The following is a 57,671-nucleotide window of genomic DNA, read 5'->3' as shown; positions in this document are numbered from 1 at the left end:
CGGACGCCTACGAACGCATGGTCGATAGCTATCTGAACCGCCCGGCGTATGCGGAGCACATGGCCGCCCGTTGGATGGATGTCGCCCGCTACGCGGACACCTACGGCTACCAGAACGACAAGGAAACCTCGGTCTGGCCCTGGCGCGACTGGGTAATCCGGGCCTACGCCGACAACATGCCCTTCGATGCCTTCGCGCGGTGGCAGATTGCGGGCGACCTGCTCCCGAATCCGACCCAGGACCAGCGCCTGGCGACGGCCTTCAACCGCCTGCACCGGCAGACGAACGAGGGCGGCAGCGTGCTGGAGGAGTTCCGGGTGGCCTACGTGTCGGATCGCATGGAGACCTTCGCGACAGCCTTTCTCGGCATGACAATGAATTGCGCGAAGTGCCACGATCACAAGTACGACCCGATCTCGCAGCGGAACTACTACGAACTCTCCGCCTTCTTCAGCAATATTGACGAATCGGGTATGTATTCCCACTTCACGAACGTCATCCCCTCCCCGAGCATGCATGTGTACGCGGACGGCGAAAAAGAGCGCCACGACGCCCTGCTCGCCGCTATCGAGGAGCGGGAGGCGGCGCTGGAACCCGCCGCCGTCGCGGCGGAGGATCGCCTGGCGGCCTGGCGGGCCGACCCAAATCGCGACGCGCCCGCGCCCGCGCCGGTGATTGATCTCCCGCTGGATGCCATCGCCGAGGGCAAGACGCCGAACGCCGCGAACGCGGAGACCCAGGCGACCCTCTCCCTGGGGCCGGAGCCCGTCGCCGGACCGGAAGGCCAGGCGCTCCGCTTCAACGGCGACAACGGCGTGGACCTGGAGGATATCGCGGCGGCCTTCGATCGCCACCAGCCCCTCTCATTCTCGCTGTGGCTGAAGACACCCCGGCACGCCCCCCGCTACGTGGTGTTCCACCGGAGCATGGCGGCGGAGGACGCGGCGAACCGCGGCTACGAGTTCATGCTGCTGGACGGAAAGCCCACCTTCAGCCTCTGCCACTTCTGGCCCGGTAACGCCATCCAGGTCCAGGCGCTTGAGCCGCTGCCGGAACAGGTTTGGACCCATTGCGCCATCACCTACGACGGCAGCTCGCGCGCGGCGGGCGTTGCCATCTACATCAACGGTGAACCGATCGCGCTGGACGTGGTGCGCGACAACCTCAAGGAAACGCTGCTCTACGAGGGCGAGACGGTCAAGCCGCCGCTCCAGCTCGCGAAACGATTCCGCGACAATGGCTTCAAGGGCGGGCAGATCGACGCGTTCCAGGCCTTCAACCGCCGCCTGACGCCCCTGGAAGTCGCCCACGTGGCCGGGCGCTCAAACATCGTGGCGGAGGCCGATCACCGCGCTGGGGCGGACGCCCCGGACGCCGCGCTTCGGGAATACTACCTGCACGCCATCGACACGCCCTACCGGGAAGCCCTCGCCACGCTCCAGCAGGCGCGCCAGGCCGAGCAGGAATTCATCGCGGGCGTCCAGGAAATCATGATCATGGAGGAGATGGCGGAGGTCCGCCCGGCCTATTTCCTGGAGCGCGGCGAATACCACCTCCGCGGGGAGGAGGTGCGCCCCGCGACCCCGGAAGCCATCCTGCCGATGGACGGCGATCTCCCGCGCAACCGATTGGGCCTGGCCGGTTGGCTCTTCGATCCGGACAACCCCCTGGCCGCGCGCGTCGCCGTGAACCGCCTGTGGACGCAATGCTTCGGGCAGGGCCTCGTAAAGACCCAGGAGGACTTTGGCGTCCAGGGAGCCCTCCCGAGCCACCCGGAGCTGCTGGACTACCTGGCCGTCGAATACCGCGAATCCGGCTGGGACACGCGCGCGATGCTCAAGCGGATCGTCATGTCCGCCGCCTACCGGCAGGATTCCCGCGCCGATGAAACACTGCGGGACCGGGATCCGGAAAACACGCTCCTCGCGCGGGGCCCCCGGCACCGGCTTTCCGCCGAGCAGATCCGCGATCACGCCCTGGCGAGTTCCGGGCTGCTGGTGGCGAAGGCCGGCGGGCCGAGCGCGAAGCCCTACCAGCCCGATGGGCTCTGGCGCGAGGTGAGCAGCGCCTCCTACACCCCGGACACCGGCGACGGCCTGTACCGCCGCAGCATGTACACCTTCATCAAACGCACCATGCCGCCGCCCTCGCTCCTGGCCTTCAACGCGACGAACCGGGAGGTCTGCGTCATGCGGCGCGAGACCACGGTGACGCCCATGCAGGCATTGGTGCTCTTGAATGACCCGCAGTATATCGAGGCTGCGCGCGTGCTGGCGGCGGACGTCCTCGCCGGCGCGAATACGGAAGAGGCGATCCGCGCGATGTTCCGGCGCCTCACCAGCCGCGTCCCCGATTCCGTGGAGCTGGAGATCCTCACGCGCGCCTTCGCGGAGCAGGAAGCCCTTTTCGCGGCGGAACCGGACGGCGCAAGAGCCTACATCAGCACCGGCGAGAAGCCCGCCCCCGAAGGCGCGGATCCGGCCCGCCTGGCGGCCGCCACCGCCGTGGCCCAGGCGATCATGAACCACGAGGAGTTTCAGGTAAAACAATGAAGACGCCCTGCCCACAATGCACCGGCCCCCACCCGCTCGTGGGAATGACGCGCCGCGAAGCCCTCGGCAAATTCGGCATGGGCCTCGGCGCCATGGCCCTCGGCCACCTGCTCCACCAGGACGGCGCGGCCGCCGCCGTGAAGCGGCCCTCCGCGCTCGCTGCGCCGCATTTCGCGCCCAAGGCCAAACGCGTCATCTACCTCTTCCAGAGCGGCGGGCCCTCGCAACTCGAAACCTTCGACTACAAGCCCGCCCTCGTCGCGCGAAACGGCGAGGAACTGCCCGATTCCGTCCGCGGCGGCCAGCGCCTCACCGGGATGTCCGCCAACCAGGCTTCCCTGCCCATGGCGGGTTCCATCTTCAAGTTTGCGCAGCACGGCCAGAGCGGCGCATGGGTCAGCGAACTCCTGCCGCACACCGCGAAAGTCGTCGATGATCTGTGCTTCATCAAATCCCTCCACACCGAAGCCATCAACCACGACCCGGCCATCACCTTCCTCCAGACCGGCTCCCAGCTCTCCGGCCGCCCCAGCATCGGCGCCTGGCTCAGCTACGGCCTCGGCTCGGAAAACGAGAACCTCCCCGCCTTTGTCGTGCTGATTACGAAGGACCAGGGCGGCCAGCCCCTCTATGCGCGCCTCTGGGGCAGCGGCTTCCTCCCGGCGGCACACCAGGGCGTACGATTCCGTTCCGGCAAGGACGCCGTGCTCTACCTCGACAACCCCGAGGGCGTCAGCCGTGAAAGCCGCCGCAAGCTCCTCGACGCCGTCAACGAATTGCACCACCACAAGCTACAGCAACACAGCGACCCGGCGCTGGAGGCGCGGATCGCGCAGTATGAGATGGCCTTCCGCATGCAGCAGTCCATTCCGGAAGTAACCGACCTCGGCGACGAGCCCAAACACGTGCTCGACCTCTACGGCGAGGACGTGCATAAACCCGGCAGCTACGCCGCCAACTGCCTGCTCGCGCGGCGGCTGGCGGAGCGGGGCGTGCGGTTTATCCAGCTCTACCACCAGGGCTGGGACCACCACGGCAACATCCCCGGCGGCATGAAAGACATGACGCAAAAGACCGACCAGGGCTCCGCCGCGCTCATCACCGATCTCAAGCAGCGCGGCATGCTCGAAGACACCCTCGTCATCTGGGGCGGCGAATTCGGCCGCACCAACTACTCCCAGGGCCAGCTCACCGCCACCGACTACGGCCGCGATCACCACCCCCGCTGCTTCACCATGTGGATGGCCGGCGGCGGCGTCAAACCCGGCATGACCTGGGGAGCCACCGACGAACTCGGCTACAACATCGCCGAAAACGGCGTCCACGTCCACGACTTCCACGCCACCCTCCTCCACCTACTCGGCATCGACCACGAACGCCTCACCTACGACTTCCAGGGCCGCGCCTTCCGCCTCACCGACGTGTTCGGCAATGTAGTGAACGAGGTGCTGGCATAAACGACCGACGCCGCAAGATGCTGGCGTAGGGGATCGTCGCCGCGAGATGCTGGCGTAAGGGATCGTCGCCCCGAATTGATCCTCGCGGGCCCCTTCCTCGGGCGCCATACACGAAGGGCCGGGAGGGTACACGGCGAAAGCGCGGCGCCCCCATCCACATCACCCAACGACACAATAAAAACGCTGACCAATGGGAGCGAGGGTCGAAGACGCGCCGTGGTGGGCGGCCCGTCCGCACCGCGCCGAAGGCGCCAAAGTAGGCTGAAAGTCCGCCGCAGGCGGAATAGCCGTCCCGGCTGTCCAAACGCCGAAGGCGCAAGGATCGCGGACATTCCTGTCCGCGACAAAGTAAGCCCACCTCCAGAAAATTCCTCCGACCCAACCAAAGCCACCTCAAAAAGAAAGTGGCACAGCCGTCCCGGCTGTGTTCAGCGCCGAAAGGCGCAAAGGATCGCGGACACGTCCGCGACAAAGTAAGCCTACCTCCAAAAGTTCCTCCGACCCAACCAAAGCCACCTCAGAAAGAAAGTGGCACAGCCGTCCCGGCTGTGTTCAGCGCCGAAGGCGCAAAGGATCACGGACATTCCGCGACAACGCGCGCCAGTCCACCTATACTCCGCCCCAAACCACCCCGCGCCAACCGCGACAAAACCAATGGGCGCCACCCCGAATCCGGGCGGAGTCCCGGATCAATCAGGACGCGCGCGATGGAGCGCCGGCATCCCTGCCGGCCCGCGCCGCGCAGATAACCCATACCCCGCCCGCCGCCAGGGAGAATCCTCGCCACGAATGGCGCGGCAAAGACCACCCATCACCTCGCGGCGCCGCCAAGAAGAGGTGATGGCGCATAGGCACGAAGTGGCGACATAACGTAGCCCTGGGTTTCCTGGTCCCAACGGTAGAGCCCCAGCGGGGCGGCATAAGAGACAGTTCGCAGACGCACCTGCGAAAGCGGGTTGCCCCATGGTCGCCCCGGCCGCCCAGTCGAATCCCGTACACCCATAACGGGGTGGCGAAGGAATCCGGGCAATTCAGTTAAATCGTCGCCGGAAACGCTGGTGTCTTCTCGGGAAGTTGCTCTTCGGTCTCCCGAGCCTCCTTATTCGCTTTTCGAATGGCAAGTGACTCGCGGTACTCACGCGCCTCAGCGAGCTTTGTGAATTCGATATCGCCGCCAAGGGCACGAACGACTTTTTCGATCTCGTCAATTCGGGCGCGAAAGAACTCGCGTCGTGTGTTCACCAGGTTTATCCGGCGGCCCTCAAAATGCTTGTGAAGCCCTTTCTCGAGTTTAGGCGCGTCTTGCGAATAGATGATGGCATGCACATCAAATTTGAATGGGACGGAGGCATCGCCAAGTTCATTGACGCGCTCCAGAGGATCCAATCGCCGCGTCATGCCAATCTTAAAGACAGTGTCGCCGAAAGAGCCAATGTTGGAAATGACGTAGACGTGCCCCGAGCGGGTGAGTTGCGCCTGTGAAATAGCCCGTTCTTTGATCTCGTGCGCGGAATCCAATTGCCTCTCGAGTTTGGCGATTTCAGCGCGCATTCGCTCCAGATCCTCCCCGACCATAGATTCCATTTCCTTCCGCGCGCGGTCTAGCGCTTTCTGGTACTCCGCTTCTTCCTTTTCGGCCTTTTCGCGCGCCCGTTCCAGCTCCTGTTGAACTTTCTTCTCTTCCCGCATCTGCTCTTTGATTTGCCGTTGCTCTTCTTTCTCCGCTTGCCGCTTTTCTTCATGCTCGTGAGTGAGGCGAATCTCTTGGAGCTTCAAGTTCACATAGTGGGGCGAGATCGTAATCGCCGTCGATTCCCCCAACGTGTTGATGGCTTCCGCCGCCTTTTCGACCCGAGTGAGCATCTGGTCCACATTATTCCAACGTACCTTTGCGACTGCAGAGTCACACTCTCCATTGAACGCGCGGAGCATCAATTTGGTCATCCGGTTTACCATCTTCCGGCCATCCGCCAGGCTGTCTCCGACACGCCATTCCTTCGAACACGTCGCCGCAACTTTTTCCCGGATAGCCCTTTTTTGTTCCGCGCGAACTTGGTCCAGTTGTACTTTGTACTTCTCGGAGGTGTCGAAATCGTAGTGTGGCTTGTACAGGCCAAAAGAGATGTCTTCGAGGTTCTCTTCAAGCAGCGAGACCTCCTGAGACAGCAAATCGTAGGTGCGCCGCATTTTCCCATACTTCTCTCGGAGCGCTGCGATCTTGTCCTGCGTGCTTGCAAGGTGCGCATCCACGTCGATTAGATTCTTGTACCTGTTTCGGATTCTGACGTGCTCCGCCCGGTGATGGATCGCGAAGGCGAGTAATCCCACCGTAGTTACAGATAGCAGAATTATGAGAACTGCGGGTGAGCCGTCCATACGATTTTCCCTTAAGGTCATTGATTGCGTTGCGAGCCCTGTTGCCGCTGATGCAGTAATACAGAGTCTAAGAGAATTGAGATTAATGTATCAACCCAGCATCCATGTTTCAGGAAAGCGAGGGTTTACAAACCAGAAAACTGATGTTATATTCAGTGCTGCCAGCCGCGCAAAACTCATCAATCACAATCTTCGGAGGCCACACACATGGACTCAAACGCCATACAACGCATGCAGCAGCAGTTCGACACCATCGCGCACGATGTTCCGGGTGAGGAGGTCGAATTCTGGTTCGCTCGGGAGTTGCAGGAACCGCTCGGGTACACCAAATGGGAGAACTTCTCGTTGGCGATCCGCCGGGCCATAGCGTCCTGTGAGACAGCGGGTTACGCGGTTTCAGACCATTTTCTTGGCGTCAGGAAAATGATCCAAATTGGAAAGGGTGGCCAGCGCGAAGTTGAGGACTTTATGCTGACCCGCTACGCCTGTTATCTCATCGCGCAGAACGGCGACCCGCGGAAGGAGCCCATCGCCTTCGCCCAGAGTTACTTTGCGGTGCAGACGCGAAAGCAGGAGGTGATCGAGGGCCGGATGCGCCTCCAGGCCCGGCTGGAGGCGCGCGACCGGCTTCGTGAATCGGAGAAGGAACTCTCCCGGAACATTTACGAGCGGGGTGTTGATGATGCCGGATTCGGCCGGATTCGATCCAAAGGCGACGAGGCCTTGTTCGGCGGTAACACGACGCTGGCGATGAAGAAACGCTATGGCGTCATAGAATCGCGCCCCCTGGCGGACTTTCTGCCGGCGCTCACGATCGCTGCGAAAAACCTCGCAACGGAGATGACCAACCACAACGTGCGCCAGGCCGATCTCCGCGGTGAACCCGACATCACGCGCGAGCACGTTCAGAATAATCAGAGCGTGCGGGGCATGCTGGGGGAGCGTGGCATCAAGCCCGAAGAACTTCCGCCCGAGGAAGACATCAAAAAGCTCGAGCGCCGTGTAAAGTCGGAGGAAAAGAAACTGGCGAAGCGGGCGGGTAAGCTGCCGGAACCCGAGTAGCGTCTGGCCGCTACCGCTCCAGTTCCCCGCCCTGTTTGCCGCCTTCCGTCCACTGGCGCTATACTGCCCTACCGCCACACGAAACACTCCGGCGCGTTCGCGCGTGCCCAACCCCCACCGGGAACCCCCACATGAAACGAGGCGATTATGTGGCGCTATCCCTGTTCTTCGCGCAGGCGGCGTATGTCTTCCGTCAGGCCCTCCACATTCCGCCCGTTCTGCCGGGGTTGGGGGACGCCTACTTCAATGTCCCGCTCGACTCCCTCAATGCGGCCCTGAGCTCCACCCGCACCCTGGGCTACCCGCTCTTTCACGCCTGGATGGCGCACTACGGCTGGGGGCTGGAATCGTACCCCACCTTCCACATGATGCTGCTGATTCCCTGCGTCCTGGTGTTGTGGTGCGGGCTGCGGGCCTACGGCCTGTCCGGGCTCGCGGCCCTGGCGGCCGTCTCACCCTTGTTTTACGTCGTCCCCGTGGAGGTGGTAATGCCCGAGACGCCCGCGAAGGCCCTGGCAATCGCGGGCATCGGGTTCCTGCTGTGGGCCGCCGGGACCCGACGCGCCGCGGCCTATATCGGACTCGCGCTCACTGTCTTTCTCGCCTACCAGACGCGGCCCGCCTTCCTGTTCCTCGTCGGCTTCCTTCCCGTCTCGTGGTTCTTCCTCTACACGCGGCGCTGGGGCGCGCTCGATCCCGCCAAATGGCTGCGTCACGCCGCCGCGACCGCCGTCGCCTGCGCGTTGCCCCTGTTGCTCTTCAGCCTCCTGCGCCTCATCCTGGTGGGGCATTTCGGGCTGGTCTCCTTCGGCGGACAGAACACCATCGGCATCTCGGTGGAGATGCTGTCGCCCCGGACCATCGCGGCCATCCCCGTGGCCGACCGCCCCCTGGCCCGCGTGCTGTACCGCGCGCGCGAGGCCTGGCCCACGCCGCGCTATGTGACGGAGCGCGGGGTGGCGACCGACTGGCGCGCGACAAGCGAGCAGTACGCGAACAACGTCAACCGCATTGCCCGCAGCATGCAGGCGCAGTTTCCCCTCGCCGGCGCCGCACAGGAGAATATCGCGGTGGACCGCGCCATGAGCCGCCTCAGCCTGAACGTATTTCGCGCGCGCCCGGACCTCTACGGCGCGTGGCTGGTCGCGGCGGCCATCGAGGGCGCCCGCGGGACGGTCGAGCTGCTGCTCGGCGGCCTGGGCGACGCGCGCTACCGCTGGGGTCCTCACGCCTCACTCGCGGGTATCGCGCTGTTGGCCGCGCTTTCGCTCGCCGCCTGGCCGCTGGAGCGCCGCGCCTTCGGAGAAGGCTCGCGGCCACAATTCGCGCGCGCGGCAACCGTCGTGTTCTTCGTCGCGTTCCTGTTCTGGGGCCTCAAGCTCCTGCTGGTCATTCTCGTCGAGCCGCCGCTCCCGCGCTACGTACAGGCCGCCGCCTTCCTGTTGCCCTGCGCTATCGCCGCGCTCTGCTGGGACCGCGCCGTGGTCGTTGCCGCGGGCGCGCTCCACAAGCCCCATTGGTACGGGCAGTGCCTCGCGGACTATCCCCCGATTCCCGATGTCGTCCGTCCGCTGCCCTGGCGCACATGGCTCACCCGCGCAACCGCCCGGCGCAGCGTCCTAATTGGCGCCGCGCTTGCCGCGCTTGCCGCGCTTGCCGCGCTTGCCGCGCTGGCCGCGCTGGCCGCCACCGCGTGGCTCGGGCGCGATGATCGCCTCTTCAGTGCGCTCGCCCACGATTCGGAGGCCGCGCGCGAGCGCCTGCTCGGCGCGCGCCCGCCGCTGCACTGGCGCGATGCGTCCGGCGCCACGCCCCTCCACTATGCCGCGTTGCACGGCGATGCCGCGCTCGTGGATCACCTCATCGCGAAGGGCGCCGATCCCCGCGCAGCCACCGAAGAGGGCGCGGCCCCGATACATTGGGCCGCCCTCGGTTCGGGCGACGCGAAAACAATACAGGCCTTGCTCGCCAGCGGCGCGGATATCGGCGCGCCGGGCCCGATGAGCATGGCCCCGCTCCATCTCGCCGCCCTCTTCGGCAACGCGGCGGCGCTCGATGCCCTGCTCGATGCCGGAGCCGAGCCAGACGCCAGCACACCGGGCCACGTCGCCCCCTTGCACCTGGCGGACAACGCGGCGGTGGCCAAGGTATTGCTCGCGCGAGGCGCGGACGTGGACGTGCGCGACGGCTCGCGGGCGACCCCGTTCCACTGGGCGCACACCCGCGAACTCGCCGAATTCCTGCTCGCGCACGGGGCGGATATCAACGCCCACATGAACTGGCGCTCCGCCGTGCGCCAGGGCACGGCCCTCCACCGCGCGGCGCACCAGGGCGACGCCGATCGCGCGCGCTGGCTGTTGTCGAACGGCGCCGATCCAAACGCCGGCGATATCAATGCGATGTCGCCCCTCTTCTACGCCATCTGGCGCAACGACGCCGCCCTGCTCGAACTGCTGCTCGATCACGGCGCCGATCCGAACCAGCCCGGCCACTGGGTCGAATACCGCCGCGAAAACCCCACCTTTCACTACACCGACATCTTCGGAAAGACCATCGGACGCCACCGCATGCGCGATCGCTTCGCGCGCGCCGTGCCCGACCGCGCCGCCGTGCGCCCGCTCGATTTCGCGGCATTTCTAGGCAACAACGCCCTTATCGATCGGTTGCTCGCACGCGGCGCCGATCCCGGTCGCTTCAACGACAGCGGAATGTCCGCCCTGCACTGGGCCGCCCTCGGCTACCGCGATGCCACGATCCAGCATCTCCGCGCGGCCGATGCGGAACGAATCCTCGAAGCCCCGCCCCGCACCCCCCTCGATCAGTTCCGACAGGCCCTGAACGACTAAAAAACGCGGCGCAGCACGTCTTCATCGCCATCCCACGGTCCCCTCCAACCCCTCGTTCCCACGGTCCACCACCAAGTACTCGTTCCCACGGTCCCCCATGGGAATGCCCACCGTTCCGCTCCCGCGGAACACACTTCCCCAAAACGCCCACCGCCGCGCATCTCGACCCCGTTTATTGCTACGATACACCCTTCGGGGGGCTGAAACAGGGCCAATTTTCCGGCGCGTCTCTTCGCGCGCCGGCGTATACCGGAAAGAACGCGCAGATAATGGCAAAGACCGCTTTTTTTCAATGTGACGAGGCGAAGAAACACGATACCGGCCCGGGACACGTGGAGTCGCCGGCCCGCATGCAGGCCATCCTGCATGCCATGGAGGCCGCCCAACTCAAACCCGACCTGCTCCTCAAAAAAGTCCCCGCCACGCTGGACGACCTCTCCCGCTGCCATTCGCACGAACACATCGGCCTCGTGCAGCGCCACTGCGCCAGCGGTGAAGACTTCCACGACCCCGACACCGTCATGGGCCCGGGCTCGTGGGACGCCGCCCTCCTCGCCGCCGGCGGCGCCATCGAGGCCGCCCGCGCGGTGCTCGCGGGCGAGGCGGACAACGCCTTCGTCGCGATGCGCCCGCCCGGACACCACGCCGAGCGCAACCGCGCGATGGGCTTCTGCCTGTTCAACAATGCCGCAATCGCCGCGCGCTGGCTCCGCGCCGAGGCGGGCGTCAACAAAGTGGCGATATTCGACTGGGACGTGCACCACGGGAACGGCACCCAGCACATCACCTACAACGACGACTCCATTTACTACGCCAGCATCCACGAGTACCCCCTGTACCCCGGCACCGGCCACCCCACGGAACGCGGAAAGAACGACACCAACCTCAACATCACCATGCAGGCGGGTTCGGGACCGGAAGACTGGATTGAGGCGATCGAAAAGGAGGTCCTCCCGGAATTCGCCCGGTTCCAGCCGGACGTCCTGATCATCTCCTGCGGCTTTGACGCGCACCGGCTGGATCCCCTGGCGAACCAGCGGCTCGAATCCGAAACGTTTGGGGAAATGACGCGTCTTGTGAGGCCCGTGGCGGACGGCAAGATCGTGTCGCTGCTGGAAGGGGGGTACCACCTGCAGGGGCTTGGCGAGAGCGCGGCGCACCATTTCCACGCGCTCCAGCGCTGATCCCCGTCCTCGTCAGCGCCCCCGCCGCCAGAAGGCAAGCCGCGCCAGCCAATCCCGCAATCGCTGCCCGATCGTGACCTGTTTCGCCCGCCCCGTCGTCAGCCGGGTCTCCCCGGTTCCACCGCGCGAATGTCGCTTGTAGATTTCCAGGAGCGCGGCCCCTGCGGCGCGTGCGTCGGGGTAGCGGTCGTAGGCGTCCTCCGCCAGCGTGCGCTCGAGAAAGTCGCCGCAACCCTTCGGCATCTTCTTCGCCAGTTCGCGGGGCGAAGCACCCCGAGGCGGCAGCTCGCCCTTCAGCATTTCATAGAGCAGCACCCCCAGGGGGTAGATATCCGCGCGGTAATCCGCCAGCGCCGCGTTCCGGTCCTGCTCCGGCGCGTTATAGTCCGTGCGCCCCAGGCTCGTGCCGATAATCGTCAGCCCCTCGTCGCACTGGTTCTTCCGGGCCAGGCCAAAATCGATAATCTTTATCGTCCCGTCCTTCTTCAGCATGATGTTCTCCGGGGCAATGTCCCGGTGAATGTACCGCTGGTGGATATATTGCAGCCCGCGCGCCGTGAGGTACAGGATGTGCACGGCCGACCCGAAGTCCAGGGGCCGGTGCCGAAACATCCACTCCCGGAGGTTATACCCCTTGATGTACTCCATCGTGTAATAGAGGAGACGCCCGTCCTTCCCGGCGTCGTAAAGGTCAACCACGTTCGGGTGCGACAACGTGCGCAGCACCTCCACCTCGCGCGCAAAACGCGCCACAATCCAGTCGTGGTCCCGGTGCTTGTCATGGAGTATCTTGAGTGCGACGTCTCGGTGCTTGATCGTGTCGTGCGCCAGGTAAACGGCCCCCATGCCCCCATAGCCCAGCACGCGCCCGAGGTCGTACCGGTTGGAGATGCGCTGTCCCTGGCGGTTCTCGAACTTCATCGACCCCCGATGTGTTGCATGCGCGGTTGCAAGGCGTCCTCCGCTCCCGTATTGTGCTGACCATGCCGGGACCGCTACATTAGGGGGCGCCGGACGCCCGCGATGCAACTTTTCGCGCGCCCTGGCCGCCAATGGCCCGTTATCCCGACCGCCTGCAAAGGAGTTTACGTTGTCCAAGCCCGAAAAAGCCTACAAGAACATGGAATTCCTGACGTCGCCCGACGCGCGCAACATCCGCGTGCTCTGCGAATTCGTCGAGCCGAAAAGCCGCTTTCGGCGCTTGCGCGTGAAGGACACCATCGTATTCTTCGGATCCGCGCGAACCCGTTCGCCGGAGGACGCCCAGGCCGAATTGGCCCGCCTCGAAGCCGAGGCCGGCGCCGCGCCCGATCCCGAAATGGACGAGCGCCTCGCGCGGGCACGCCGCGATCTTCGGAACTCGGTCTACTACCGCGACGCGGCCGAGCTGGCCGAACGGCTCACCGCCTGGTCGGAAAGCCTCCCGCGAAAAGGCCACCGATTCGTGATCTGCTCGGGCGGCGGCCCCGGCATTATGGAAGCCGCCAACCGAGGCGCCCACCAGGCCGGCGGGCGCTCCGTCGCCCTCAATATCAGCCTCCCCTTCGAGCAGGCCGGCAACCCCTACCAGACCCCCGAACTCGCCTTCGAGTTCCACTACTTCTTCGTGCGCAAATTCTGGTTCGTCTACCTGGCCAAGGCCCTGATCGTATTCCCGGGCGGCTTCGGCACCATGGACGAACTCTTCGAGGTCCTCACCCTCGTCCAGACGCAAAAAGCCGTCAAAGTCATGCCCATCGTCCTCTACGGAAGCGCCTTCTGGAAGGAAATCATCAACTTCGACGCGCTCGTCGAATGGGGCGTCATCAGCCCGCAGGACGTGCATCTCTTCGAGTTCTGCGACAGCGTCGACGAGGCCTTCGACTACCTCACCACGCGCCTCCAGGAGATCTACCTCGACAAACACGAGGGACCGCCCGCAACCGCGTAGCGCGCACCCCTAATTCGATCCCTGCAACACCGGGCTGTCCGGCCCCGCCTCCTCGCCGACCGCGTACCGCACCGCCCCGCTCGCGTCGATCCGAAACCCGTGCCAGCCCGTCACGTTGTATTCGACCGGCTCGGCGTGCGCCACGAAATTGGTCACCTCGCCCGCTACGCGGTAGCGATAGCCATTGCGCGGCGCGTTCCAGTCGCCACCGGTCAGGTAGGGCGGATTCGCGCTCGTCAGCTGCGCAAAACTCTCCGCGTACACGTAATTCTGCGTGTTGTAGTTGTTCTGCGCGTCCAATATGACCCGCAGACTCGCGACCGCCGCCGCCTCATTCGTCTGAATGCGCGTCCGGATATAATTCGGGAACGCGATCGCCGCGACAATCGCAATAATCTCCACCACGATCAGCAACTCGATTAACGTAAACCCCTGATTTTTTTTCATGGCCTCACTCCTTATCAATTCCTTCACAATCGCACACAGAACTCGATATACAAGAGTCGTGCCAACCAGCATTCCTCCCTAAACCCCTGAATTCACACGCGCCAACGATCGCCCGATTTCCGGCGCCAACGCCCCGAGCGACAAAAAACGTCCCGCATGTACAAAAGTGTCAATCCGCGCCCCAAAGCCCAGCTCCGAAAGCACACACCGCATCATCCCCGCATCCGCCCCGTGCAATCAAAGTCCAAGCATCTGAGAAAATACTTCAGCGGAACGAAGCACCCACCAGTATTAACGCGTGTCTCGGCCAAGGCGAGCATGAGTCGAAAGTTCGCGGACATTGCTGCGAAAAGTAGGATAGCCGTCCCGGCTGTCCAGGCGCCGAAGGCGCAAAAGTAGGATAGCCGTCCCGGCTGTCCACCGCGCCAACGGCGCAAATGTAGGATAGCCGTCCCGGCTGTCCAGGCGCCGAAGGCGCAAAGGATCGCGGACATTCGTGTCCGCGGCAAAGTGAGCCCACCTCCAAAAGGTTCCCCTCACCCCACCAAAAACCACCCCGAAGGGAAAGTGGCACAGCTCCATGACGCGCCGGAGGCGGGCGTCTCGGCTGTGTTCAGCGCCGCAAGGCGCAAATGTAGGATAGCCGTCCCGGCTGTCCAGGCGCCGAAGGCGCAAAGGATCGCGGAAATCCCTGACCCAACGAGACAGGGAACTTACAAGCTTCCCCGGCGACCACCTTCATCCGTTACGCGTATCGCGTCAACACCCGTTCACCCCGCCCGGAAAAGCACATTTGAAAAAATTGTGGTACGATTCCCGTTGGCGTCAACAATCTATCAATGTTCTCTGTGCGAAGACACCGCAACGGCTGGATTCACGGCGGGAGCGGCCAGAGCCCCGGCAAGGGGCAGGGTAGAGAGGAGACGTCGTATGAAAACGATTCATTGGCGGCTTACAAAGGGGTTGCAATGGGGCGCGGCGGCGCTGGCCGCAATGGCGTTGCTCGCGGGCTGCCCGAATGTGGCGAAGGAGGGGAACGCGGGAGAAGCCACGGCCACCCTGGAGGCGACCATTGCGTCCGTTGATTCGCTGGCCGGGGCGTGGGTCACGCTGGAAGCGGTCTACCTCTACCGCGAAACTTCCTACGGAGATCTCGTCCAGGTCCCGCTGTTCGCAGGCCCGCAAATCGCCGACCTGCTGGCGCTCGAATCGGTCGCCCAGCTGTTGGGCTCGCGCGCGCTGGACGCCGGGTACTACACCGGCATGGAGCTCATCTTTTCCGATGCCGCCGTGACGGGGAGCGGGGGAGAGGTGCTCCCCGCCCATATAACGGACGGTGGAATTCGTTTCGTCCCGGTGCAGTTCGAGGTAGAGGCGCAGGATGAGCTCTACCTGCCATTGCTCCTGGTGGACCTCGGAGTGGTCCACTCGGGCGACTCGCTCGCGCTCGATCCCCAATTCGCGCTGGCGGACCGCCTCGCGTCGGGCGTGGCCGCGGCGTCGGGTCTGGTTCAGGCCTTTCGCCCCGGCCCCGGGGCGCTGGTCCTCGAAACCGGAGGTGGCGTGGTGCTGGTGGCCTGCGGGCCGAATACGCGAGTCCTCCCCACCGGCGCGTTGAGCGACCTGCGCCCCGGCGCGCGCGTCGTTGTATCGGGCACTCGGGACACGGCCGGCGTTCTCGTGGCGGAAAGTATCCGTTTCCTCGTTGACGGCCCGACGATCGCGCTGGAGAAACGGGGCCGGGGCGAAAAGGTGCGCGTGTGCCACGGGCCGCTCGGGTCCAGTGGACAGCGGCATGTCATCGAGATCGCGCCGGCGGCCCTGGCGGCGCACCTCGCCCACGGCGATACGCTGGGCGAATGCGAGGATGCGGGTGGCGAAGGCGAGGGCGAGGGCGAGGGCGAGGGTGAAGGTGAAGGTGAAGGCGAGGGCGAGGGCGAGGGTGAAGGCGAAGGCGAAGGCGAAGGCGAAGGTGAGGGCGAAGGTGAAGGTGAAGGTGAAGGTGAAGGTGAAGGCGAGGGCGAAGGTGGGGGAGAGGGTGAAGGCGAAGGTGAAGGTGAAGGCGAAGGCGAAGGTGAAGGTGAGGGCGAAGGCGAAGGAGAGGGCGAAGGCGAGGGCGAGGGTGAGGGCGAGGGTGAAGGCGAGGGTGAAGGCGAGGGCGAGGGCGAAAACCCGGTAGAGCCCGCACCCGATGTCATGGTCAGCCCGGAATCCGCCGACTTCGGAGAATGGCCTGTCAGTGGCGGCGACACGAGCACCATCGCAATCAATATCACGAATGTGGGCGATGCCAATCTGTTGGTGAGCGGAAGGCGGATCGCCGGAACCGATGCGACCCAATTCCGGATCGTGCTCGACACGGGCCAATCCACCGTGCTTCCGGGAAGGAGACGGACCATTGCAATCGTCTTCAATCCGTCCAGCACCGGATTAAAATCGGCGGTGCTCGAAGTCGACACAAACGACCCCGACACGCCAACCGTGCAGGTTCCGTTGAGCGGGACGGGCGTGTAGCCTATACTTCCGGTGTAAACGCGAGGCGGTGTCGCCCGGCGACGCCGCCTCGCGCGCTTTACAAGCAACCGGGAGTGCTACATGGCAAGAATCGACCTCAATCCGGAAACCGCGCCCGAGTTTGTCGCAAGGATCGGGCGCATTCAAGACGGTTCCCAACGCCAGTGGGGAACGCTGTCTCCGGAACGCATGCTTCGCCACCTGCGCCACATGTTCGAAGTCTCGCTCGGCGACCGCCCGGCGGAAAAGGTCTTTGTCCCAGCGCCGGGATTCCTCCTGTGGTACCTCTTCTTCGAGTGGTTCACAAACTGGCCCCGCGGGCGGATCAAGGCGCCGCCCGGCCTCTTTCCGGAGCCCGAGGGCGGCCTCGACGCCGAGCGCGAAGCCTGCCTCGCGGCGCTGCGCCGCTTCGTCGCGGCCCTGGAGGAGCGGCCCGGCGCAACCGGCTACAGCCCCCTACTCGGCCATATCCCGCTCCGGAAATGGGCGCGCGTCCACGGCGTGCACCTGGATCACCACCTCCGCCAGTTCGGCGTCTAACTTACCAACCCGATTGGAGACTACCCATGTATTTCGCCGCAAACCTGCTCGCCCTGGGAGCCGCACTGTCGGCCCCCGCGGAATCCGCCGATCCGCCGGCCTGGAAACATCCCCTCGTCAACCGGGCCAAACTCGAGTCCCCCCTCGTCGAAGTGACGCCCTTCGTGTTTCAGGACAAGTTCTACCTGATGGAAAGCTGGCAGAAACAGTGGGAATACGGCTTCGAAAAACACCAGCAGCTTTTCGAACAGGACGAAGTGCGCATCCGAGACGTGGCGGCCGACCGAATTGTATCCACGCCATTGATCGGACACGGGCTCGCTTTCACCTTCGTGTGGGAGGATCGGGTGTACGTCTTCGGCAGCAACTGGGGTACGGAGAAGAAATGGGAGGTGCGCGAAATCAGTTTGACGCAATCAACCGATCTCAAGAACTGGACCGAACCCCGGGTGGTGCTCCGCGCAAACGAGGACGAGAAATTTTTCAACGTCGCCGTGTGCCGCGGGCCGGAAAAATTCGTGATGCTCGTCGAAACCAACGACCCGCGCTGGCCCGCATTCACCTTCAAGTATTTCACGTCGGACGACCTGGTGAAGTGGGAGCAGGTTCCCGACGCCTACTATGGCGTGGACAAGTACGTCGGCGGGCCCGCCCTCTACCACGAAGGCGGCTACTACTACACGCTCTACCTGCAAAGCCTGGGAGAAAACCGCTACGAGACGCGCATCACCCGCTCCACGGACCTCGTCCAATGGGACGACGCGCCGGAGGGCCGTCCCTTCGTGACCTTCCAGCCGGAAAATAAGGTGCATCCCCTGCGCCCGGACGACATCCGCGAATCGAACGCGTCCGACGCGGAGCTCTGTTACTTCCGCGACCGGACCTACGTGTACTACACCGGCGGAGACCAGCAGTTCTGCGGGGATCTTCAGCGCGCCGAGTTCATGGGCGCGCCGAGGGAACTGCTGGAGTATTTCTTCCGCTGACAAAATGCCGCAAAGGCGATCGCGCCCGCGCCCGCTGTTGCCTTCGCTATTCGCCCGCGCCCGCTCCGCCGTAATAGGCCTTCACGTGCGCCAGGACATCCTCCCGACCTTCCCACGGCTTCACAATCAAACGCGCCTTCATCCCGTACCACCGCCCAACCTCCGGCTGCGGCACAATCAGCTGCACGTCCCACGCCGGGTTCGTGTCCGTACCGTCCGGAGTATTCCCGCCGCCGGATGGCGAGTGTGAAAATCGGATAACCCCGCCGTCACCCGCTTCATACAGGAAGATCAGCACATGGTCGCGGAAACGGCCATAGTAAAAGGGCAGGGCGTAGCGCAAAGGCGACAGGCTCACAAACAAATTCGTAGTGGATTCCGGCCCTTCCATCGGGAGGTCATCGTCCGCCCCGCGCACCGTGCTGTGCAGGCCGTGCCGCTGCGTGCAATACTGCACCCACCGCGGCGCTTCCGGCGTGGATCCCGCCTCCAGGAAATAGATGCTCTTGTCTTCCGGCGCGTTGATGTACGACGCCCAGAATACGCCCAGAAAATCGCCCACCCAGTGGTCCGCGTGCGGTGTGCACCTGAAATCCAGGTCAATATACCCCTCCGGCGTCACCGTGAAGACCGTCTTGCTCTCCACCCGCCAGTACGGCGTCTCCGGCTGGTGCAGCGCGCAACTATCCTCCCCCAGCGCCGTAAACGACATCGGCGCAATGCGCGGCTCGAAAAATACGTTGTTGTCCCGGTTGATATCCGGCCGCATGTCGAAATAATGCTCCAGATTCAGCCCCGCGTAAAACGGAACAAACGGCGACTCCGCCAGTGCCGGGGTCGTCAGGGAATACACCCCGTTATAACGGCTCCGGTGCTCCCCCAGCGCGCTGTTATCGCCAATCACCGCCGTAATCCGGGGCGTTTCGTACCGCTCATAATTCACCCCCCGCACGCCATCCGCCGGTTCCGCCCCAAACACCGACCAAACCGCCGAAACAATCATCAGGGTCTTCATATCGTTCAACCTCCACGTTTCCGGGATAGTAACATTTCGCCCTGCCAAAGTCCGCCGCAGGCGGATTAGGCATCCCTGCCTGCCATTGCGCCAACCCGAGATTTCAGACAACCCACACCCCTGCCATAATACCCCGAAACCGCCAGCACGGGATCGCGGGCATTCCAGCAAGCGGCAACGCCATCTCAATTATCCGACGGCCCCCAACCCATGCCACGCGATGGCGCCCCCGCGCCTACGTGTGCCCGTTGTCACGCACTCCCAACCCTGCCAGTGACACCGCAAACAAGCGGCGCCAGCGGAGGCTGAAAGTCCGCCGCAGGCGGATTAGGCATCCCTGCCTGACCCAACACACGCCACGAACCCGGGCTCTCCATTCGTAGCCAGCCAAAACAACCTCGATGAATGTAGGATAGCCGTCCCGGCTGTCCACCGCGCGAGGGACGCAGACATTCCTGTCTGCGAAGCGCCAAAGGCGCAAAGGATCGCGGACATTCCTGTCCGCGGCAAAGCCCACGTCGGCCACCAACGGGCACGCAGCGCCGTATTCGAGCCGTGCCTGCAAAAAGCAGGCTGAAAGTCCGCCGCAGGCGGAATAGCCGTCCCGGCTGTCCAGGCGCCGAAGTCGCAAAGGATCGCGGACATTCCGCGGCAAAGTGAGCCCGCCTCCAAAAAATTCCCCTGCCCCCACCAAAACCACCTCGAAAAGAAAGTGGCACAGCCGTCCCGGCTGTGTTCAGCGCCGCAAGGCGCAAATGTAGGATAGCCGTCCCGGCTGTCCATCGCGCCAAAGGCGCAAAAGGATCGCGGACATTCGTGTCCGCGGCAAAGTGAGCCCGCCTCCAAAAAATTCCCCTGCCCCCACCAAAACCACCTCGAAAAGAAAGTGGCGCAGGTCCATGACGCGCCGGAGGCGGGCGTCCCGCCTGTGTTCGCGCCAATGGCGCGCCAGGGATCCATACATACCCGCCACCCCCATCGCCAAACCCCTTCAAAACAAAAAAATCGCGCGCCCGGCCATTCCCGGGCGCGCGATCAGATTCGTCCGCATTCAATCAGCGAAAACTACGCCGTCCACACCGCGTCCACCGCCTTCTGCCAGTTCACCATACCCACCGCCATATCCGGCCCCGGATTCTCCGGGCTGTTCTCATATTCGATCATCAGCGGCCCGCCGAAGTTGATGTCCTTCAGCACCTTCGCCACCGCCGTAAGGTCCATGTCGCCATCGCCCAGGATCTGTTCCTCGCCGCCGTGCGTCCAATCCTTCAGGTGCAGCGAGATCACGCGATCGCCCAGCGCCGCCAGCACCTCGTGCGGCTTCTCGCCCGAACGGATACTGTGGCCCGTGTCCACGCACGCCCCGATCATCGGGCTGTGATCCTGGATCGCGTCCAGCACCATCTGCACCTTCCCATAGCGCATGTCGTTCGGGCCATGGTTGTGAATCGCAATCTTGATCTTATATTCCTCCGTCAGCTTGTCCAGGCTGTCGAAGGACTCCGGCAGCGGGTCCGCCGTGAGAATGCCAATGCCCATCGCCTTCGCGAACTCAAACTTCGCGCGGTTCGCCGCCTCGTCCGCCGTGAAGCTCTCCACGCCGTAACACGGCACAACAATGCCCGCGTCCGCGATGAGCTGTTTCACCTCAGCCAGGCCCGCGTGCGCCGGATCGCACGGGAAATGCACCCCGCAGAACTCGATCGCGCTCAGCCCGAGCTTCTTCACCTCGCTGATGACCCCGATCGTGTCGAACTTCCGGAAACTGTAGCTCTGCGATCCCAGCAGGAAGGCCGGTCCCGGCGCCGCCAGTGCGTTGCCCGCCAGCGCGGCCGCCGAAAAGGCCGTCGCCTGACCCAGGAATTGACGTCGTGTACTTGCCATGTCTCGTATTCTCCGTTGTGCCGGCAGCGCCGGATTAAAGCTTCTTCAAGCGCACGTTGCGAAACGCCACGTAGTGATCGTGATCCTGAAGGCCGATAAAACCCTCCCTCAGGCGGTAACGCAACTCTTCCACCGTGTCCATGTCAAAATCGTGGATCACCTGGCCGTTCAGCGTCGCGCGGATCCAGCTTCCATCCAGCTGGATCTCCAGGCTGTTCCATTCCATCGGCGGATTACTCGCATTCACCCGCGGAGCCACCACCTTGTAGATTGCCCCGGTCATGTCATCGCTCACCTCAACCCCCGCGTCGCCATGAATCTGAAACTCCATGCCAATCTTCGATTGCCGCGCGTCACGCGGAGCCCGCAGGAAAACGCCGCTGTTGCCGCCCTCCGTGATCTTGTAGTCCAATCGCAGCACAAAATTGCTGTAGCGGTCTCGCGTCAGGATAACCTTCCCGCCCGGTTCGACAAACTCGAACTCCCCGCGCTCGTTCACGATAAACGAATTCTGCTCGTTCGGAAACCACCACCCGTCAAAGTTCTTCCCGTTGGCCAGCGCAATAAAGCCCTCCGCCCGTTCCGCCTCCGAAAGAACCGAATTGTCCGGCGTCCACGGCTGTTTTTCGGCATCCGTTACCAGCGTCTTCTCCACCGTCTCGTACGAGGCGTCGCTACCGTCCAGCACAAAATGCGTGTCCGTGTCGAAGTGCGCATGCGCCCGGCCCGCCACCAGCGTCGGGCGGCCCGCCGGCGCCGACGGCGTCTCCGACACCACCTTCACATGCCCCGCGTTCGGCGACGCCACCGCCAGGTTCGGAGCCAGTTCCATGAAACGCGCCGCCCACTTGTCCGCGTCCGGGCCGTCAAAGTAATAGAGCGCGCGCCGCTCGTTGGCCAGCGCCTGGGCCGCCGTCTCCACCGCCCGCGCGCTAAACGCCGGATCATGATTCCCGCCCAGCACCCGAACCATCAGCGCCATCCGCTGCTCCTTCGTCCGGTGGCCAAGCAGCCCGATCGTCTCCACAACCTTCGGATCCAGCGCCGTGCCGTCCGCGTTGAAGCCCACCAGGTCCGCGCACGCCGTGTTCCCGCCCACGTACGCAATCCGCGCAAGCACCGGAGCCGTCTTGCCCAGTTCATCGTGCCCCGCCAGCAGATCGGGCGTCATGATGGCCTTCAGCGTAATCGCATGGTTGTCCCGGGTAAGATGCCCGTTCTGAATATGGATGTCCTCCTTGCCGACACCCGCGCAGGCCGGCGCGATCAAGACGCACCACGCCGCCAGCAAGGCGGTAAGCCCGCGAGAAATGGAAAGTTCGGATTGCATAACTCAATTCCTTCCAGGTCAATTTCAAAGAAACCCATACTCTAACAAAAAGCCGCGCCGCGAACACAACCCACCCCGGCGTCCCAATCCACCAGCAAACGCCAACACAGGATCGCGGGCATTCCTGCCCGCGGCAACGACCGCCCCCGTCCCCACGGTGCCCCAATCCCGTTCATCCACCCACAACCCCCAACCGCGCCACGCGATTCCGCCGCCAAGGGACGTACCGCCGCACAGCAGCCAAACCCCACCCGGCAAGCCACCCGTCCAACCCAACACCCACACCTCGGCCGCAATACCCGAAACGCGGGGGTAAGTCCCGGACCGAGTCCACCACGCCATCCCACCACCAACCCCCCCTCACCCCAGATGCTTCTGAAAACGCAGCGTCGCAAGCCCCAGCACAAACACCCCCATCCCCGCCAGCACCGCGCCGTTCAACCACAGATCCGCGAACCCCGTGTCCCGCAGGATGATCCCCCGCAGAATCTCAATGAACCACGTCGCCGGCACCGCCTGCCCGATGAGATAAATGATATGGGGCATCGCTTCCTGCGGAAAGATAAAGCCCGAAAGCAGCACCGACGGCAGAATAATCAGAAACGCCACCTGCAGCGCCTGCATCTGGTTCGCCGCGACCGTCGATATCAACAGCCCCAGCCCCAGCGCCGTAAACAGAAAGACCAGCGTGAAGCCCGCCAGCAGCAACACGCTCCCCGCAATCGGCACCTGAAAGAGAAAGCGCATCAGCAGCACCACCGAGATGGTCTCAATAATTCCCACCGCCCCATAGGGAAGGAGCTTACCCAGAATGAGCCCCAGCCGGGACACCGGCGTCACCATGAGCTGCTCCAGCGTCCCGCTTTCCTTCTCCCGCACAATCGCAAACGCCGTCAGCAACATCGTAATGATCTGCAGGATAATCCCCACCAGCCCCGGTACCATGAAATTCGCCGTCCGCATGTCCGGATTAAACAGCACCCGCGGACGTGACTCAATCGCGGGCGCGCCGTTAGCCCCCAACTCGCGCGCAAGCTCCGCCACCGACGCGCGCAGCACCACCGCATTGCTCACGTTCAACGCCTGCATCGCCACCGTCGAATCGCTCCCGTCAATCAGCACCTGCACCGCCGTTTCCTCGCCCGCCAGCAACCGATCGCTATAGTCCCGCGGAATCTTCAATCCCACCTTCGCCTCGCCCCGGATGATCGCCGCCTCAACCTCTTCCGCCGTAGCCGCATGCCGGCGAATGTCGAAATACCCCGTATTCACAAAACGCTCGATCAGCGCCCGGCTGTCCGCGCGCCCGTCCAGGTTAAACACCACCGTCGGAATGTTCTTGATGTCCGTGTTGATCGCGTAGCCAAAAACCGTCAGCTGCAGCGCCGGCACCAGCAGCATCAGGAAAAGCGTGCGCGGATCCCGCAGAATATGCTTCGACTCCTTGTAGATCACCGCCGAAAGCCCCCTAAACATGGCCGGACTCCCGTTCCCGCGCGCGCGTCCGCGTGAGCGTCACGAAAACATCCTCCAGCGTGGCCGGGATCGCGCGAACCTGCGCCGCCCCGAAACCAGCCCCCGCCAGATCCCGCGCAAGCGCATCGCCCACCCCGTGTTCGGCCAGCACATGCAGCGCGTCCCCAAAGGCCGTCGCGTCCCGCACATAACTGAACGAGTTCAAGGTCCGCATCGCGCGAAGCGCCCCCGACACCCGGACCTCATACCGCCCGCAGCCCGGCGGCGTGACATCGGGAAGCGATTTCAGTTCCCCGGGCGTGCCATACGCCACCAGCTGCGCATAGTAAATATACCCCAGGTGGCTGCACCGCTCCGCCTCGTCCATATAGTGCGTCGTCACGAAAAACGTCACCCCGGCGCCCGCCAGGTCAAACAACAGATCCCAGAGATCCCGCCGCGCCACGGGATCGATTCCCGCCGTCGGCTCGTCCAGAAACAGCAATCGCGGGCGATGCACCAGCGCGCAGGCCAGCGCCAGCCGCTGCTTCCACCCCCCGGAGAGCCGCGAAGCCAGCCGATGCCGGTACGCCCCAATGTCCGTGGTCGCAATCACCTCCTCGATCCGATCCCGGCGCTCCCGCCGGGGGATGCCATAGATCCCCGCGTAGAACGTCAGGTTCTCCAGCACGGTCAGATCGCTGTACAGGCTGAACTGTTGCGACATGTACCCGATCTCGCGCTTGATCGCCTCGCTCTCCCGCACGACATCATGCCCCAGCACCGTGCCCGATCCGCCCGTCGGGCGCAGCAGCCCACACAGCATCCGGATCAGCGTCGTCTTCCCCGATCCGTTCGGCCCGAGAAACCCGAAGATGTCCCCCTCCACAATCTCCAGGCTCACGCCGTCCACCGCCGTGAACGCGCCGAAGCGCCGGGTCAGTGCCTCGGCCTGAACCACCGGCTTCATCGCGCCCCGCCGTTCGCGCGCGGCAAGTGCGCCGTCACCGACATGCCCGGACGCAGCCGTCCGCCCGCCGGATCCAGCGCTGCCTTCACACCGAAGACCTGTTGCACCCGCTCCTCTTCCGTCTGAAGATTGCGCGGCGTAAACTCCCCCTCGGAGGCGATCTGTACGATGGTCCCGGTAAAACGCTCCCCCCCAAACGCGTCCGCCGTAAAATCCACCTGTTGCTGGAGTTGCAGGTGGCCAAGCAGCGCCGCGCCCACGTAGATCGTCACCTCCAGGCGCGCCGGGTCCACCAGCCCCACCAGCGGGCCCGGCCGCACAATATCCCCCGGCAACACATCCAGCGACTCCACCACACCGTCCATCGGGGCCACGATCATCATCTCCTCCAGCTGCGCCCGCGCGCGCGCCACCTCCGCCAGGGCCGCGTCCCGCCCCGCAACCGCCGCCGCGATATCCTCGTCGCGCGCCCCCCGAAGCACCTCCGCCAACGCGGCCTCGGCCTGGGCCAGGTGCGCGCGCGCCGCCGCGATCTCCTCGTCCCGCGCCCCGGCAATCACCAGGTCCCGCTGCTCGCTCGCCGCACGGTAACGCGCCTCCGCCGCATCCCGCGCCGCCCGCGCCTGGTCCAGCTGCCGCGCCGAAGCCACCCCCTGATCATACAGGTTATGAATGCGTTCAAATTCCTGCCGCGACACCGTCCGCTCCGCCAGCGCCGTCGACACCCCCGCCGCCGCCGTTTGAATCTCCTCGTCGCGCGCCCCGTTCAGCGCCTGCGTAAGCTGCGCCGCCGCCGCATCCACCGCGGCCCGCGCCTGATCTCGCTGTTCCGTCGTCGCGCCGTTCCGCAATTTGGCCAGGCCCGCCTCCCGAAGCGCCAGCTGCGCCTCCGCCGCCGCCAGCGCCGCGCGGGGCTCGGCATCGTCCAGGCGCACCAGGATCGCCCCAGCCGCCACCGAGTCGCCTTCGCGTGCGAGCACTTCCGAAACCCGCCCGCCTATACGCGATCCCGCCGCCACATCCCGCGCTTCAATCTCCCCCGATACCCGTACAACGCCATGGCCCGTCCCCTCACACCCACACAGGAGAAGTGCGGTCGCCACAAGGCAGGGGAGGGAGGACCGGAACACGCGGCGCGGTGAAAGAAAAGTCGAGCACTGGGCGGCGCGGACCGCCCCGCCCCGGATTCGAATTCCGCGCGAACCGCCGATGTACATGGGCCTTCGATCTACCGGTGATGCTTCCGGACCCCTCCATCCTACCCCGAATTCAGTTGGCGCGCAATCCCCAACCCAAGCCTCAAAGCGCGGCCGGAAGCCCCACAAACGCCCGGCAAGGCGCCCCGTCCGCCCCGTGCAGCGGCATCGGCAACACCGTAAACGGATGATCGCCCGCCGGCACATCCCGAATTTGGACGGTGCGCGATACCGCTCCGGCAGCTGCCTGGCCCTGAGATTTCCCGCGCATTGACAAGTGTTCCGTTTTGGTGTAATCTGTGAACTGTCGGATCAAACCAATGTGGAATCGCGTTGGTACGGGAAGCGCGTGTGTATCTCGACAACGCACGATGGCGGATTTGGGGAGGGGTTAGATGGAATTCCGATGGCGGAGTCTATCGGGAAGAATGTCCATGTTATATCCGGTGGTGGCGGAAAGGCGTTAGGCGGCTCGTGCGATACCATGGGGCGTGGCGCGAGTTTGCGATAGAAGTAGTATTTAGGTATCACTTTAGCCGAACGAAGTGCTGTGGCCAAACCAAAGCGACTTGCTCAACAAAGGCTACGTGCAACTATGGAGCGCCGGCGGCCCGCCGGCAGATTGCGCCGCAGGCGCAATACGGCTAGAGAGCGCCGGCTCCATTGGTTAAGAACACATGCCGTTCCGCACTTCAGACCGCTTAAGTGTTGCGTATCTAGAATCTTAGCGGGTAGTACGGACATCACCTGGGACTGTTTTTTCGCATGGCGACTTCTGCGGATATACATACTGGGCGCCGTTTCTTAAAGAGGGTGCTGCCATATCTGGTGTTGGCCGGGTTGCTCCTGGCAACGGCCTGGTTGCAACGTGCCTGGACCCAGGCGGAGTCGGAGCAAATCCGGAGTCGCTATGAAGAGTACTGCGAGGATATCACCCGGCGCATTGCGGAGCGCTTGCACGACTACCGCATGATCCTGCAAGGCGGGGCGGGGGTGTACGCGGCCTCGGAGGATGTCACTCGGGAGGAGTGGCGCGCCTACGCGGCGTATCAGTCGGTCCAGGAATCCTATCCCGGAATTCAGGCGGTGGGATTCCTGGAATACGTTCCGGCGTCCCAACTGGCACAGCATACGGAAACCGTGCGAGCGGCGGGATTTCCCGACTACGCGGTCTGGCCTCCGGGCGAACGGGAAGATTATGCGCCGTTTGTATACCTGGAGCCCTTTGACGAGCAAAACCGCCGCGCTTTCGGCTACGACGCCTACTCCGATCCCGTGCGCCGCGCCGCCATGGAACGCGCCCGGGACACGGGCGCGGTGTCCCTCTCCGGCGCGGTCCGGCTGGTCCAGGCGTCCGAGGACGACGATCAGCCCGGCCTCCTGATGCTGGCGCCCATATACGCGAACGGCGTTCCGTCCGGTGACGTACAGTTGCGGATGGACAACCTCGAGGGTTTCGTGTTTGTCTCGTTCCGCATGCACGACCTGATGGCGGTGCTCTTTCCGGAGCGTTCGCCCCACGTACTTATTGACGTGTATGACGGTGACCGGGCGGAGCCCGGCGCATTAATCTACTCCCGAACCGGCGCCGCGGCGGCGGACTACGGATCGGCCCTGAACTCCCAAGCGACACTTGACCTCTACGGCCACCAATGGACGCTGTCGTTTCGGGCCGCGCCCGAGTTTGAAGCGGGCGCCCACCCCTGGTTTCCCTGGGCGATTTGGTTCGCGGGGCTTGCCCTGGGCCTCCTGTCATTCCTCCTGATTCGGGCGCAGGAGAACACCATCGTGCGGGCTCGGCGTCTGGCCGTCACGCTGACGGCGTCGTTGCGTGAGAGCGAGGCGAAGCTGCGGCAGATAACCGACAATATCTCCGATGTGGTCTTTACAGCGGATCTGGGCTGGCGCACGGCCTACGTGAGCCCCTCGGTCGAACGCGTGTTCGGCGATCCGGTTGATGTATACCTGCGCAAGGGGATGGCCGACCGATTTCCACCGGCCTCCCGGGCGAGGATCGAGGCCATTTGCCGGGAAGAGCTGGAGAAAGACGTCGCGGACGGGGCCGGGCAATCTTTTATCATCGAGGCCGAGCATTACCGGGCCGGCGGGGAAACCGCCGATATTTCCATGCACCTTTCATTCATCCGGAATAGCGAGGGGAAGGCCGTCGGGATACAGGGCGTGGCGCGCGATGTCACAAGTCACAAGCGGGCGGAAAGACAGTTGGCGGCCAGCCAGAAACGTTTCCTTTATGCCTTCGAATACGCCCCGATAGGGATGGCCCTCGTCGCGCCGGACGGGCAATGGCTCAAGGTAAACTATGCCACGTGCGCGATCATGGGCTATTCGCAAGACGAACTTCTCGCCATGACCTTTCAAGATATCACCCACCCGGAAGACCTGCAAGCCGATCTCGACAACGTGCGCCGGGTGCTTGCGGGCGAGAAGAATTCCTATCAGATGGAGAAGCGCTATCTGAGAAAATCCGGGGAAGCGATCTGGTGCCTCCTGAGCGCGTCGCTGGTCCGGGTGGAGGGCGATGAAGAAGTGTACTTCGTATCCCAGATCCTGGATATTACCGATCGCAAGGCGCTCGAACACGAGCGCGCCGCCCGGCACGCGGTCGAAGAGGCCAATCGCGCCAAGAGCGCATTCGTCGCCAACATGAGCCACGAGATTCGGACGCCGCTGAATGCCATTTTGGGTTTCGCACAGGTGTTGGAGCGGGATGGCTCACTCACGGCGCGGCAGGCCGAACAGGTCCACACGATCACCCGCAGCGGACGCCATCTCCTGGGGCTGATCAATGACATTCTGGACATGTCCCGAATCGAATCCGGGAAGCTCGGGCTACACCCGACGAACTTCAATCTCCACGAGTTGCTCAACGACCTGGAAATGATGGTGCGGTCGCGCGCGGAGGCCAAGGGCCTGCACATCATCGTGGAACGGCGGGAGAGCGTGCCCGAGTACGTCGCGGCAGACGATGCGAAATTGCGGCAAGTCCTCATCAACTTGATGGGCAACGCCGTGAAATTTACCAAAGAGGGCGGCGTCGCTCTGCGGGCGCGCGCCGATGCGATCGCGGACGGCCCCGCGGACGGGCCCGCGTATATGCGGCTCGTCGTGGAGGTCGAGGATACCGGGCCGGGAATCCCCGAAGAGGATAGGGAACACATATTTCAGGCATTTCGCCAGTCAGATGCCGGCGTCGACTCGGGCGGAACGGGGCTGGGGCTGGCCATCAGCAAACGCCTGACCGAAATGATGGGCGGGCAACTGACCGTCGAAAGCCGAGTGGGCGAAGGCTCTTGCTTCCGGGTTTGTGTCCCCGTAACGCCCGTCGATGGCCTCGAAGACGTATCCATACCAGCGTCCCTGGTCGTCGTCGGCCTGGAGGCCGATTCTGGCGGGCCGTATCGAATCCTGGTTGTCGACGACAACAAAAGTAACCGCGACTTGCTGCGCGCTATCCTGGAGCCCGTCGGCTTCGTCATTGAAGAGGCCGCAAACGGATCCGAGGCGCTGGATCTCGTGGAACGCTGGGAACCCCATATCGTGCTGATGGACTTGCGGATGCCCGCGATGGACGGCTACGAAGCCACCCGCCGCATCAAGAGCAACCCCCGGGCGCGGGCTACCCCGGTAATTGCCGTGACGGCCAGCGCTTTCGAGGACGATGAACGGGCCGTGCTGGCGAGCGGGGTGGACGGTTACGTGCGCAAGCCCTATCGCCCCCAGACCATCTTTGAGGTGCTCGGAAAACACCTGGGGCTCCGCTATGTCTACAAAGAAGTGCCCGCGGCCCGGCCGGGCAAATCCATGAGCGGCCACATCACAGCCGATGATCTGGCCGGCGTTCCCGAGGCCCTGTTGGACGCCATGCGGCAAGCCGTGGCGGCGGGCGACATGGGGAGGCTCAAGGGACTCGTCGCCGGGGCAACGGGATTGGACGATGCGGTGGCGGGCGCCTTGAACGCCATCGCCGGGGAGTACGACTATGACAGGCTCGGCGAGGTGCTGGGCATGGGTGGGAACCTATCATGACAACAGCCGAAAACGCGCTTCCGACGATCATGCTCGTGGACGATACACCGGCGAACCTCAGCCTGTTGGAGGAAATTCTTCGCGGGCGGGGCTACCGCGTCGTCGCCTTCCCCCGCGGCGCCATGGCCCTGCGCGCGGCCGCCGCCAACCCGCCGGACCTCATTCTCCTGGATATCATGATGCCCGAGATGGATGGCTTCGAGGTGTGCCGCCGGCTCAAGGCCGACGAGCGGCTCGGAGAGACCCCGGTAATCTTTATCAGCGCCCTGGACGACACGGCGAACATGCTCCGGGCCTTCAATTCGGGCGGCGTGGACTACGTAAGCAAACCCTTCCAGGAGTCCGAAGTGCTGGCGCGGGTCGCGGCCCATCTCCGTCTACGCCAGCAGCAGCTGGAAATTGAGGCGCAGAGGCGGCGGGCGCAAGAGAGCTACGAGCGTCTGTGCGATCTCGAGTCGCAGCGAGATCAACTCGTTCACATGATCGTCCACGATATGCGCTCCCCCCTGATGGGCATCCTTGGGTATGCGGAAATCATCGAAATGGAGCTGCGGCAGGCCGGCAACGGGGACTTGCTTGAAATGGCGGGCCATCTTCGCGCTTCGGGCGCCCAATTGAACGAGATGGTGTCAACGCTGCTCGACGTAAGCCGCCTGGAAGCTGGTGCGATGCCCGTGAACAAGCGTCAATGCGACCTGGGTAAGCTTATCGCGGACGCGTTGGATGCCCTCAAGGCATACTCCAGAGAGGCCCGGATCGAATTCCATCCGCCGAATGCGCCCGTAGCCGCCATCTGCGATCCGGACCTTACCCGGCGGATCCTGCAGAACCTCGTCGCGAATGCGCTGAAGTTTGGCGGGGCGAAGAGCGTCGTGTGTGTCGACCTCTCGGTCACGGAAAGCGGCGTTGTCGTCGCCGTAAGTGATACGGGTGACGGTATCCCGTTGGAGTATCAAGCGCGTGTCTTCGATAAATTCGCGCAGGCGCCGGGTGGCGGGAGCGGAAAGGCGTACTCCACGGGCCTGGGATTGACTTTCTGCAAGCTGGCCGTGGAGGCGCAAGGGGGCGAGATTGGACTGAAGAGCGAAATCGGTCGGGGAAGCACCTTCCAGTTTAACATTCCATCATCAATGTAATCGGCTGGCGATACGGCGGGGCCGGGTTCCCCTTTCACGGCCGCGCACCCATCACATCGCAAGCCCCACAAACGCCCGGCAAGGCGCCCCGTCCGCCCCGTGCAGCGGCATCGGCAACACCGTAAACGGATGATCGCCCGCCGGCACATCCCGGAGGCACAGGCCCTCCACGATAAATACCTCGTTCCGCAGCAGAATATGGTGCGTCGGAGCCGCATCCTTGTACGCCGCCACCGACAGGTAGTCCACCCCCACCAGGCGCACGCCCTCGTCCACCATCCGCTGCGCCGCGTCCGGAGCCACCGCCACAAAATCGGTCTTGAACGGCCCATTCACGGGATAATCGCTGTTCCGCGTCTTCAGCAGAATGCGCGGCGGCAAAGGCGCGGGACCTAGGTCATCCGCGCGCACCAGATCCACATCCAGCAACTCGATGACCCGCGCCACGCCAAAAAACACCTGGAAATCCACCTCGTGCAGCTTCTTCCCATCGTCCTCAAAGTGCCACGGCGCATCGCAATGCGTCCCGCAATGGCTCGGTACCGTCAGCGACGACGTATTGCAGCTCGCCCCCTCCGCAATCCGGCTCGCCGCCTCAAAACGAACCGGATCGTCCCCCGGCCACACCGTCGTCCCCGCATGAATCGGTATGCTCACATCCCGCCAGTAGATTTCCATCAAACACGCTCCAATCCATCACGGCCGGCGCCGATTTGCCCGCCCATTTTCCCCGATTCTACCGCCCGCCTACCCCGTCCACCAAGTCCACCCCGTCCACGGGCCTGCCCGCCGAAGGCGGGTCCACGCCGTCGACAGGCCTGCCCGCCGAAGGCGGGTCCACCCAGTCCACCCTGTCCACCCAGTCCACCCAGTCCACCCAGTCCACCCAGTCCACCCAGTCCACCCTGTCCACCCTGTCCACCCTGTCCACCCTGTCCACCCAGTCCACCCAGTCCACCCAGTCCACCCAGTCCACCCAGTCCACCCTGTCCACCCTGTCCACCCTGTCCACCCTGTCCACCCTGTCCACCCTGTCCACCCTGTCCACCCTGTCCACCCTGTCCACCCTGTCCATTTTTTGCTGCGCTGCTTCAGCCGCCGCCACGGAAACGCCGATCATCCACCCAGTCTATTGCATAATCTGAAAGAAACTATAAATATTTGATGTTTATATTGGCAATTCCATATTTGCTGGGTATACTTTGAAGGCATTGGGCCCAGCGATCACAGTAAATACATGACAAATTCGTATGCTCCTCGAAATATTCGTGATTTTTTTGCTTTTTTTCTTGCCAGAATGATTCGTCCTCCTGTACACTTGAACACTTCTGTCACGACAATCGAACCGCGTGGCGAGTCCGGGGCAATCGGGCCACCCGCGTCGGGACAACCGCTCCGCTACAAAACGGAACATATAAAGGGCAGCAATATGGGAACACGTATTACATTCCAGGGGGCTGATCGCAACCGCCTCCAATTCTTCGGGCTCCTCGTGGCCGTCACCGGCCTCCTTTTCGCAGCCACCCCGGCCCACGCCAACGGCACGCCGCCCGTGATCGATCAGACTGGCCCGCTGGAAGTCATCATGGATGAAGACGGAAGCCCGACTCCCTTTGTCGCGCCCACCCTAACCGCCTCCGACGCCGAGGGCGACCCCATGACCTGGAGCGTGTCCGTGCCGCCGGCAAACGGCAAAGCGGAGGTCAGCGGGACCGGCGGCGCACCGGCGGTCTTCACCTACACGCCCAAGCGGAATTTCTACGGAGCGGACAGTTTCACGGTCCAGGTCACCGCCGATTTCCAAACCGACGATATCGTCGTCAACGTCACAATAAATCCCATCAACGACGCGCCGGAATTCGTGCGGGAGATTGAGTTTGCCGGCAAATGGGGCAGCGGGGGCGCGGGGGACGGGCAATTCAACAGCCTGCGCCTCATCGCGCTCGACAGCGACGGGAATGTATACACCGCCGACGCCGGCAATCACCGGATCCAGGTTTTCGATGCGGACGGTGCGTTCGTGCGAAAGTTCGGTTCTTCGGGATCGGGGCCGGGCCAGTTGAACCAGCCGACGGGCGTCGCGGTGGACGCCGCGGGCAATGTCTATGTAACAGACTACTTGAACCACAGGATTCAAGTCTTCGACGCGAACGGCGATTTTTCCTTCGAGTGGGGTGCAAGCGGTTTGGCGGACGGCCATTTCAGCCTGCCGATCGGCATCGCAATCGGCGCGTCGGGCAACGTCTATGTGGCCGATAGCGACAATGATCGCGTGCAGAAGTTCGATGCGAACGGCAATTTCATCACGAAATGGGGCGCGCCGGGCACGGGCGATGGCGAGTTTAACAACATTTTCGGCGTCGCGCTCGATAGCGCGGAAAATGTCTATGTGGCGGACATCTCTAACAACAATATTCAGGTCTTCGACGCCAGCGGCAATTTCCTTCGAAAATGGGGCACGACCGGATCCGGGGAAGGCCAGTTCAACGGCGCCTGGGGCGTTGCGATCGGCCCGGGAGACCTCGTATACACGGCGGAGCAGTCCACCCGGCGCGTGCAGATATTCGACACATCCGGCGCCTTTCTGGACACCTTCGGTTCCTCCGGAAGCGGCGACGGGCAGTTCTCATCACCCTTCGGACTCGCCATCACCCCCGAGAACCGGATCTACGTCGCCGACCTGTCCGCGGCGCGAATTCAGTACTTTGACCGGGTGGCCTCCAGCGCGCCCATCGAAGTTACCATGGACGAGGATGGCGACCCGACCGCCTTCGACCTGACCCTGCAGGCCGCCGATGTCGAAGGCGACACCATCACCTGGAGCATCTCCACCAACGCCGCGAACGGGTCCGCAAGCGTCTCCGGCACGGGCACGGAAAAGACTATCGCCTACACGCCCGAACCCGACTTCAACGGGATGGACAGCTTCATCGTCGAAATCACCGACGGCCTCGACGCCTCCAATGTCACGGTGAACGTCACCATCAACCCGCAGCAGGACGCGCCCGTCATCGACCAGACCGGCCCCCTCTCCGTCACCATGGACGAAGACGGCGCGCCCCAGGCCTTTGTCGCGCCGGTGTTGACCGCCACCGACCCCGACACCGGCGATACGCTCACGTGGTCGCTCCTGTCGCAGGCAAGTCGCGGCACTGCGACCGTAAGCGGCACGGGTACTTCGCCGGCGGTGTTCACGTATGTGCCCGTCGCAAACTTCAACGGGATGGACAGTTTCACGGTTCAGGTGAGCGACGGCACGGACACGGACACGATCGGCGTAAACGTAACAGTCAATCCGGTGAATGACGCGCCGGCCTTTGTAGACAGCAACGATCTCGCCTATGTGGGGCAGTGGGGCGCGAACGGCAGCGGCGACGGCCAGTTCTCGGGACTAACCATGATCGCGGTCGATCCCGCCGCGGGGCGCGTGTATGCCGTCGACCTGAACAATTCCCGGATTCAGTACTTCGACGCGGACGGCAATTTCGCCGGACAGTTTGGCTCCTTCGGATCGGGCGACGGCCAGCTCAATTGCCCCTACGGCGTCGGCGTGGACTCCAGCGGCAACGTCTATGTTACCCAGACTTCCGACGTGCGCGTGCAGAAGTTTTCGAGCACGGGTACGTTCCTGACGAAATGGGGAAGCAGCGGGTCGGGCAACGGGGAGTTCAGCTTCCCGTCCGACATCGCCGTGAGTTCGGCGGATGAAGTGTTCGTGATGGACAACGGCAACGACCGCGTTCAGGTCTTCAATTCGAACGGCGACTTCCTGCGCGCATGGGGCGTATCCGGCGCCGGCCCGGGCGAAATCGAGAACGCCTACGGCATCGCCATCGACAGCGCGGACAATGTATATGTCGCGGACTATGGCGACAGCATGATTCAGGTGTACGACATCAACGGGAACTTCATCCGCGAGTGGGGCGGCGCCGGCAGCGGCGACGGCCAGTTCAACCAGGTCTTCGGTATCGACGTGGGGCCGGGCGATGTCGTGTACGCCGGCGAATACAACGGCAGCCGGGTGCAGGCCTTCACGGCGGCGGGGGACTTCCTGTTCGGCGTGGGAGCCGCCGGCGCCGGCGACGGCGAGTTCACCGCGGTGAGAGGGGTGGCCGTTGCGCCCAGCGGACGCCTCTATGCGGCGGACTCTACGGATCGCATCCAATTCTTTGACCGCGCGCCGATCACCGGCCCTGCCAGCGTAACGATGGACGAGGACGGCGACCCGACCGCCTTCGCGCTGACCTTGTTCGCCGCCGACAAGGATAACGACACCATCACCTGGAGCATCTCCTCACCGGCCTCGAACGGCGACGCGACCGCCAGCGGCGCCGGCACGGAAATGCCCATCGGCTATGTGCCCGACGCCGACTACAACGGCGTGGACGCCTTCGACGTGCAGATCGACGACGGCAACGGCGGCACGGCCACCATTACGGTCAACGTGACCATCAACCCGCGGCCCGACGCCCCGGTGATCACGCAGGGCGATGGCCCGCTCACCGTCACGATGGACGAAGATGGCGACCCGACGCCCTGGGTTGCGCCGGCGCTGGACGCGGTGGATGCCGACGGCGACCCGCTGGTCTGGTACGTATCCTCCCCCGCAAGCCACGGCACGGCGACCGTCAGCGGCACGGGCGCATCCCCGTCGACGTTCACCTTCGCGCCAAACGCAAACTACAACGGCGCCGACAGCTTCACCGTGACGGTCTCCGATGGTGAGCTCTCCGACAGCATCGTCATCAACGTCACCGTCAACCCCATCAACGACGCGCCCGAAATCCTCACCGAGGGCCCGCTGTCCGTCACCATGGACGAAGACGGCGACCCGACACCCTGGAGCGCGCCCTACATCCACGCCTCGGATGTGGAAAACGACACGCTCACCTGGTCCATCGCGCAGCAGCCCGCCAACGGCGTCGCAACCGCCAGCGGCGAGGGCGCCAGCCCGATCACGCTCGACTACGTCCCGGATCATGACTTCCACGGCGGCGACAGCTTCACCCTCCAGGTCTCCGATGGTGAGGACGAAGCCTCCATCACCATCAACGTCACCGTCAACCCGATCAACGACGCCCCGCTCGTGGGCCTGAACCTCGGCACGCTTGTCGCCGAAGGCGGATCCGTCGCGCTCGACGCAACCGTGCTCGCCGCCGACGACCCGGACGACGCCGGCGATCAATTGACTTACACCGTCACCCTGGCGCCCGAACGCGGCATACTCGCGTTCGCCGCCGCGCCCGGCGATCCCATTACCGCCTTCACCCAGGCCGATCTCGACAGCGCCGCGCTGGTCTACACCCACGACGGCAGCGAGACCATGGCCGACGCCTTCTCCTTCTCCCTGGCCGATGGCGGCGAGGACGGCGCGGAGCCGGCCGAGGGCACGTTCCTCTTCCAGATCACGCCCGTGAACGACGCGCCCGTCCTCGAACCCATCGGCAACCAGGAAGTGGCCGAGGGCGCTACCCTCGAATTCACCCTCGCCGCCACCGACGCCGAGGGCCACGCGCTCACCTTCGACGCCGCCAACCTGCCCGACGGCGCGACGTTCGACCCCGATACCGCCACCTTCTCCTGGACCCCGGGCTTCGACCAGGCCGGCGTCTACGCGGGCGTCCTCTTCCGCGTCACCGACGACGGCGAACCGCCGCTCACCGACACCGAAACCATCGCCATCACCGTCGGCGACGTCAACCGGCCGCCGGCCCTCGACGAGCTCCTCGACCAGGAGGTCGACGAAAACCAGACCCTCGCGTTCACCGTCACGGCGACCGACCCCGATGGCGATGATATCACCTACACCGCCGGGAACCTGCCGGAAGGCGCCGCGCTCGACGGGGCCACCGGCGCCTTCACCTGGACGCCGGCCTTCGGCCAGGCCGGGGTCTACACGGACGTCACCTTCACCGCCACCGACAACGGCGATCCGGCCGAAAGCGACAGCCAGGCCATCACCATCACCGTCGGCCACGTGAACCGCATGCCGCAGCTCGCCGCAATTGGCAACCGCACCGTGAACGAGGGCGAAACCCTCGCCTTCATGGTGACCGCAAGCGACCCCGATGGCGACACGCTGCTCTATACGGCGGACGGCCTTCCCGACGGCGCCGGCTTCGACCCGGAAACCCAGGAATTCGCCTGGACCCCGGGCTTTGACGCGGCCGGCCTCTATGAAGTGACCTTCACCGTCCTGGACGATGGCGATCCCGCCGAAAGCGACAGCGAAACCATCGCCATCACCGTGAATAACGTCAACCGCGCGCCCGAATTCGGCGCCATCGGCGACCAGACGGTGGACGAAGGCGCCGAACTCGCCTTCACCGTGTCCGCCGCCGATCCGGACAACGACGCCATCACCTACAGCGCCGAAGGGCTCCCCACCGGCGCCGCGCTCGACGCCGAAACCGGCGCCTTCGCGTGGACCCCGGCCACCGGCGACGCCGGCGTCTACACCGTGACCCTCGTGGCCACGGATGCCGGCGAGCCCGCCCTGGAAGACCGCATCGAAATCACCATCACCGTAAACGCCGTCGCCGCGGAAGGCGAGGGCGAAGGTGAAGGCGAGGGCGAAGGTGAAGGTGAAGGTGAGGGCGAAGGTGAAGGTGAGGGCGAAGGCGAAGGCGAGGGCGAGGGTGAAGGCGAAGGCGAGGGTGAAGGCGAAGGCGAGGGCGAAGGTGAAGGCGAAGGCGAAGGCGAAGGTGAAGGTGAAGGCGAAGGTGAAGGCGAGGGTGAAGGCGAAGGCGAAGGCGAGGGTGAAGGCGAAGGCGAAGGCGAAGGCGAAACGGGCGACCTGGCCGCGGAACTGCGCGCCGTGTTCGATCAGGCCGACACCAACGGCGACGGCCTCATCTCCCGCGAGGAATCGCGCTTGCTCTTCCCCGAGCTGACCGACGCCCAGTTTGATGCGCTGGACACCAACGGTGACGGATTCCTGTCGCGCGCCGAATTGGGCTTCGGACAGAATCCCGGCGGATGCAATCCCGGCGATTCAAGTCTCGGTATCCTCGCCTGGCTGATCGCTGTCCTGACCGCCCTCCAGAATGTGGTCCGCCGCGCCTACGAACGCGTGTTTGATCCACTCTCCGGCGAAAGCCAGGTCTAAAGGTCGCAACGCATAATCCCGCCGCCCCGGCCGGTTCACCCGAACCGGCCGGGGCGATTTCACATTACCGCGGCCCGCCATTTTGCGGAAGCCGCCCCGCCCTGTATACTGCTGCCCCAGCACGCAACCCCCGGCAACGGGCTCCGGAAAGGCGCAAGCATGGCGGAAGAGTACAAGCGCCCCTCGTGGGACGAATACTTCATGGAAGTGGCCAACACCATCGCCAAGCGGGCCACCTGCGACCGCGGCCGCAGCGGCTGCGTCATCGCGCGCGACAAACAGCTCCTCGTCACCGGCTACGTCGGCTCGCCCACCGGCCTGCCCCACTGCGACGAAGTGGGCCACCTCTTCAAACGCATGATCCACGACGACGACCGCATCACACAGCACTGCGTGCGCACCGTCCACGCCGAGCAAAACGCCATCTGCCAGGCCGCCAAGCTCGGCGTCTCCCTCAAAGGCTCCACCCTCTACTGCCGCATGACCCCATGCCGCGTCTGCGCCATGCTCATCATCAACTGCGGCATAGTGCGCGTCGTCTGCGAGAAAAAATACCACGCCGGCGAAGAATCCGAAGCCATGTTCCGCGCCGCCGGCGTCCAGCTCGAATACAACATCGACGAAGTCCTCGCCTACGACGGCCAAACCGCCGCCCCCCCACAAAAAACCTGAGCCCCCCAGCCGCGCCCCCCACGACCATAGCTCCCTGCGGTCCCTGTAACCCCCGCCTTCCCTGTAACCCCCGCCGTCCCTGTAGCCCCAGTGGTCCCTGTAGCCCCAGTGGTCCCTGTAGCCCCTGTAGTCTCTGCCGTCTCTGCCGTCTCTGCCGTCTCTGCCGTCCCTGCCGTCTCTGCCGTCCCTGCCGTCCCTGCCGTCCCTGCCGTCCCTGCCGTCCCTGAGGTCTCTGAGGTCTCTGAGGTCCCTTCCCCCTTCACTCTTCACTCTTCCCTCTTCCCTCTTCCCTCTTCCCTCTTCCCTCTTCCCTCTTCCCTCTTCCCTCTTCCCTCTTCCCTCTTCCCTCTTCCCTCTTCCCTCTTCCCCCTTCACTCTTCCCCCTTCCCCCTTCCCCCTTCACTCTTCACTCTTCACTCTCCCCCCCCCCGCCCGCTATACTACCCCCACGCGTGGCAGCGCCATGTCCTCCCTCTACCCGGCCCCCATCCACCAAAGGATTGCCGAATTGAAAAAGAAACAGATCGCCCTCCTCTTCGCTCTCTTCGCCCTCGGCCTCGTCTTCTACTTCGAAGGCGCCGCCGCCGGCCTCCTCGTCCTCGCCCTCTTCCTCGCCGGCCTCGGCATCGTCCAGGCCCGCAAGCTCTTCGCCTCCCGATCCGGACTCCAGGCCCTCGCCGCCCTTCAGCCCCAATACGGCTACGCTGCCATGATCGAACGCGCCCGCGAACGCATGCCCCAGGGCGACGCCTTCACCTTCGCCGTCCTCGGCGACACCCGAAAGCGCATGAAAGTCGCCACCAGAATCTTCGCCAACGCCCGCGAGGACAACCCCGTCCTCATCTTCCACACCGGCGACATCGTCCGCGGCGGCGCCCCCGCCGAATACCGCGAATGCCTCACCCCCCTCATCGATCAGGCCGCCCCCGTCCCCGTCCTGTCCGTGCCCGGCAACCACGAGCGCGGCGCCTGGCGCGACTACGCCGCCTTCAAAGCCCTCCACGGCGGCGAGCAATTCGCCTTCGAACTCGGCAACTGCCTCTTCGTTGGCATCAACAACAGCACCCGCAAAGGCGTCACCGCCGAAGGACTCCGCTACCTCGAGAGCGCCCTCGCCCAATCCAGCGCCCCCCACAAATTCGTCTTCTACCACATCCCCCCAAAATTCTTCGAAGCCACCTTCGTCAGCGACCGCCCCCGCCGCGGCTTCACCGGCAACGAAAAAGAAAGCCACCAGCTCTTCATAAAACACCGCGTCACCGAAGTATTCATGGCCCACATCCACGGCTACGCCACCACCGAAATCGACGGCGTCCGCTACACCCTCACCGCCGGCGGCGGCGCCAAGCTCAGCCCCCGAATCGCCCCATCCGGCCGCTTCCACCACTACCTCCTCCGACACGTCAACGGAAACTCCCTCACCAGAACCCTCGCCCGCCTCGACGGCGACGAAATCATCAAGACCGACGAGGCGTAGACAAGTCCACAGGGAAAGAGTGTCCACACCCGGATGCTCGATGCGGGCGCAGTAAGAAAATCAGTATTATAACGCTATGTAAATGGCCTGTCTTTGGCTATCCCTCGGCGGATTGAATTCCACCCGTGTCCCCGTCAACACACAACCCCTTGCAACGGAAGCATCCCAGGAGGTTAGGCATCCCTGCCTGACCCAACAGAAGCCCAGGTATCCAAAGCCACCCCGGCTCCTGCCAATCCAACCCACACGTTTCGCATTCCAGGAACGTAGGCATTCCTGACCCAACGCTACCCCCAAAGAAACCTGGCGCAAATTTGAGCCGGCGCCCCGCGACCAAAAAAATGCTGGCCAAATCCCTCCCGATATGCTAACGTAACCAACGGTTGTTGGGAATGGAGCAGGAAGCAACGTGAGGTGCGTGTCGTGAGGACTATCCGGGCCGCCGCCGTGCTTGGCGTCGTCGCCATGTGCGCGCTCGTGGCCGCCGGTTGCGCGCCCGCGCCCCGGGCCGCCCGCGACGTCATCCGCGATGGGGCCGAAGCCTGGAACGCCTGGCGCGCCGCAAACCCGGATGCCGCGCTCGACCTGGCTGCCGCCGATTTGTCCGGGCTCCCGTTGGATTCCGCCAACCTCGCCGGGGCGGACCTGTCCGGCGCCGTCCTGCGGGACGCGAGCCTCCGCAAGGCCGACCTTTCGGGCGCAAATCTTGCCCGGGCCGTTCTCGCCGAAGCCGATGCAAGCGAGGCCAACCTCACCGGCGCCACATTGTCCGGGGCCGACCTGAACGGCGCCACCCTCGCCGCCGCCGTGCTTGATGGGGCCGATCTGCAAGACGCCAACCTGCGGGAATGCCTTCTCGCGGGCGCCGTTCTCGCCCGGGCCAATCTGCGCAACGCCGAACTGGCCGGCGCGGATCTGAGCAACGCCAACATCGATCATATCGTCCACTGGGACGCGGTCCTCAGCTACCAGAACACCAATATATACCGCGTGGTGCTCGCGCCCGCGGGATTCAAGGACTTCGCAACGGAACACGGCGCCCGGAAATCCGGATAGCGCGGCGCCACGCCGTCAAGGCGCATAGGTTGTCAGAGTTGAATACTACTTGATTGAACGTGTGGTGAAACGCGGCAATCACGTCCTCCTGTCGGAGGTTTTCGTGCCGCTAAGTGTAAGCCATACATAATGTTAGTAGATCTGGAACAGTTTGGCGCAAATCTGGCTTAGCCAAGACCATTGGGATGAGATCACGGGCCTGACCAGGCGCATTGCCGCCCGGAGATCGCGATACGGGAGAATCCATCGCCTGTTCGCGGCCCGTGTTCGATGTTCGCCGGAGTCCGCCGGGGCGGCGGGCTGGTATCGGGCAGGTCAGGATTGGGAGTCGTATGCACAAGAATAAGCTCTTCTTCGCCGTGGCTATCGGGGCGTTCCTCGGGGCCGCCCTGCCCGCCCGCGCGGTCACCATCGACGTCGACCTCAGCGGAACCTTCCAGGCGGACAGCGACATCTTCACGGTCGAGTTTCTGCTCGATTCCGATCGCCTCGTCACCTTCTTCACTTCCTCCTGGATCTCCGCAAACAGCGGCCTCGGATTCGACACCGCGCTCTTCCTGTGGGACAGCAACGGGGACTGGCTCGGGATTCCCGCCGGCTACGGGGAGGACGTCGGCCTCGGCGGCAGCGCCCTTTCCAATGGCGTATCCCACAGCTACGGCGAGAACGACGTTTTCTTGAATACCTTCCTCGCCGCCGGCAGCTACACCGCCACCCTCGTGCAGACCGGCAACTATCCGGCCAATTTCCCCGGCCCGTCCAACCTCGCCGATGGGTTCTGGTATGAGAATGACCCCAACTACACGCGGGATGTCTTCGGCTGGGGCCCCAACCCGCACTTTAATGGCGCCGCCGGAAACGACCCCCGCACCGGCGACTGGACACTGCACCTGGTCGGCATCTCGGACTACAACGTTCCAGGCGCGCCCATTCCCGAGCCCGCCTCGCTCACCCTGATGGCCCTGGGCGCCGGATGTTGCGCCCTCCGTTATCGGAGGCGGCCAGAAAGGCGCTAGCAGCACGCGGCGGCGCTCTCCAGCAGTTTCGGGCGGGCGCGCCACGGTGGCGCATTCGTCGTTCGCGGTCACGAATGCGAATAACGGCAAGAATGACACGATGACCTGAAGCACAACGGAGAGATTGGCAATGTTTATCAGACGCAACCTGGCCCTTCCGGCCGTGCTCCTGGCGGGGGTTCTGTTCTTCCCCCTCCAAGGTAGCGCCGACACACTGCACGCCACCGACGATTCCCACGTCGACTTCAGCAAGCCGTTCGCCTCCGGTGGCGGGGCCGAGTTCCTCACTATCGACAGCACGGCCGGCGCCGCGGAGAAGTGGGCCTTCGTCAAGTTCGACCTCTCCAGCCTCGCGCCCGGAGCCACCGTCGATCGCGCCATCCTCCGCATCTATATCAATGCCGTGTTGGATCCGGGAACCATCGATGTCCACGAAATGCTCGACGCCTGGTCCGAGGACGCCCTCTTAGGCACGCCCGCCCCAACGGTCGGCGCATCGCTGAACTCCTTCTCCGTCTCCGCCGCGAACACCAAGACCGTCGTCACCGTCGATGTGACCGACCAGGTGCGGGCCTGGCTCGATGGGACTTCCCCCAACAACGGGCTCGCGCTGCTGCCCAGCCTCGAAGACCCCGTCAAAGTCGTGGTCGACAGCAAGGAAAACACCAACACCAGCCGGCCCATGGAGCTCGAAGTGTTTGTGGCCGGCGCCGAAGGCCCGCAGGGACCCGAGGGGCCCCAGGGACCCGAAGGTCCCGCCGGCCCGGAAGGCCCGCAGGGTCCCATGGGTCCGCAAGGTCTCGATGGCCCGCAGGGCCCTCCCGGCGCCGATGGCACGGACGGCGCCACCGGTCCCCAGGGGCCCGCCGGCCCGCAAGGTCCCGAAGGTCCGCAGGGCCCTCCCGGAGCCGATGGTACGGACGGCGCAACAGGTCCCGAGGGCCCCGCTGGCCCCGCCGGTCCGCAGGGTGATCCCGGTCCCGAAGGTCCGATGGGTCCGGAAGGCCCCGCAGGCGAAACCGGCCCCGCCGGTCCACAGGGCGATCCCGGCCCGATAGGTCCGCAGGGTATCCCCGGCGAAACGGGTCCCGCAGGTGAAACTGGCCCCGCCGGTCCACAGGGCGATCCCGGTCCGATAGGCCCCCAGGGTCTTCCCGGCGAAACGGGTCCCGCGGGTGAAACTGGTCCCGCCGGTCCGCAAGGCGATCCCGGCCCGATAGGTCCGCAGGGTATCCCCGGCGACACGGGCCCCGCAGGCGCAACCGGCCCCGCCGGTCCGCAGGGTGACCCCGGCCCCGAAGGCCCGATGGGTCCGGAAGGTCCCGCAGGCGCGACTGGTCCCGCCGGTCCGCAAGGCGATCCCGGTCCGATAGGCCCCCAGGGCCTCCCCGGCGAGACGGGTCCCGCCGGTGAAACCGGTCCCGCCGGTCCGCAAGGTGATCCCGGCCCCGAAGGCCCCATGGGTCCGGAAGGCCCCGCCGGTGAAACTGGTCCCGCCGGTCCGCAAGGTGATCCCGGCCCCGAAGGCCCCATGGGTCCGGAAGGCCCCGCCGGTGAAACTGGTCCCGCCGGTCCACAGGGCGATCCGGGTCCGGAAGGTCCGCAGGGTCTTCCCGGCGAGACGGGCCCCGCAGGCGAAACCGGCCCCGCCGGTCCGCAGGGCGATCCCGGCCCGATAGGTCCGCAGGGTATCCCCGGCGAAACGGGTCCCGCGGGTGAAACTGGTCCCGCCGGTCCGCAGGGTGATCCGGGTCCGATAGGTCCGCAGGGAATTCCCGGCGAGACGGGCCCCGCGGGTGAAACTGGCCCCGCTGGTCCGCAAGGCGATCCGGGCCCCGAAGGCCCGATCGGTCCGGAAGGTCCCGCAGGCGCGACTGGCCCGGCCGGACCGCAAGGTGATCCCGGCCCCGAAGGCCCGATGGGTCCGGAAGGCCCGGCGGGTGCGACTGGCCCCGCCGGTCCGCAAGGCGATCCCGGCCCCGAAGGCCCGATCGGTCCGGAAGGTCCCGCAGGCGCGACTGGCCCGGCCGGACCGCAAGGTGATCCCGGCCCCGAAGGCCCGATGGGTCCGGAAGGCCCGGCGGGTGCGACTGGCCCCGCCGGTCCACAGGGCGATCCCGGCCCGATAGGTCCGCAAGGTCCGGCAGGCGCTACCGGTCCCCAGGGTCCGGAAGGTCCGGCGGGCGCAACCGGTCCCCAGGGTCCCGCGGGTCCGCAAGGTCCGAACACGACGAATTCCAACTCGCTGTTCATCGGCTCGGATAACGATGGCAATGAGGCCAATTCCACATTGACACTCGGCACCGACGCGACCGCGCATGTAACCATTACGGAGAGCGGAAAAGTCGGTATAGGCATGACGCCGGAATTTGAGTTGGATGTCGACGGCACAACGCGCACCGGCGTACTGAAGATAACCGGCGGCGCCGACCTGTCGGAAGGCTTCGACGTCCACCATGGCGAGATAACCGTCCTGCCCGGCATGGTGGTCTCCATCGACCCCGCAAACCCGGGCAAGCTGGCCATCAGCGCCGAGCCCTACGACCGCCGCGTCGCCGGCATCATCAGCGGCGCCGGCGGCGTCCTGCCCGGCATGATCATGTCCCAGGTCGGAACCGAGGCCGACGGCGAATACCCCGTCGCGCTCACGGGCCGCGTGTACTGCTGGGTGGATGCGTCCACCGGCCCCGTGGAGCCCGGCGACCTGCTGACCACGTCGGCGGTCCCCGGCCACGCCGTAAAAGTGCAAGACCACGAGAAGGCCAAGGGAGCCGTTATCGGCAAGGCCATGTCCGGCCTCAAGGAAGGCCGCGGCCTCGTGCTGGTGTTGGTCAGCCTGCAATAGTCGCTCTGAATCCCCGGGCGGAGACGCGTCTCCGCCCGGCTGGACTTAGCCTGCGCCAGGTTGGACACGCCCGGCGGGAGAAAGGTATTCCAATGTCCAGTATCGCGAGATACAGCGCAAGGCCCCTGAAACGCGCCGCTTTCGGCGCGCCGGGAATGCGGGCCGCGCTGATCCTACTCTGTGCCGGGCTGCTCCCGGCCCTGCTCAGCGCATGCAACGCCCCCGCGCCCGATTCGAAAAATCCCGCGCAGGAAACCCCCGCCGGTACGCCCGCGCCGGCCCCCGCAAGCGATACCCCCGACCCCGTTCCCCAGCGGCGGCAAACCGCGGGTCCCGTCGAATTGACTGGCGAGGCGGACGAAACACCGGATGCGGCCACGCGATCCACCGCCGATCCCGTACCCGCCGGGGAACCCGTGGCGCTTTCGGGTGACGCCGCCGGCGCGCTCCTCTCCGCCGAAGGCGAGCGCCGCCTGGAGGAATTCCACAATCGGCTCCAGGGCGCCCCCGGCCTGGACAAGCTGCCCGGAGCCGCCGTGCCCGCCGAGGCCTTCGACCCCGACACCCGCGCCGCGCGCGTACTTGTGCTGCTGCGCGTGGAGGGCGCGCCCGCCGAGAAGGATCGGTTTTCGTCCGCCGAATCGCGCGCCGACTGGCAGGGCAAGATCGCCGGTGTTCAGGACGCCGTAATCAACCGCGTGCAACGCCCCGGCATTACCGTGCACAACCGATACGCCACGATTCCCGCCATCGCCTGCGAGGTCACCGCGGAAGGCATGCGCGCCCTGCTCGCCGATCCGGGCGTGGCCGCGGTTCAGCCGGACTACGTGGGCGAACGGCACCTGGCCCAGGGTGTTCCGCTCATGGGAGCCAGTACGGTCCGTACCCTGCACGACGGCGCGGGCGTTACCATCGCGGTTCTGGATGATGGCGTCGACTATACCCACCCCAACCTGGGCAACGGCGCCTTTCCAAACAGCAAGGTCATCGGCGGTGTCGATACCGCCGCCGGCGACGCGGATCCCTTCCCCGGCGGCGGCAATTCCCACGGCACCAGTGTGGCCGGCATCGCCTGCGGCAATATTCCCGGCGCGATCACCAACGACTACATCGGCGGCGTGGCGCCCGGAGCAAAGATCGCCGCTGTCAAAATCATCGCCGATGGCGCAAACTCCTTCCCTTTCTCAAACCTCATCGCAGGCATCGACTGGTGCGTCGCCAACCAGCACCTGGACCCCGCCAATCCCATTCTCGTGGCGAATATGTCCGTCGGTGGTGGCAGGTACACGTCCGCCGCCTTCGCGGACAGCGACCAACCTGTGATGCTGGCCGCCATGAACGCCGCGGTCGCCGCGGGCATCACCCTCGTCGCAAGCAGCGGCAACAACGGCTATTGCGACGCCATGGGCGCCCCCGGCGCGCTCAGTCCGGTCATCTCCGTTGGCGCGCTCTATGACGCGAATATTGGCAACCCCGGCTGGTGCGTCAGTCCCATAACCTGCTATCCCGGCGGCGTCGCGGGACACTGTTCCGCCTCCCGGCTCGCCATTTTCGAAAGCAGCGCCGCGCTTAAGGTGACCGCCTACTCGAATACCGCCAACTTTCTCGACGTGTTCGGTGTCAGCCACAACGTCTTTACCACGGCCACCGGCGGCGGCTACACCAGCAACTTCGGCGGAACCTCGGCCGCATCCCCCTACGTCGCCGGCGTCGCCGCCCTGTTGCAGTCCGCGGCCTTCGCCGAAACGGGCGCCTATCTCTCGCCCGCCGACCTCCGCGCACTGCTCATTTCCACGGGTACGCCCGTGACCGACGTCAAGGGCGGTGGACTGAACCCCGGCGTCACCAAGCCGCTGGTCAACGCCGAAGCCGCCTACCTCACCCTCGCGTCCGGCAACGTACTGCCGGATATCTCCGTTTCGGATTCATCCCTCTCCTTCATCATGCCCGCGGGGGCGTCGCAGGATGCCCCCCTCCTGATTCGCAACGAGGCCGATCTGGGCGGGCTCGATCTCGAATTCGCCATCGCCGCCTCCGTGATCGACACCATCGGAAGCACGTTCATGCAGGTAACCGCCCAGACCCGCTATCGCGGCAACATCTACCAGGCTGCCAGCAACACCACCCTCACACTGATCGAAGCGTACCTCGACTTCGCGGGCGCGGTCCTTCTTGATTTCGTCGTCTACGAAACCGATGCGCTGACTACCGAGAGCGAGAAAACGCTGATCTATGGCGAATTCGTCGTGCGCACCGGCGCCGGGCCCGGATTCTACGCGTCCGATCCGCTGGATCTCCCGCTGGAGGCCGGAACCTACTACATCATCGCCGTCGGCTGGGGAGCCAGCAACGTCGGCTACTTCTTCGACGAAAATCCACAGCCCGCTGTCAGCTTCGGACAGAAGGTGCAGGGCTTCGGCATAGATAACAACTTCCCGCTGCCGACCGCCTTCACCGACGGCCTGAGCTTTGCCACGACCAACTACTACCAGCGCATTACCGCCGGCGCCCCGTCATGGATCGCGGTGGACCCGGATATGGGCGTCGTCGCCCCCCAGGCGGACGCCCCCATCAACGTGACCGCCGACGCGACCGGATTCGCCCCCGGCCTGTACCAGGGCAACCTCGCCATCTCCTCGAACGATTCCGGCGCCAGCCTGCTCAATATCCCCGTCGGTCTTCGGGTCGGGCTCCTGGGCGACGTCTACGTGGACTTCGGCTACGTCGGCCCCGAATTTGGAACGGTGGACGAGCCCTACAATACGCTCGGCGAGGGACACGAAGCCGTCGCCCCCGGACCCGCCGCACAGATCACCATTCTAGGCGGCGGCCAGAGCGGCGAAACGCTCGATCTGAACAAAGAGGTCACAATCACCACCTCCGGCGGAGAAGCCACCGTGGGCGGAGAGTAAGCCGCCCCGAATCGACCCAATTATCCCGCAATCGGGCCAGGTTCCCCGGAATCTGGCCCGATTTTCATGCGCCGCGCCCCTACGGCGTCCGCGTCGTAGTACCCGCGGGCGCAAGCAGCGTGGACTCGCCCTCGAACTGGTGCTTCACGATCTTCCACCGCGTCCCGTCCAGAAAACAGAAAAAGCGCATGCTGTCGCTGTACAGGAACCCGTCCAGATCGCTCAACACACTCGCCATCACGTCCGCGCTCTTGCGATCCGGCGCGTACGCCGCCTGCCGCTCAATCTCCCACAGCGCCGGCGTCCAATCGCCCCCTTCTTCCACTTCGGCGAGAAACGCCTTCCGGTCCGCTTCGGATTGAGACCCCACCGGCTTGCTCAGATAATAGACCGTCGCGTAATCGCCCGCGCGGTAAGCGAACAGCAATGAGTCCACCGCGTCCTGCGGCGTGCTGTCCCGGCAGGTCCGCGTAAACACCGGCGGCTCTGTGCTGAAGCGCTCGCTCGGCGCGCTGTTACAGCCCCCCGAAAGCACTACGGCGACAACAGACAGCAATAGAGAGCTTCGGCGGATCATGGGCGGCTCCATCGGGCAATTCGCGCCCGCGTTTCGGGATGCGCGCCCATCCTGCCAGAATCGCCCCGCCGATTCCAATTCAAGCGGCCCGCCCGCACAAAGCACACCCCAAGGCACACCCCAATCCCAGCGCCGCACACCTGATCCCCGTTACAAGCGAACGGACCAATGGGAGCGCGGGCGGCCCGCCCGCACCGCGCCGAAGGCGCAGAAGTAGGATAGGCGTCCCGCCTGTCCCGCGCCGAAGGCGCAGAAGTAGGATAGGCGTCCCGCCTGTCCCGCGCCGAAGGCGCGCAGGGTCTCACGCATCCCGCCCCGGCGCGTGCGATCCCCCCACCGAACCCATGCCCATCAAACCCCGCCCGGCGTGGGGGAGAGGCGCCCCCTCACCCCGGCAGCGCCCGGCCCGTCTCCGGATCGATCCGCAGCCCCAGATTCTCCTCCTCGTCCAGATAGAAAATGTACCCGTCGTTCATCTCGTGATACGTCTGGTCCCCATACACCACCTCCACCGTCGGGTCCGGGTTGTAAGGATTGAACGCCGAGTTGTCGTAGTGCGAAACCGTGCGAATCGTCGTGCCCCGCGGGAAGCGCTTCGCCCCCGGCGGATACACATAGGCCAGCTGCCAGTCGAAGCTGTAATTCGGCGCCGAAAGCAACGTCTCGCTCGTCCCGTCCGGGTAATCCGCGTAAAACGTCATATCCCGCCCCCGCAGGTGCATGTGGGTGAAAAGCGCCAGCACCGTCGCATTCCGATCAATCGTCGCCTCCGCGCTCAGCCGGTGAAACGCCGCGCCCGGCGGAATCGATATCTCCTCCGGACGGATCCGCTGGTGGCGCGACTGCTTCACGATAGTCCCCCGCGCATACCGGACCCCCACGCGCATCCGGTCCGTTTCCGGCTGCCCCGTCGTGACATAGTGGATCTGCAACGTAAGCACCGCATCCTTCGGAATCAGCATGCCCACCCCCTCCGGCAAGTCCACCGGACTGCCCCCGGGCACCTTCCCCGTAAGAAACCCGTATTGCTCGTCGTAGTCCTTCCCCACCTGCACATAAATCAGATTCGCGTGGTGCACCACCGCCGCATTCCCCGGCAGGATCTCCAGCCCCTGGATCCACGTGTCCGCCGCGAACTGGTACGGCAGCGTCACGTAGCGGTAGGGGATATAGCCATCCGCCGGAATCTGCTCCTCCGCCGCCGCCGTCAGCACCAGGTCCGGTTCCCCAATGCCCCATTCGCTCTCGGGGAATTCCGGAGGCGCCGGCTTCACCGCGGGATCGCCCTCCGGCTTGCCCGCCGCAATCCACTGCAACAGCCGCGTCTTCTCGTCCTCGCCGACCTTTCGCTCGTTCGCGAACGGGCCATGCTTCCGCGCGCCATACCACGGCGGCATCCGCTCCTCCAGCACCACCTCCCGGATCATGTCCGCCCGCGAAGCCACCTGGCCATACGAAAGCAGGGAGAACGGCGCGCTCTCCCCGGGACGGTGGCACGTCACGCAATGCGCGTTCATGATCGGCGCGATATGCTCCGTATACGTGATCGGCGCATCCGCCTCCGGCGTCTCGCGCACCCGAATCGCCGGCCCCGAAACCGCGCGATCCGGATCCGTCACCGGCGCGCCCGCCAGCACCGCCTCCAGCGCCGCCTCCACGCCCTCCAGCCCGCCCCGGTAGCGCAGCGTCTTGTCCGGGCCGATAACCACCGCCGTCCCCAGCGCCGATACCCCCAGCGCACGCGCCGCCGCGCCGTCCGTGTCGCTCAGCAGCGTAAACGGTAGCTCGTTCTCCACGCCGTGCAGCGCGTCCTCCAGGATCGTTTCGTCCGGCGCAACATTCAACGTCGCCACTTCCACGCCCCGGCCCGCATACCGTTCATGAAGCCCGCGCAGCGCCCCGTCCTGGGCATCGCGGCCCGGCGCGGAAATCGCCGTAAACAGAAACACATACGCCGCCCGCTCGCCAAAATCATCCAGCGTCCGCGGGAGATAGCGGATGTCCTTGAACGAAAGCCCCGCAACCGGATCCCCGGGCACGATCGCCCCCGCGGGCAATCCAACAAGCGCAGCCGCCAGAATCAAACCGGTAAAGCGTCGAAACACCATGAATCAGGCTCCTCCAGAAGACACACAACCCCGGCGCGCAACAATCCGCCCGGACCCGCGCGCCGCACTGCTCGGAACCTATGGTAATCCGATCCGCCGCCGAATACCACCCCGAAATCCGCCCAGGCCGCCTCACGCACGCCGCGCCTGCGCGTCACCACCGCGCCACGCGATCGCGCCCCAGGCGCGTTCGTTCGCCTGGAGCAAACATTCCAGCTTGTCACGCCACCCGCCCTGAAATCCGGCCTGGCCGTTTCACGCACGCCGCGCCTGCGCGTCACCACCGTGCCACGCGATCGCGCTCCAGGCGCGTTCGTGTGCTTGGAGCAAACATTCCTACCCCTCACCAGCGTCACCTCGAACGAGCGATACAATCAAAGAGACCTTGCGCATCCCGCCACCGCGTATCCCCGACCCGCCCGATACCACGCGCCACCCAAAAACCACCCACCCTACCCGAGATACTGCCGCCGCCACGCCTCAAACACGATCAGCGCCCACAGCCGCCACGTATGATCGCGGAGCCCGGCTCCATGCTCCCGCCGCATGCGCGCCACCGCCCCGGCATCGAAATAACCCGCGCGGCGGATACGGGCCTCGCCCAGGTAGTCGTCCAGCAGCGGCTTCAGCGGGCCATTGAGCCAGTGCCCCATCGGCGGATTCAGCCCCTGCTTCCGGCGCTGAACGATCTCCCGCGGCATCGAATCCCGAAGGTGCTCCCGCAACAGCCGCTTCGATTGAAACAGTCCCGCCTTCAGGCGCGCCGGCATCCCCAGAAACGCCTGCGCCAGCATCGGGTCCGCCAGCGGCACGCGCAACTCCAGCCCGTGCGCCATGCTCATCCGGTCGCCATACCGCAGCACGTTGTCCGGCAGGAACGAGCACCAGTCGAGGTACATCGCCTGATTCAGCGGCTCCAGGCCCTCGCTCTCCGCCGCCAGCGCCCGCAGGTGCGCCCAGGGGTCCCGCCCCGCCAACGCGCGCCCCACGTCCGGCGCATACAGCGCGTCGAGCGACTCGCGGCGGTGATAGGTGGTCCACGCCGCATAGCGCGAGACCGCGTCGATCCCCTGCGCGGCGGCGAAACCCGATGCGCGCCGGGCCCAGGCCGGACCGTCCACGCCGCCGGGCAGGAAGCGCGCGATCGGTTGCACGGCCCCGCGCCAGACCGCGCCGGGAATCCAGCCCAAGCGCTCCGACCACGCAATGCCGCCATAGCGCCGGTACCCCCCGAACAGCTCATCGCCCCCGTCGCCCGCCAGCGCCACCGTAACATGCCGGCGGACTTCCCCCGCAAGCACATGCGCCAGCAGCGCCGTGGGATTGCCGAAGGGCTCGTCAAAATGGCGCACCATGGTCGGTAGTAATTCCGCCACGGAAGCCGCCGCCCGCACTTCCGTGTGCCGCGTGCCCAGCATCGCCGCCGTCTCCCGGGCCTCGCGGGTTTCGTCGAGATGGCTTCCCTCCGTGTCAAAACCAATCGTAAAGGTGCGCGGCGGCGTCTCGCGGGAAAGCGCTTCCACGATGCACGCGGAATCGATACCCCCGCTCAGCAGCGCGCCGGCGGGCACGTCGGCCTCCGCATAGTGCGGCATGTCCCGCTCCAGGTGGGCGCGGAGCAGCTCCAGCCAGGCCGCGTCGCTCCGCGCTTCCGGTTCCAGATTCCAGCGCCAGTACGGACCCTCGCGCCATTCGCCCGCCTGCCACGTGGCGCAATGGCCCGCCGGCAGTTGCCGGATATCCGAGAAGATCGTCCGGGGAGGCACGGTGTACAGAAAGGTCAGGTAATCCTCCAGCGCGGCCAGATCGACATCGCGCGACACCCCCGGACACCCGAGTAGGGATTTCATCTCCGAGGCGAAGTAGAGCGCATCGCGGCGGCGCGCGTAGTAGAGGGGCTTAATCCCAACCGGGTCGCGCGCGATCAGAAGGCGCTTCTCTTCGCTGTCCCAGAGCGCAAGCGCAAACATGCCCTGAAAGCGGGGGAGCGCGGACTCGCCCCACGCCGCCAGCGCCGCCAGAACCACCTCCGTGTCGCAGCGCGTCCGGAATTCCGCGCCCAGGCCCCGTAACTCCTCGCGCAGCGCACGGTAATTGTAGATCTCGCCGTTGTACACAAGATGGTAGCGCCCGCTCGCGTCGCGCATCGGCTGCGCGCCGCCCTCCCGGTCGAGGATCGCCAGCCGCCGGTGGCCCAGCGCAATCTCCGGGCCATGGTGAAACCCTGCGCCGTCCGGGCCGCGGTGCGCCAGCAGCGACGTCATCCGCTCGATAAGCGCGCGATCCGGAAGCCCGGCGATTCCCGCAATGCCGCACATACGCTACGCGTCCCGGAGCGAGTCGATGGCCGCGATCAACACCGCCTCGTCCCGCTCCCAGTGGTACCGCTCCTCGATAGCCTTTCGCCCGTTTTCCCCCAGGCGCCGCGCGAGCGCGGGATCCGCGATCAGGCGGATGATGGCGTTGGCGATCGCCTCGGGATCGGTCACCTCCACCAGTACGCCCGCCTCCGCGCCATCCACAATCGCCGCCACTTCCACCGCGAAATCGGGCGCGATCACGGGCTTCGCCTCGCGCATGTAATCAAACAGCTTGTGCGGCATGGCAAGCGTATGGTTCACCAGGCCCGGCTGAAACAGGATCAGCCCGATGTCCGACGCGGCAATCCACGCGGGAACCGCTTCGTACGGTACGGTATCAACCAGAATGAAGTGCTCCTGAAGTTTCGCCCGCCGGATCGCCCGCCGGTACGCCCGCGCACTGCCATACATATACGATCCAAGCAGCACGCAGCGCGCATCCGGAACCGCCCGGATTACCCGCTTCATCGCCTCCAGAAGCTGCCACGAACCGCGAATATCCCCGAACGTGCCTTGATGAATTACCACCGGGCCGCTCCCGATCCGCGCCCGAACCGCCTCGGGAACGTCCGCGCACCGTGGCTGCAGGTGGTTGGTGTTGATCACCGTGCTGCGCGGCGTCGGCGAACCCTCCCAGACCGCCTCGAAGCTGTCCCGGGTCAAGATGATGTGATCCGTGTAGCGCGCGAAGAAACGCATGGCCGCGCGGGTCGCCGCGGTAACCATCGGTTGCAGGCGCGCCGGAAAAAACTTCGCGAACTCGGTGGGGACATGCTCGTGCATATCAAACACCACGCGCCCGCCCGAGAACCGCTTGATGATCAGCGCCGCGACCCACGATTCCGGTTCCGGCGCGATGTAGCAGTCCGCCGCCTCGCGCCGTCCCGCCCGCACAAGACGCCACACCGCCCCGAGGCGCTGGAGTTTCGTTCGCGACGGCGGAATGTAGCGAAAGTGGATGCCGTCGCGCTGATCGCCCTCGAATTCGCCCGAAGGACAGATAGAAACCACCAGATGGCCCGCCTTCGCCAGGCTCCGGCCCACCTTGTGGAACATCCGCTTGTCGAAGGGCCCGTGAAGCACGTTGAGCACGCAGATCTTCACGGCGACCGGTCTTCGCCGCGCGCCGCCGCGAGCGCCTCCAGCGCCAGGCGCGTCGCGCGCAGGCCCTCCCGCGCGGTGACCTGGAGCGGTTCCTCGCCACGCACCGCCCGGATGAAATGCGCCAGCAGTGCGTGCTGCCCCTTGTCCTCTCGCCCCCGGCGCATCGTCTTCCCGGGAACCCCGTGATACGCCACGCCCCGGAAATCGTCGATGCAGATGGATCCGCTGCCGCCGTGGATCTCGATGCGTTCCTTGCCCAGCGCAGTCGCCCCCGACGCGCAATACAGAATCGTCGCCAGCGATCCGTCGGCAAAGCGCAACAGCGCCGTCAGTTCGTCCCGCGCCGGCGTGGTTCCGGGCGCCTCCGCTTTCACGGAAACCGGCTCCCCATCCAGCAGCCAGCAACAAAAATCGAAAAAATGCACCGCCTCGCCCAGAATGCGCCCGCCACCGACTTCGGGGTCGCGCGTCCAGTGATCCGCCGGGATCGGCCCCGTGTTGCACCGGTAGATCACCTGCCTGGGCCCGGGGAGCTTCCCCAGCGCGGCCTTCGCGGCCCGCGCATGCGCGGAAAACGGGCGGTTGTAGCCCACCGAAACGAGCAACCCCGTTTCCGCCGCCCTCGCGCGGATCGCCTCGCAATCCGACAGCGTCAGCGCCATCGGTTTCTCGATGAACACGTGCTTGCCCGCGTCCAGCGCCGCCAGGGCCTGATCGGCATGGCGATCGTGGCGCGTCGCGATGATGACCGCGTGCACCTCGGGATCCGCCAGCGCCGCGTCCAGGTCCGTCGTGCAGTACTGCGCGCCAAACCGCGCGCCCGCCTGTTTCGCCGCGCTGCCCGTCCGCGAAACCACCGCCTGAAGGTGGCAGCCCGGAATCGTCCGCAGGTTGGGCAGGTGCGCCCCCCGCGCAAAGGCGCCCGCGCCCACCACAGCGACGCCCACGCTCCCTTCGGGCGGCGCCTCGGCCTGGAGGCGCAATACAGGATCCGGCCGCTCCGCAACAGCAGCCACCCCGTCCATTCGCCGAGGCGAATCCACACCGCCCACGCCGTCCACACCGCCCACACCGTCCAAACCGCCCACACCGTCCAAACCGCCCACACCGCCCACGCTGTCCACACCGCCCACACCGTCCACACCGTCCACACCGCCCACACCGCCCACACCGTCCACACCGCCCACATCGCTCACACCGTCCACACCGCCCACACCGTCTACTCTGTCCACTCTGTCCACTCTGTCCACTCTGTCCACGCTGTCCACGCTGTCCACGCTGTCCACGCTGTCCACGCTGTCCACGCCAGCCGCCCCATACCGGATCAGCGCCGCGATAGTTCCATCCCGCTGCGTGCTCAACGCCTCGTAGGCCGAAGCCGCATCGTCCACCGGGTCCACACGCCCGATCAGCGGCGCCACCCGGACCCGGCCGCTGGCGATCATCCGTAGAAACTCCTGCATATTGCGCCCCTCGGTCCAGCGCACCTGGCCAATCGGGTAGTCGAGCCCCTTTTCCTCGTAGGCCGGCTGGTAGCGCCCGGGGCCGTACGAACAGGACAGTCCGAAATCGATCTCGCGCTGGTACAGCGCTTCGCGCTCCAGGTGCAACCCCACCGCGCCCACCACCGATACCCGCCCGCGCTGCCGGCACAAGTCAATCGCTTGGTTGGCAATGGCGCTGTCCTTCGACGCCGCGCACACCACCACCGCGTCGGCGCCGTGACCGCCCGTCAACTCATGGACCATCCCATCGAGTTCGTCGGGCGCGCACGCCGCATCCGCGCCGAGTTCCAGCGCCAGCGCGCGCCGCATGGCCACCGGGTCGCAGCCGATGACATGGCAACCCGCCGCCCGGGCCACCTGCGCCGCAAGCTGGCCCACAAGCCCCAGGCCGATGAGGACAACCGTCTCGCCGAAGGTCGGCGCCGCGCGACGGACGCCCTGCATCGCGATCGCGCCCAGCGCCACGAACGCGCCCGCCTGAAAATCCACGCCGTCGGGCAAGGGCGTGACAAGCTGCTGTGGCACGGCGTTGTACTCGGCATGGCACGCATACCCGGCCCCCGCGCACGCCACGCGATCGCCCACGCGAAACCCGCTCACGTCGGCGCCGCACGCCACAATCACCCCCGACGTGCTGTAGCCCGGCGCCTGAAATTCCAGCAGCTTCCCCCGGACGGTCTCGTACGTGGCCCGGATGCCCGCCGACGCGATCTTCCGCTTCACCTTCTCGATATTCAGCGGGTCGCGCGCCTTCTTCAACGCATACGCCGCCGCGCCGCCCGGCGCCACAAAGCCCGACTCCGTTCCCGCGCTGATCAACGAGTAGTGAACCCGAACCAGCACCATCCCCGGCCCCGGCGCCGGCGGAGGAACCGTCTCCAGATGCACCTTCCCGCCCTTAACCAGCACTTGCTTCATGCGCGCCTATCCTCATGCCCCGCCGTCCTGACTGCACCCGCCCATGGTACTGCCCGCCCGCGAAACGATGCAATCGCGCAACGCCTCCAAGTGAATGTGCCCCAAAAAGTGGCTTTGAATGTGGTAAAGCTCGCCGACCCACCATGGCGGGCATCCCGCCCGCACCACGCCAACGGCGCGCCACCACCCGGTGACCTTTCGGAGCGCAGACACAACGCAATCAGCCCGATGAAGCGCCGGCATCCCTGCCGGCATTTCCGCGCCAACGGCGCACCACCACCCGGCGACCATTCGGAGCGTAGACACAACGCGATCAGCGCAATGGAGCGCCGGCATCCCTGCCGGCAATTCCGCGCCAACGGCGGACCACCACCCGGCGACCATTCGGAGCGTAGACACAACGCGATCAGCGCAATGGAGCGCCGGCATCCCTGCCGGCATTTCCGCGCCAACGGCGCGCCTCCACCCGGCGACCTTTCGGAGCGTAGACTCCAGACGATCAGCCCGATGAAGCGCCGGCATCCCTGCCGGCATTTCCGCGCCAAAGGCGCCCGTCATACCAGCCCGCCCCATCCACCCCGCCCTACTCCACAATAAACCCATGATACAGGCCCATGTAATACCCCAGCAGAAACGGCATCCCCGTCGCCAGGTTGCGCCCCTCACCGCCCGAATCCAGCGACCACGCATCCGTGCTCCAGTACTGAACAAATCGCTCGTCAATCGGAAGCACTTTCCCCGAAACATGATAGCCCTTGCCCCGCGCGCCGTCGCCCTCCCGCGCATGATCCGGCAACGGCAACACATCCAGCCGGTGGCTGTTCGTCTGACGCCAGTCGATCAGGTTCATCGGGTACCGCTTCAGCGTCTCGACCGCCTCTTCCAGCGCCTCCTGCCCCGGCGTCAGGTCGCGCGTGCCCCAGGGCGACGTAAACGTTGCGCCCGTGCAGCCCGCCGCATACGCGAAGTTGAAGAAGGGATTCAGCTCATACGCCTCCAGCTCCCAATAATCCCACCAGCTCAGCGCAACCATCTCGCGGACCTTCGGGTTCGTCTCGTACTTCATCACGTTGTAGTAATTCATGA

At 65.1% G+C, this 57,671-nt stretch carries 35 protein-coding genes (2 of these 35 cut by a window edge); 19 read left to right on the top strand and 16 right to left on the bottom strand.

The features are described from left to right. Together KF886_15775 and KF886_15770 are read left to right on the top strand one after the other, a co-directional pair. Positions 1-2,552, top strand: partial view of a DUF1553 domain-containing protein gene (locus KF886_15775; GenBank protein MBX3178813.1) — the 3' portion only. Its footprint begins 604 nt before the window's first position; the window shows 2,552 of its 3,156 coding nt (coding positions 605-3,156); the start codon falls outside the window, past its left edge; its stop codon occupies positions 2,550-2,552. A 44-nt stretch (positions 2,553-2,596) separates the two neighbouring features. Further along, entirely contained in the window at positions 2,597-4,009 is a 1,413-nt protein-coding gene (locus KF886_15770) for a DUF1501 domain-containing protein (protein ID MBX3178812.1), read from the top strand. 1,035 nt (positions 4,010-5,044) lie between these two features. On the opposite strand, the gene KF886_15765 is transcribed toward KF886_15770, so the two are convergent. Next, positions 5,045-6,385 (bottom strand): DUF4041 domain-containing protein, encoded by a 1,341-nt coding sequence (locus KF886_15765; GenBank protein MBX3178811.1) that lies wholly within the window; start codon positions 6,383-6,385, stop codon positions 5,045-5,047. A gap of 207 nt (positions 6,386-6,592) precedes the next feature. Between KF886_15765 and dinD the strand changes: the two genes are divergently transcribed. The 3 genes from dinD (at position 6,593) to KF886_15750 (ending at position 11,477) form a co-directional block, all read left to right on the top strand. Then, positions 6,593-7,447 carry a DNA damage-inducible protein D gene (gene dinD / locus KF886_15760; protein MBX3178810.1) on the top strand — a complete coding sequence of 285 codons (855 nt, stop codon included), beginning with the start codon at positions 6,593-6,595 and terminating at the stop codon, positions 7,445-7,447. A gap of 131 nt (positions 7,448-7,578) precedes the next feature. Beyond that, positions 7,579-10,293, top strand: coding sequence for an ankyrin repeat domain-containing protein (locus KF886_15755; protein MBX3178809.1), 2,715 nt, complete (start codon positions 7,579-7,581; stop codon positions 10,291-10,293). A gap of 269 nt (positions 10,294-10,562) precedes the next feature. Beyond that, positions 10,563-11,477 (top strand): histone deacetylase, encoded by a 915-nt coding sequence (locus KF886_15750; protein ID MBX3178808.1) that lies wholly within the window; start codon positions 10,563-10,565, stop codon positions 11,475-11,477. A gap of 12 nt (positions 11,478-11,489) precedes the next feature. Here the strand turns inward: KF886_15750 and KF886_15745 are convergent, their stop codons facing one another. Then, positions 11,490-12,398, bottom strand: a complete 909-nt coding sequence (locus KF886_15745; GenBank protein MBX3178807.1) for a serine/threonine protein kinase — start codon at positions 12,396-12,398, stop codon at positions 11,490-11,492. Positions 12,399-12,597: 199 nt separating this feature from the next. Between KF886_15745 and KF886_15740 the strand changes: the two genes are divergently transcribed. Then, positions 12,598-13,407: a TIGR00730 family Rossman fold protein gene (locus tag KF886_15740; protein MBX3178806.1), complete on the top strand. Its 810-nt coding sequence runs from the start codon at positions 12,598-12,600 to the stop codon at positions 13,405-13,407. A gap of 9 nt (positions 13,408-13,416) precedes the next feature. Here the strand turns inward: KF886_15740 and KF886_15735 are convergent, their stop codons facing one another. Beyond that, entirely contained in the window at positions 13,417-13,854 is a 438-nt protein-coding gene (locus KF886_15735) for a prepilin-type N-terminal cleavage/methylation domain-containing protein (GenBank protein ID MBX3178805.1), read from the bottom strand. Positions 13,855-14,784: 930 nt separating this feature from the next. Here KF886_15735 and KF886_15730 point away from each other — a divergent pair. The 3 genes from KF886_15730 to KF886_15720 all read left to right on the top strand — a co-directional run bounded on the left by KF886_15730 (position 14,785) and on the right by KF886_15720 (position 17,894). Continuing rightward, complete coding sequence (locus KF886_15730) at positions 14,785-16,368, top strand: choice-of-anchor D domain-containing protein (protein MBX3178804.1); 1,584 nt, start codon at positions 14,785-14,787, stop codon at positions 16,366-16,368. An 81-nt stretch (positions 16,369-16,449) separates the two neighbouring features. Then, positions 16,450-16,908 (top strand): DUF1569 domain-containing protein, encoded by a 459-nt coding sequence (locus KF886_15725; GenBank protein ID MBX3178803.1) that lies wholly within the window; start codon positions 16,450-16,452, stop codon positions 16,906-16,908. Positions 16,909-16,934: 26 nt separating this feature from the next. Further along, entirely contained in the window at positions 16,935-17,894 is a 960-nt protein-coding gene (locus KF886_15720; protein ID MBX3178802.1) for a hypothetical protein, read from the top strand. Positions 17,895-17,940: 46 nt separating this feature from the next. Here the strand turns inward: KF886_15720 and KF886_15715 are convergent, their stop codons facing one another. From KF886_15715 to KF886_15690, 6 genes are all read right to left on the bottom strand, one after another. Beyond that, on the bottom strand, positions 17,941-18,909 hold the full coding sequence (locus tag KF886_15715; protein ID MBX3178801.1) for a hypothetical protein: 969 nt from the start codon (positions 18,907-18,909) through the stop codon (positions 17,941-17,943). 1,065 nt (positions 18,910-19,974) lie between these two features. Next, entirely contained in the window at positions 19,975-20,793 is an 819-nt protein-coding gene (locus KF886_15710) for a sugar phosphate isomerase/epimerase (protein ID MBX3178800.1), read from the bottom strand. A 34-nt stretch (positions 20,794-20,827) separates the two neighbouring features. Continuing rightward, positions 20,828-22,123 carry a DUF1080 domain-containing protein gene (locus KF886_15705; protein ID MBX3178799.1) on the bottom strand — a complete coding sequence of 432 codons (1,296 nt, stop codon included), beginning with the start codon at positions 22,121-22,123 and terminating at the stop codon, positions 20,828-20,830. Positions 22,124-22,483: 360 nt separating this feature from the next. Further along, a complete protein-coding gene (locus KF886_15700) occupies positions 22,484-23,599 on the bottom strand; it encodes an ABC transporter permease (GenBank protein MBX3178798.1) in 1,116 nt (371 codons plus the stop codon). Further along, positions 23,592-24,548, bottom strand: a complete 957-nt coding sequence (locus KF886_15695; GenBank protein MBX3178797.1) for an ABC transporter ATP-binding protein — start codon at positions 24,546-24,548, stop codon at positions 23,592-23,594. The genes KF886_15700 and KF886_15695 overlap by 8 nt, the downstream gene beginning before the upstream one ends. Continuing rightward, complete coding sequence (locus tag KF886_15690) at positions 24,545-25,528, bottom strand: HlyD family efflux transporter periplasmic adaptor subunit (GenBank protein ID MBX3178796.1); 984 nt, start codon at positions 25,526-25,528, stop codon at positions 24,545-24,547. The genes KF886_15695 and KF886_15690 overlap by 4 nt, the downstream gene beginning before the upstream one ends. 1,077 nt (positions 25,529-26,605) lie before the next feature. Between KF886_15690 and KF886_15685 the strand changes: the two genes are divergently transcribed. Beyond that, positions 26,606-29,791, top strand: coding sequence for a CHASE domain-containing protein (locus KF886_15685; protein ID MBX3178795.1), 3,186 nt, complete (start codon positions 26,606-26,608; stop codon positions 29,789-29,791). Continuing rightward, positions 29,788-30,927 (top strand): hybrid sensor histidine kinase/response regulator, encoded by a 1,140-nt coding sequence (locus KF886_15680; GenBank protein ID MBX3178794.1) that lies wholly within the window; start codon positions 29,788-29,790, stop codon positions 30,925-30,927. Before KF886_15685 ends, KF886_15680 begins: the two co-directional genes overlap by 4 nt. Positions 30,928-30,978: 51 nt before the next feature. On the opposite strand, the gene KF886_15675 is transcribed toward KF886_15680, so the two are convergent. After that, entirely contained in the window at positions 30,979-31,605 is a 627-nt protein-coding gene (locus KF886_15675) for a cyclase family protein (protein ID MBX3178793.1), read from the bottom strand. Between KF886_15675 and KF886_15670 the strand changes: the two genes are divergently transcribed. The 8 genes from KF886_15670 (at position 31,598) to KF886_15635 (ending at position 48,013) form a co-directional block, all read left to right on the top strand. Beyond that, the gene (locus KF886_15670; GenBank protein MBX3178792.1) at positions 31,598-32,092 is read left to right on the top strand and encodes a DUF4573 domain-containing protein; all 495 of its coding nucleotides are present in this window, start codon (positions 31,598-31,600) and stop codon (positions 32,090-32,092) included. The genes KF886_15675 and KF886_15670 overlap by 8 nt on opposite strands. A gap of 264 nt (positions 32,093-32,356) precedes the next feature. Next, entirely contained in the window at positions 32,357-38,035 is a 5,679-nt protein-coding gene (locus KF886_15665; protein MBX3178791.1) for a tandem-95 repeat protein, read from the top strand. Positions 38,036-38,194: 159 nt separating this feature from the next. Continuing rightward, the gene (locus KF886_15660; protein MBX3178790.1) at positions 38,195-38,707 is read left to right on the top strand and encodes a cytidine/deoxycytidylate deaminase family protein; all 513 of its coding nucleotides are present in this window, start codon (positions 38,195-38,197) and stop codon (positions 38,705-38,707) included. A gap of 508 nt (positions 38,708-39,215) precedes the next feature. Beyond that, positions 39,216-40,184 carry a metallophosphoesterase gene (locus KF886_15655; GenBank protein MBX3178789.1) on the top strand — a complete coding sequence of 323 codons (969 nt, stop codon included), beginning with the start codon at positions 39,216-39,218 and terminating at the stop codon, positions 40,182-40,184. Positions 40,185-40,649: 465 nt separating this feature from the next. After that, a complete protein-coding gene (locus tag KF886_15650) occupies positions 40,650-41,240 on the top strand; it encodes a pentapeptide repeat-containing protein (protein ID MBX3178788.1) in 591 nt (196 codons plus the stop codon). A gap of 332 nt (positions 41,241-41,572) precedes the next feature. Beyond that, positions 41,573-42,256 (top strand): DVUA0089 family protein, encoded by a 684-nt coding sequence (locus tag KF886_15645; protein MBX3178787.1) that lies wholly within the window; start codon positions 41,573-41,575, stop codon positions 42,254-42,256. 130 nt (positions 42,257-42,386) lie between these two features. After that, positions 42,387-45,101 (top strand): DNRLRE domain-containing protein, encoded by a 2,715-nt coding sequence (locus KF886_15640; protein MBX3178786.1) that lies wholly within the window; start codon positions 42,387-42,389, stop codon positions 45,099-45,101. Positions 45,102-45,193: 92 nt separating this feature from the next. Continuing rightward, positions 45,194-48,013 carry a S8 family serine peptidase gene (locus tag KF886_15635; GenBank protein ID MBX3178785.1) on the top strand — a complete coding sequence of 940 codons (2,820 nt, stop codon included), beginning with the start codon at positions 45,194-45,196 and terminating at the stop codon, positions 48,011-48,013. Positions 48,014-48,092: 79 nt separating this feature from the next. Here KF886_15635 and KF886_15630 read toward each other — a convergent pair whose 3' ends face one another. The 6 genes from KF886_15630 to KF886_15605 form a co-directional block, all read right to left on the bottom strand. Further along, positions 48,093-48,590, bottom strand: coding sequence for a hypothetical protein (locus KF886_15630; GenBank protein ID MBX3178784.1), 498 nt, complete (start codon positions 48,588-48,590; stop codon positions 48,093-48,095). Between the two features lie 386 nt (positions 48,591-48,976). After that, positions 48,977-50,698, bottom strand: coding sequence for a redoxin domain-containing protein (locus KF886_15625; GenBank protein MBX3178783.1), 1,722 nt, complete (start codon positions 50,696-50,698; stop codon positions 48,977-48,979). Positions 50,699-51,150: 452 nt separating this feature from the next. Then, positions 51,151-53,016, bottom strand: a complete 1,866-nt coding sequence (asnB, locus tag KF886_15620) for an asparagine synthase (glutamine-hydrolyzing) (protein ID MBX3178782.1) — start codon at positions 53,014-53,016, stop codon at positions 51,151-51,153. Positions 53,017-53,019: 3 nt separating this feature from the next. Continuing rightward, positions 53,020-54,162: a glycosyltransferase gene (locus KF886_15615; GenBank protein ID MBX3178781.1), complete on the bottom strand. Its 1,143-nt coding sequence runs from the start codon at positions 54,160-54,162 to the stop codon at positions 53,020-53,022. After that, a complete protein-coding gene (locus tag KF886_15610) occupies positions 54,159-56,585 on the bottom strand; it encodes a bi-domain-containing oxidoreductase (protein MBX3178780.1) in 2,427 nt (808 codons plus the stop codon). The genes KF886_15615 and KF886_15610 overlap by 4 nt, the downstream gene beginning before the upstream one ends. 583 nt (positions 56,586-57,168) lie before the next feature. Then, positions 57,169-57,671 carry the final stretch of a hypothetical protein gene (locus tag KF886_15605; GenBank protein ID MBX3178779.1) on the bottom strand. Its footprint extends 1,849 nt past the window's final position, so 503 of the gene's 2,352 nt are visible here — the last part of the coding sequence; its start codon lies beyond the right edge, outside the window; the stop codon is at positions 57,169-57,171.

It is taken from the genome of Candidatus Hydrogenedentota bacterium (genome assembly GCA_019637335.1).
GTDB lineage: Bacteria > Hydrogenedentota > Hydrogenedentia > Hydrogenedentales > JAEUWI01 > JAEUWI01.
The sequence above is the reverse complement of the archived record's forward strand: the minus strand, read 5'-3'. Positions and strand labels throughout refer to the sequence as shown.

What these genes read in the sequence shown, in the direction of transcription:
- KF886_15635 (MBX3178785.1), top strand. Translation starts at nt 45,194, where the DNA reads ATGTCCAGTATCGCGAGATACAGCGCAAGGCCCCTGAAACGCGCCGCT.
- KF886_15640 (MBX3178786.1), top strand. Translation starts at nt 42,387, where the DNA reads ATGTTTATCAGACGCAACCTGGCCCTTCCGGCCGTGCTCCTGGCGGGG.
- dinD (MBX3178810.1), top strand. Translation starts at nt 6,593, where the DNA reads ATGGACTCAAACGCCATACAACGCATGCAGCAGCAGTTCGACACCATC.
- KF886_15680 (MBX3178794.1), top strand. Translation starts at nt 29,788, where the DNA reads ATGACAACAGCCGAAAACGCGCTTCCGACGATCATGCTCGTGGACGAT.
- KF886_15725 (MBX3178803.1), top strand. Translation starts at nt 16,450, where the DNA reads ATGGCAAGAATCGACCTCAATCCGGAAACCGCGCCCGAGTTTGTCGCA.
- KF886_15745 (MBX3178807.1), bottom strand. Translation starts at nt 12,398, where the DNA reads ATGAAGTTCGAGAACCGCCAGGGACAGCGCATCTCCAACCGGTACGAC.
- KF886_15750 (MBX3178808.1), top strand. Translation starts at nt 10,563, where the DNA reads ATGGCAAAGACCGCTTTTTTTCAATGTGACGAGGCGAAGAAACACGAT.
- KF886_15730 (MBX3178804.1), top strand. Translation starts at nt 14,785, where the DNA reads ATGAAAACGATTCATTGGCGGCTTACAAAGGGGTTGCAATGGGGCGCG.
- KF886_15765 (MBX3178811.1), bottom strand. Translation starts at nt 6,385, where the DNA reads ATGGACGGCTCACCCGCAGTTCTCATAATTCTGCTATCTGTAACTACG.
- KF886_15710 (MBX3178800.1), bottom strand. Translation starts at nt 20,793, where the DNA reads ATGGCAAGTACACGACGTCAATTCCTGGGTCAGGCGACGGCCTTTTCG.
- KF886_15630 (MBX3178784.1), bottom strand. Translation starts at nt 48,590, where the DNA reads ATGATCCGCCGAAGCTCTCTATTGCTGTCTGTTGTCGCCGTAGTGCTT.
- KF886_15675 (MBX3178793.1), bottom strand. Translation starts at nt 31,605, where the DNA reads ATGGAAATCTACTGGCGGGATGTGAGCATACCGATTCATGCGGGGACG.
- KF886_15770 (MBX3178812.1), top strand. Translation starts at nt 2,597, where the DNA reads ATGACGCGCCGCGAAGCCCTCGGCAAATTCGGCATGGGCCTCGGCGCC.
- KF886_15700 (MBX3178798.1), bottom strand. Translation starts at nt 23,599, where the DNA reads ATGTTTAGGGGGCTTTCGGCGGTGATCTACAAGGAGTCGAAGCATATT.
- KF886_15735 (MBX3178805.1), bottom strand. Translation starts at nt 13,854, where the DNA reads ATGAAAAAAAATCAGGGGTTTACGTTAATCGAGTTGCTGATCGTGGTG.
- KF886_15695 (MBX3178797.1), bottom strand. Translation starts at nt 24,548, where the DNA reads ATGAAGCCGGTGGTTCAGGCCGAGGCACTGACCCGGCGCTTCGGCGCG.
- KF886_15645 (MBX3178787.1), top strand. Translation starts at nt 41,573, where the DNA reads ATGCACAAGAATAAGCTCTTCTTCGCCGTGGCTATCGGGGCGTTCCTC.
- KF886_15660 (MBX3178790.1), top strand. Translation starts at nt 38,195, where the DNA reads ATGGCGGAAGAGTACAAGCGCCCCTCGTGGGACGAATACTTCATGGAA.
- KF886_15665 (MBX3178791.1), top strand. Translation starts at nt 32,357, where the DNA reads ATGGGAACACGTATTACATTCCAGGGGGCTGATCGCAACCGCCTCCAA.
- KF886_15715 (MBX3178801.1), bottom strand. Translation starts at nt 18,909, where the DNA reads ATGAAGACCCTGATGATTGTTTCGGCGGTTTGGTCGGTGTTTGGGGCG.
- KF886_15625 (MBX3178783.1), bottom strand. Translation starts at nt 50,698, where the DNA reads ATGGTGTTTCGACGCTTTACCGGTTTGATTCTGGCGGCTGCGCTTGTT.
- KF886_15755 (MBX3178809.1), top strand. Translation starts at nt 7,579, where the DNA reads ATGAAACGAGGCGATTATGTGGCGCTATCCCTGTTCTTCGCGCAGGCG.
- KF886_15610 (MBX3178780.1), bottom strand. Translation starts at nt 56,585, where the DNA reads ATGAAGCAAGTGCTGGTTAAGGGCGGGAAGGTGCATCTGGAGACGGTT.
- KF886_15650 (MBX3178788.1), top strand. Translation starts at nt 40,650, where the DNA reads ATGTGCGCGCTCGTGGCCGCCGGTTGCGCGCCCGCGCCCCGGGCCGCC.
- KF886_15740 (MBX3178806.1), top strand. Translation starts at nt 12,598, where the DNA reads ATGGAATTCCTGACGTCGCCCGACGCGCGCAACATCCGCGTGCTCTGC.
- KF886_15705 (MBX3178799.1), bottom strand. Translation starts at nt 22,123, where the DNA reads ATGCAATCCGAACTTTCCATTTCTCGCGGGCTTACCGCCTTGCTGGCG.
- KF886_15720 (MBX3178802.1), top strand. Translation starts at nt 16,935, where the DNA reads ATGTATTTCGCCGCAAACCTGCTCGCCCTGGGAGCCGCACTGTCGGCC.
- asnB (MBX3178782.1), bottom strand. Translation starts at nt 53,016, where the DNA reads ATGTGCGGCATTGCGGGAATCGCCGGGCTTCCGGATCGCGCGCTTATC.